A 53,529-nucleotide genomic window follows, 5' to 3' on the forward strand; every position below is an offset into this window, starting at 1 on the left:
CGAACAAACGGTTCAAAAACTTGCGCACGGGCGTCAGGTGGAATGCCGGGGCCATCGTCTTCGACGATCAGCATCGCTTGATTACCCTGAAGCAGCAGACAGGCGTGAACCGTAGACTGGCAGTAGCGCAGGGCGTTGTTGAGTAAATTATCCAGGACGCGCTCCATCAGGCGCATATCCAGCGCACCGTAATCACCGGAGGTTAGATGGCGCAGGCGTACCGTGCGGTCAGGATTAACGCTTTGTACATCGTCCAGATGGGTGGTGAGCCATACCGGTAGGTTTGGTTCCGTGAGGTTTAACTCATTCTGTGGCCGGTCGAGTCGCGCATAGGTGAGTAACTCTTCGATGAGCGCTTCCAACTGGCTAATATCACGATTCAGCGCCTGGGATTCCTGTTCGCTGAGGTTATCGCTCATCTCCAGCCGGTAGCGTAAACGCACCAGCGGTGTGCGCAGCTCATGGGCGATGCCATCAATCAGCTGTTTTTTGCTGGCAATGAGCGCATTGATATTGTCCGCCATTTGGTTAAACGCCACGCCGAGCCGCTCAAAACTGGAACCGCTGTCAAAATGTAGTCGTTCACTCAGGTGTCCTTCACCAAAACGTTGCGCCGCCGCTTCCAGCCTCAACATCTCCTTCCAGTGCGGACGCATCCAGATAAGCACCGGGAAGGCCAGTGAAATGGCGATGAACGCCATCAGCGCGACGTCCAGCAAGCGCATTTGATGCAGAAAATAGAGATAGGGAACCGGGCCGACGGCAAGGACATAATGGCTGCGAGGAATACGCTGAATAAAGGTGTACTGGTCGTCGAGTGCCACAATATCGCCCTCGCGCAGACGCTGCTGGGTAGGGGCATCCAGATGGTATTTATTCAGCGGCTCCACGCGCAGATCAAACGAGAGGTTTAAATCCATCTCTTTCAGCGTCTTCCCCCACTCATGGGGGGGGATCTCGCGAAGCTCACTGCGCATCAAATACAAGGAGCTTTTCATTAAATCATCAAGCGACTGCCTGCCGGCGCGCTCTGCGGTGAATTTATATACCAAACCGACCAGCAGAGTCATCACCAGAAAGCAGACGAACAGCAACAGGTAAAACTGTACAAACAGCTTCTTCATAACAAATCACCGGACGCTCAATAAGTTAGCTAATACGCTTTTGCCACTCGGGGCTGACGGGGGGATTGCTGTAGCCACCGAGAAGCAGATTCAGAAATTCAGTCTGACCATCGTCAATTGCGCTTATCCCGGCAGAGTACACTGTATGAACCCTTTCTGCATTCTCATGGCCCATGAGGCCCGTAATAAATGCAGCATGTCGGGAACGGGCGATGGCGGCGAACACCTGAGCGCTGGCTAAAGCCTCTCAATGAACGGCGCATACGAGGAATGGACCGGAGTTGTTCGATATAACCATGTCGCCGGTTGGCAGCTGACGAATGCCAAAAATACGTTCGATACCAGGAAGAATTGGCATCAAATACTTCTTTTCCATCGCCTCTGGTACGCTGTCGCTGCCTGCATAAGATGCCGTTAACACCTGCATACGATATTCGTTGGGGGCAATTCGCTCATAGCTATATATTATGGTGCGGTTCAGAGCATACATTTTTTCGGCATCGTGGATGTCCCCTGAGATATGTACATACGCTTTTCCACTGTGGGTGAACGACACGCTTTGGGTATAATTCAAAAAAGGAACGTTACCCTTGTTAGTGTAAAAAGATGCCGTGGATGATGAGCAGGTAAAGTCCAGATTATGCCGGGAATACCAGTAACCCACAGCCAGAAAAATAATCAGCAGTAACGCACCAATACCGTATAAGAATAGCGGGCTCTTTTTCATCAGCGGATCCAGGTGTAGTAATAAATATTCTGACAAGTGTCTCGATTGTCATCCCACTCAATGCAGCGGGTGAACATAATCCTGGCAGGCTTATGCAGATGTAGTGCTTCCTGCGCATAAATATAAAAGGCCGTTGTTTTTGTACAGATCTGATTATTCATTTCCAAAGCTTTTTTTGCAACGGCAAAGCTCGAGGCATCAGCTACCTCGCTTTTAACCCCTGAAATATCGTAGACCGGGCATCCTTCTAGTTCACCAATTTTACGCGGTGTTATTTTATCTGGCTGATAGGTGTACAGGAACGTGCCTGCTACTAATACCGCAAACGCCATTATTCCGGCGGCATACTTGGGCCAATGAGTCACTCGCCGATGTGCGGTGTTCTTTTGCGAGACGCTAATGTCTTTGCTCAGATAATATCCTGCGCGCGGGACGGTAACGATAATTTCCTTATCGCCAAGATACCCGGACAAGATTTTTCTGAGCAAACTGATGTACTGATTTAACGTATTTGATGAAGAGGCAACACCTTCTTTCTCCCATATCTCATCAAACAACGTGTTGCGCGTCACTAACGCACCATGGTGTTGAACCAGATAAGAGAAAATTTTGTTTGCAATTGTCGTCAAATGGGTCGCTTCGGCTATTTTTTCGTCATTCCGTCGCAAAGTCCCGTTCAGGGCGTCATAGATGACGATGTCATCAATGAGATACAGCATCGCTCGTCTCCTTATGTAGAGCATTTCTATATGATAGACCTATATTTCCGCTTTGTGCTTAGATGTCATATGTTAATCTTGATATGGATTTATAATCTATTTAACAGCTATAATTCAGTTATATATGCTATAAATATATAAAACAGTGGATTATAATGTTGTCTTAAGACGGAATCATCTGAATACTGTGCTCATCGAAACGGACGGCATTCTCGTTCCGTACAGTAATAGGACAGGGGCACAGAGATGATGAGTACCCTCACAACTTGCGCGGCTCACCGGTGGCTGGCTGATATTGAACATTTCCGCCTCGAACCGCTTATTGATTTAGTGGCAAATCGTATTGTCGGATATGAAGTCTTAAGCAAATTACGTTACGAGCGTAATCCTGAAAAATGGTTTGCCAGTGTATCCGGTCGTCAGCAGGTCGAGTTATTGCTGCAGCAAGTCGATCGCGTGACCGACAGTATTGTCGATAAGTGTTTTTATAATTTATCCATTGATGGATTTATGTGTCTGAGTCAGTTGGACATTGACCGCATTGCTACATTTAACTCTATATGTATAGAGATATCTGATGCATCTGCGTTCAAGTCTCTCGATGATAAAACCCGCTATTTGTTTTTTAAAAAACTCCGGAACTTACGTTCTTATGGTGTAAAAATATGGGTGGATGATTTTACTTTTGCAGATTTGGTGAGCTTGCCTGAATATAATGGTAACGTTGATGGTATTAAAATAGATAAAAGCGAAATTAACTCCCCTGTGCTGAAAAACATCATTCACTCCGTTAAGACAGTTATGGGAGATATTCCAGTGCTGATTGAAGGTGTGGCATCGGAAAACGAACTTATTACCGGTATTCAATCTGGGGCTGATATTGCTCAAGGCTACTTCTGGAAAGAAGAGAACCTAATTGCAAATTGATGCTTTTTTAATTTCATGCTGTTTTAAATGCAGTATTTCAATTTTTAACTGAAAAGGTTATAACAATGCTTCATTGTAAAATGAATCCGCTTTCTTTATTGATCGCTTCAGCACTGGCTTTTACGCCGCTGGCACAGGCCACTGACGTGACGTCTGGTAATATCATTGATGTGAATGATGGAGAAGTGGTTGAGGATGTGACTGTTAAATCAGGTGGGACTTTAAATATTCTTGATGGTGGAACATCTCAGGGGACGTCAGTTGATAGAGGGGGTAAAGAAAATGTACATGCAGGTGGTATTTCTGAAAATGCAACGTTAGAAAATAACGGTGAGCAAAATGTATCAGGTGTGGCTAATAATACCCAAGTTACCACTGCAGGGCAGCAGTATATTGAAAACGGTGGTGTTGCGAATAATGCCACGGTTGGTGGGGGGGGATTGTCGGTATTCAGTGGGCAACACGTAAATGATGGTGGTGTAGCAAACGGTACGGTGCTTGTTGCAAGGGGACTTCAGTCGGTTATGGCAGGAGGGAATGCCTTCAACACTGTTATCAACGGTGGAAAACTGTATGTTGACGGTGGTGTGGCGTCAGATTCCCAGCTCAATGATGGACAGATTTACGTCGAGCAGGGCGGAATGCTCATGAATACTGTTCAGACTGGCGGTGAAATCGAAATTAGCGCAGGGGGAACGGCAAATGATACGGTCTCTTCTAACGGCACCATCCGTGTTCAGGGAAATAACAATAATAATCAGCTATTCGCTAGCGCATCTGAAACTATCGTCAATGGTGGCATTTCTGACGGTTCCGTGCTCAATGACAATGCGACTCAAATCGTTGGGGCGAATAGCGAAGCGTCTAACGCCACCTTAAACGATAAATATACGACGCAGTTTATTAGGCTGGATGGTTTAGCCGTTGGCACGACAGTAAATGGCGGCACGCAGAATGTTTTCGGTACAGCACGGAATACCATCCTCACTAGCGGCGCACAAAATGTTGAAGACGGCGGTATCGTGCAGAACACAACGATTAATGGTGGCTTGCAGATTGTTCAACTTGGCGGAACGGCACAAAATACGCTGCTGAATAGCGGGGAGCAGGATGTGCGCAAAGGTGCAATAGTGACTGATACCGCTATCAACGGTGGAGAAAGTTATGTCGCAGGCGTTGCGATGCGTAATGAAATCACAGACGGTTTTATGCAAGTTCTTGACGGCGGCATAGCGAAAGACACCAACGTTCAAGGTGGTCTTTTTGCACTGAATGTCGGGGCTGAGGCTGTGGGTAAAACTCAAATTGAGAATACCGGTCGTATGTTGATGATGGCGGGATCGAATGCAACTGACGTCACGCTCAATAAAGGCTCCTTGACCGTCTGGGTTCCTGGGGAGAACGACATCTCAATCGCTGCTCGTATTGACCAATTGACCATGAATGAAGGCACGGTTGCGTTTCATTCTACCGATAAGGAACGGTACTCGGCGTTGCAGATCGGTGAGCTCAACGGTACGGGGCTTTTCCAACTGAATACTTCCCTTGCCGATAGCGCGGCAAACTTTGTCACCATTGAAAAGGGCAACGGTAGTTTCGGGTTAGTCGTCGCGGATTCTGGTAAAGAAATTACCGATCACACCAACCTCACGCTCAACCTGATTAATGACCAGGGTGGTAATATCGATTTCACCCTGCAAACGGCAGTCGGTGAAAGCTCGCGTGCGGTAGACGGCGGTACTTATATGTACGTGCTAAAGCAGGAGGCCGGAAAAGACGCCATGGCAGGCAACGTTTGGTATCTCGGCGCGATGACCGATGAAAACGGCGGCGGAGATGGCGGCGATGGTGGTGATGGCGGCGATGGTAATACTGGCGGCAATGGCGGCGGCAATCTGGCGGTTACCCCATCGACGGACGCTGTACTGAGTCTGGCAAACGCAGGTCTGAACATTATGCGTGGAGAAATGGATGGCCTGCGCACATACCGCCATGGCCGCAGTCAGAGTGTCTCGCACGGTGAAGGTAGCGTGTGGGGGCATTATCTTGGCAAAAAGAGTGCCACTGAAACCAGTAATGGCGCAGCCTATAAGCTGTACCAGAATGGAATGGAGTTCGGCAGCGACGTGGTGAGCGTCTTTGAAAATGGCAGCCTCGTTACTGGTGGCGTTGTCTCCCTGACCAGCAACAATGTTAAGCATGCTCGAGGGGGCACCAGCACGGTCGACAGCTATGGTCTTGGGGCATACGGTACATGGTATGACAAAAGCGGCTTCTATCTGGATGGTGTAATGAAAGCCAACCGACTGGAGAGCAAACTGAACGCGCGCATGACCAACGGTGGAACAACGTCGGGTGAATGGCATCAGTATGGCTTAAGCAGTGCCTTGGAAGCGGGATATACCTTCATGTCGATGGCGTCTGTTCGCGTTGAGCCGTTTATGCGTATGACCGGTACTTATATCAACGATGCAAACGTCACGCTGAATAATGATATGAAGGCGAATACGGGTAAGGCGCGTTCCTTAACGGCTGAAGCAGGTAGCCGTTTCGGAATGGATTTTAGCGCGGGTCATACTGCTCTTCGCCCGTACCTGAGCATCAGCGTCGAACAGGAGTTAGCGCACTCGAACGAAGCGGTGATTAACCAGGGTAATTCTTTTAAGAATAACCAGAATGGGACGTCTGGAAAATATGCCGCTGGCATGACCGTTAGCCCGGCTAAAGATGTGACGCTGTATGGTGAATTTAACTACCGTCAAAGCCGCTACATAGAGGAACCGATTCAGGGAGTCGCAGGGATCAGTATTAGTTTCTAACCCCGAAGATCTGCGCAGGGGGAGTGTTCTTCCCCCTCATTCAGAGGGTATATAAAAGTGACATATCGAATAGAAACACGAAATTGCTACTTACGGCTTGCGCTGGAACGGCTGGAAGGAATCAGTGATCACAGCGTTGATACCTGCATTATTGATCTGGCCTCTTTTCCTTCATTGACGGAGCTTATTCGCATTGTCAGTCGCAATGAGACCAGCGCCAGGTTTATTTTTATCGGTAATCGCGGGAGCTTCTCTTGTGCTCTGGCGTCGCTGGTCTCCGTAGACTCGAAAGCCACTCTGCGAGGCTACTACGAAAAATTACGTCATTGTCCTGGGGTATCTTATGGCATGGCAATAGCGTTACTTATTGATCTCAAAACCATGGCAAACCTGACATACAAGGACATGACCACTGTACATAGCCTGTTGCTCAACGATTCAATGAAAAGCGCAGCCGGGCAAATTGGTACCAGACCTAAGCTGTTTTATCATCGAGTCGACACGCTGGTGAAGAAGATGAATATGCTTAACCGGCTTCAGACGCAGCTTTTTTTGCGTCTTGAATTTCGGCCTGATTATGTGCAGGAGAGGATTAACGAGCATGTTCGACTTTCGGTTCGGCGGCAGTTGGGCCAGGTCAACAGTCTCGTCTTAACAGAGTACTGAGGGGTAAAAAAAGTGCAGGGGACGAGAATTGAGCGCTCCCTGCTTTTATCAATGATGTGATTTTATTTTATTCTGTACTTTACCGTGTACCTATCGAAAAAGCAGCATAAACGATCTGTTTTTGAAGCTGGCGTTTGCCTTTTTCTCGAGGGCTGTATTTTTCAACCTAGCATAAAATTCTGTATAGATGTAGGTGTCGCCCTGACCCGTCATCGTTATAATGCGGTAAAAATCTCGCTAATGTTCCACCAGCGATTCACTCAGGCTGAAGAGGGTGGTATTACTTTGGAAAGCATATGTTCAGTACCTGGTTAAGCCGCTGGAAACTCATCCCTGATGGTGCTCCCATCGTGACTCATACATCGTATCTGCTACCCGTGACAACAATTCACGGTGGCAAGAAAGCCATTCTTAAACTCACGGATGATGACAGTGAGCGAATCGGTTGTCAGTTGATGACCTGGTGGAACGGGAAAGGGGCGGCGAGGGTGCTGGCTCATGAAAATGGGGCGATTCTGTTAGAACGTGCCACAGGGACACAATCGCTGACGGATATGTCCCGGGAAGACCAGGATGCGCGAGCCTGCCGCATCATTTGCCAAACTGCCCGTCGACTCCATGTTGCGGCAGATACCTCAACACCGCTGCTCACGCCGCTTGAACACTGGTTTCGCGATCTTGAGCCGACAGCGCAACGTTTTGGTGGGATCATGCTTCGTTGCGCGCAGGCAGCCAATATGCTTTTCTCCACTGCGCAAGATGTCGTGGTGCTGCACGGTGATTTACACCACGGAAATGTGCTTGATTTTGCAGAGTCTGGATGGCTGGCTATCGATCCGAAAGGGTTGTTGGGTGAGCGTGGGTTTGATTACGCCAATATTTTCACCAATCCCGATCTTGCCGATCCTGGTATTGGCATCGCCATTGATCCATCGAGGTTCACCCAGCGCGTCAACATCGTTTCAGAGGCTGCCGGACTTAAACGCGAGCGTCTTCTTCTGTGGATCGCGGCATGGTGTGGGCTTTCATCCGCCTGGTTTCTGCAAGACGGGGATACTGCGGCAATAACCCTGCGGGTGGCGGATCTCGCGTTTGCTGAACTGGACTCAGGGTCTCTGCAACTTTGATCTACGACACGCGTCAGCAATTTTAAACCGTTATCATTAGGCTGATAAATATTTAGATTACCAATCAGTAAATGGCGGGTTAGGTTGTGTCTCTTATGAATAAGTTAATGGGCCGAAAACAATGAACACGTTGTTTTCAGTGTGCAAAAAACGTCCGGACATTATGCTGCTGGTGGCGATTTTGGTCGGGGCAAACATTGTGGCGTGGCTGTGGGCTTTCACGGTGTTTAGTCATCATACCTCGCTTCTGGCGCTGAGCCTGGTCGCATGGTGCTACGGTTTACGCCACGCCGTGGATGCCGATCATATCGCCGCCATCGACAGCGCAACCCGCAAACTGATGCAGCAAAAAAAGCGCGCATTGACCACCGGGGCATGGTTTTCTCTCGGACATTCCACCATTGTGGTACTGGCAAGTATTGGCATTGCCCTCACTACCAGCGTGTTTAAACATCATATGGCATGGTTGCAGAATGTTGGGGGCGTGATCGGTACGGCCGTTTCTGCAGCGTTCTTGCTGATTCTGGCGACCATCAATCTGATTATCTTCTGCCAGGTATGGAAGGCATTCCGTCATTTAAAACGTACGGGCACCTATTACGGAACCGCGGAAGAAATCACGATTTCAGGGCCTCTGAGTTGGCTCTTCCGCTCGGCCTTTAGGCTGGTGGGGAAAGACTGGCATATGTATTTTGTCGGCTTTTTGTTTGGGCTGGGTTTTGATACTGCCACAGAAATTTCGCTGTTAGGCATTTCTGCTTCAGGTGCTTCCAGTGGGATGTCCATCTGGTCCATTCTGGTGTTTCCGGCATTGTTTACCTGTGGCATGGCGTTAATTGATTGCCTCGACAGTATTCTGATGGTCGAGGCCTATGGCTGGGCCTTTAATAAGCCGCAGCGAAAGCTGTATTACAATATGACCATCACCGGAACCTCGGTGATGGTGGCGGTATTTATTGGCGGGCTGGAAGCGTTAGGATTACTGTCCGATGCGTTTTCACTTCAGGGCGGAATGTGGGATACGGTAAGCAATATGAGTGACCACATGGGTAATGTTGGTTTTATGATTATTGCTGTATTTCTCGGTTGCTGGATCCTCTCCGCGCTGAATTATCGCTGGAAAAACTATGACAGGTTGATGCTCAGCTAACCTAAATAAAGCCTTCCTGTCAGCGGGAAGGCTATTATCTGGCACTGCTCTGAACGGTTATTCAGCGTTGCTGAGCGATGTGGACGGTTGCTGCGCGGACGTTTCTTTACGCAAAATTCGGTTAGCCAGCACGCCCGACATCATCGAGCCGTTGACGTTTAATGCAGTCCTCGCCATATCGACAATCGGCTCAATAGCAATAAAAATCCCCACCAGCGCGACCGGAAAATTCAGCGTGGAAAGCACAATCAGTGCGGCAAACGTCCCACCACCACCGACGCCCGCCACCCCAATCGATCCCAGCGCAATCGCCGGTAGCATCGCGAGCAGAAAATGTACCGACAGCGGATCGATGCCCATTGTCGGTGCAATCATTGCTACCATAATCGCAGGGTAAATCCCGGCACAGCCATTCTGACCCATGCTGGAGCCAAATGAAGCCGCGATATTGGCAATGGTATTTTGTACGCCAAATTTTTCCTGCGCGGTAATGGCCAGTGGAATAGAGGCAGCGCTGCTGCGCGAAACAAACGCAAAGGTTAAAACCGGCCACACGGTTTTAAAATAGCGCACAGGATTGTTTCCGCTAAGCAGCAAAATTAGCGCATGCACGATAAACATCATCAGCACGGCAATGTAGCAGGCGGCAATAAAGCCTAACAAACTGGCAAATTGTTCAAACCGATAAGCGGAAAATACGCCAGCCATTAATGCCATCACGCCGTAGGGGGTGAGGGCAATAACGATGCGCACCATTTTCATCACCCAAATCTGGATGGCGTTAATGCCCGCGCTTAATTTTTCACCTTCTTGCGGTGCATCTTGTTTTACTTTTAATAATGCTACCCCGGCAAGCAGAGTGAAAATCACAATACCAATAACAGAAACGCTTCTGGCCCCGGTAAGATCGAGGAAGATATTGGTGGGGATCAGCGAGGTGACTAGCTTAGGCAGTGAAACTGCGGCTGTTTTACTCACATCCTCAGCCGTCAATGTTGACTGCATATGGCCAAACGCGCTCGCATCCAGACCTAAAACGTGGGCGGTGAGCAGGCCAACAAATCCGGCGATCATCACCAGGCAGAGCATGCTCCCTACGATAGTGAGTGACATTTTGCCAATTCCGGCGCTGTTTTCGAGCTTATTAATCGCCGACAGGATAGAGATAAAGATTAGCGGAACCGCAACCAGTTTGAGTAAATTGACATAACCGTTACCGATGACGTTATACCAGTCGATAATTGTTTTGCTGTTGTCGGCTGCAATAAAATGCAGGGATAAGCCAATAACGGCACCGATAAAAATGGCAATGAAGACGCTTTTGGACAGGGAGTGACTTTTTTGGTCGATTCTGAATACAGCCCATGAACAAACCAAAAATAACGCGATATACGCGAGAGTAACGAACATAATGTAGCCTCTTGCCTCATTCAGCACCTGAAATGCCGGAAAGAGAGTGTATTTTTGAAATAAAACGCTGAGCCATAGTGGCTCAGGACCGGGACGGATTATAGGGAGGGGGACCACTGACAGCCACACAAAAAGTGTGGTTCAGACCGAGACGAGGTCTTTATGCTTATCCTGTAGACGATTTGCGTGACAGTGTAACGTTAAATGGCGAATTTGGCTGGGTTAAAACCAGCCTGGCGGGGTTATTTGCGTGGTTCATCATCCCAGGCGTGCGGGGCAAACAAATAGCCTTTATTACGGATGGTCTTGATGCGGTACGGCTCTGTGGCGTTATCCAGCAGTTTTTTGCGCAGTCTGGAAATCGCCACATCAACGCTGCGATCCATCCCGTCATAACTTACACCGCGCAGATTTTTCAGCAACGCATCGCGATCCATAATGTGTCCCGCATGGGTTGCCAGCTCCCACAGTAGTTCGAAATCGGCGGTAGACAGCGAAACGGGGTCACCAGCAAGTAGCACGGAACGATTGGTTGGATCGATAGTTAGCGTACCAAAGCGCAGTATGGTATGCGGCGTAAGGGTGGCCGCCTGAATACCTTTTGACTGCGTCGAATGTTCGTTCTGGCGTAAATGCAGGCGCAGGCGGGCCAGCAGCACCGCCGGCGGCGTCGTTTTCAGAATGTAGTCACAGGCTCCCATTTCGAGCGCCAGTATATGGTTCATATCGCTGTCGAGAGACGTCAGCAGAACAATTGGACCCTGCCAGCGCCCGCGCAAATCACGACAGATGGTCATTCCGTCTTTACCAGGCAGCATAATGTCTAACAACACCAGGTCGGGTTGAACCTGCAGGACCTTCTCTTCGGCTACATCGCCGCGCGGTTCAAGGATGACCTCGATATCATGCCGGGCCAGGTAGGCGGCAATCAGCGAACCGACTTCAGGATCATCTTCAACAAATACGATGGTGTTCATATCATTCATTTTGATTATAAAGTGCCAACATACACCGCCCCTGTTTTTCCTTCCATTAATCTTTTCTAAACGAGAACGCTTCCGTTATGCTAGGGGCTGATGTTATTGATGTGTTAAGGCAAAGTGATGGGGTTACTTATAAAAGCGGCGCTGGGTGCGCTGGTGGTGGTGTTGATTGGCGTGCTGGCTAAAACAAAGAATTACTATATTGCCGGATTAATTCCGCTGTTCCCGACATTTGCGCTGATCGCTCACTATATTGTGGCCAGCGAGCGCGGTATTGAAGCGTTACGCACCACAATTGTCTTCAGTATGTGGTCAATTATTCCCTATTTTGTCTACCTTGTTTCACTGTGGTACTTCACCGGGTTTATGCGCCTGCCCGTCGCGCTCGGCGGGGCGGTAGTCTGCTGGGGCCTGAGCGCGTGGTTGCTGATTATTTGTTGGGTAAAACTGCACTAACGCAGGTGGCGACCGCCATCCAGGGCAAAACTACGCCCGGTGACAAAACAGCTGGTCAACAGATAATCGATTAACTCAATGACCTCTTTCTCGCCGGGCGCGGTTTTCATCAGTGACTTGTTCAGAGCCTGCTGACGATATTCGGCGTCGTCATCTTCGTTAAACAGAATAAGCGATGGGGCGATGGCGTTCACTTTGACTTCTGGTGCCAGTTTACGCGCGAATGAGCGGGTCATGTTGTCCAGTGCAGCCTTGCTGGCGGCATACGCGATATGTTTGTCGCTGCCGCGCTCGACGACGTAATCTGTAAAATGGATGATGTCGCCGGCGGCGTGGCCGTGACCGCGCAGCAGGCCCTCCAGCGCGTGGTTGAGCAGGTAGGGTGTGTTGACATGGATCTGCATCATGCTGGACAACACGTCAGACAGCGGTTTACCGGGTTTTTCTGCAACCCAGGCGCTGGCATTGTGCACGATGGCGCGTAATCCATCCGTTCGGTTTTTTACGTCATCAGCGAAGGCCAGCACGCCGGCATCGGTCGAAAAATCGGCCTGAATGCACACCGCGCCGGCTTCTTGCAGACCATCAATCGATGGATAATGCGTACGATAGCTGATAATTACCGGCTGTTTTTGATTCAAAAAATGCCATGCAATTGCGAGGCCGATGCGACGGCCTGCGCCGGTGATAAGTATTGGCAGGGGCTTTTTACCCATCGTAATCTCCATTAACATCAAACGATGGGTATGACGTTTACCCCATCAACATCCAGGTAGCCGGAACGGCGGCGACCAGCAGCAGGCCGATCAAAACCAATTCCTGGCGGTTCAGCACGTTATCGTGCGTGTGCGTTTTTCTGGCGTAAAGAAAGACCAATAATCCTGGCGCATACAGCACCACAGACAGCAGCAGGTGCATTGGGCCAGAAGCATATAATAACCATAAGCCATAAATGCAGGCACCGACACCAACAGCCTGATGAATCGGGCGGGTGGCGATTTTCAGCAAAAATGCGCCAACGAGAAAATAAGGCACCAGAATCATCTCGGAGGCAATCGTCAGCAGCGTATTATAGTCAGAGCCTGTGAGCCAGATCAGCACCAGACACACCTGTACGCAGATATTGGTGAGCCACAGTGAAGACGACGGTGCACCTTGCGCATTTTGACGTGCGAAAATGCGCGGGAACGCTTTGTGCGTCGATGCCAGAAACGGCACTTCGGCTGCCATAATCGTCCAGCTTAAATAGGCTCCGCAGACGGAAACTATCAGACCGGCCGCAATAATAATTTCACCCCACGGCCCCATCATTTTGACCATCAGTCCGGCCATTGACGGGTTACGGATTTCAGCCAGTTCCGGGCGAGCAACCACGCCAAGGGAAAGCAGGGTAACCAACAGATAAACACCCAGCGCGGCCAATACCGCAAGCAGCGTGGCGCGACCGACATCGCGTTTATTGCGGGCACGTGCTGACACTACGACCGCGCCTTCTACCCCGATAAACACCCACAGTGTGATGAGCATGGTGTTTTTGACCTGTTCCCAGACCGGAACACCCAGCGCAATACCGGTAAAATCCAGAGTAAAGGTATCAAGCTTAAACAGCATAAAGGCCAGCACGACAAACAGACCCAGCGGCAATAATTTCGCCAGTGTCGCTACCAGGTTAATGCTGGCGGCGGTTTGTACACCGCGTAATACCAGAAAATGGACCACCCACAGCAGCACTGAGGCCCCGACGATAGACTGCCAGGTATTTCCATCGCCAAATAAACGCAATTCAGGCGTATCGGTGAAGAAGCTGAGTGCGGAAAAAACGATCACCAGATAAGAAACGTTGGCGATAACGGCGCACAGCCAGTAACCCCATGCCGAGCAGAAACCAATCAGTTCGCCAAAACCTTCACGGGCGTAGGTAAAAATACCGCCGTCCAGATCGGGACGGATGCGCGTCAGGATGAGCATGGCAAAGGCCAGCAGGAGAATTCCCGCGCCGGTAATCGCCCAACCAATCAGTAATGCGGCCGGGCTGGCAACCGCTGCCATATTTTGTGGCAGGCTGAAAACGCCCGCGCCGAGCATTGAGCTTAAAACCAGCGCGGTCAGTGCGCTCAGACCCAATTTCTTTTCCATTTGTATCCAGTGACAAAAACGAGAGTGAGAGAATAATTATTTTGGCAAACCGCATAAAAATGGAGGAAGCCACTAAGGCGCGGAATTTTACGGAGAGAAGGGAGCGCATGCAATGGGCATGGGGAGATTTGTGACTAAAAATGCGAAAGGCGGCAAAAAGCCGCCTTATATTGTTACTCGTGACCGTTATTTATACAGATCGGCACTGATGGTCACGTTGTTACCACGTTCCTGCCACTGACGGGTAATGTGGTAGTACTTGGCGCCTTTTTTCGCGGCCCGTTTAGCAACCTGATAAGAAACTTCAGTCATGTTGCCGTAGTTACCGGTGAACTTGATGCTGTCAAACGGCACCATCATGGCGGCGGTTGCTTTGTTCAGTTCTTCTACTTTCGTACCATCCGGAAGCGTGACAGTGTAACGTCCACCTTTGGTTGACTGCGTTTCGAAGAAACGACCCACTTCTGCACTCGGAGATGCGGTGGTAGCTACGCCCGGGATCTCAACTTTCTTCGCGGCTTCGCCACCGGCTGCTAATGCTGCACGTCCGGCATCAGAATCAGCTGGGATGGCGTCAGGGCTTTGTACAACACGTTTTTTCGCATCGGCTTTATAGACAAATGCGGTAATACGCTGGTTGCCACCCTGGTTAGCATCGACCTGACGGACAATATAGAAAGAGTAAGCCCCTTTCTCTCTCGCCGCTTTGGTGATGGCGTCGTTGACTTCAGGCTGGCTGCGGTAGAAACCCTGCACCGTGACGGTATCGTACGGTTCCAGCAACACGGCCTGATCTTTGGGTAATTCTACAACACCGTTGATGACGCGATTTTTGTTAGCTTCCGCTTTTTCTGCGTCGGCTTTATAGACGTCGGCAACAACACGCCAGTTACCGCCGCTGCCAAAATCTGAGGTATCAACAACGTAAAAGGAGGCTGCACCGTCTTTATCTGCACGGCGGGATACGGCGGCAACCGCATCACCGATAGCATTAAAACGGCCGGTCACCACAATGCGGTCATAGGGTTTCAGGGCAGCCGCTTGCTCCGGCGTCAATTCTGTCGCTGCATTTACAGAAAAAGCAGTCGCAGAAAGAAGTGCGGACGCCAGGAGAGTGTTCTTAAGCTTCATAAAAATAATCCTTCGCCTTGCGCAAACCAGGTACTGGTATTGTTATTGACTAGAAACGTGGCTGATTATTGCATTTAAATTGTGTCAGTGTCTGCGTCATTTTTCACTCATCGTGCCAGCCGTCGTAACAACATCGATAACATTTAGTGATATGTCTAAAAATTCGGCATTTCAGCGCTAAAACTGATAAATCGGTTGAATTTCATAAGTTAATTTAATGTTAATCAATTGTTCCGTGGTGGCGCTTAATCATGTTTTGCCGCTTGGCTTGAGCGATTTATCGGCCTTTGCGGGCTATTTCAAGGGCATTATCCCTGTCTGCGGGTTAATTCATCCCGGTTTTGCGAATTTCATAATAAATACTGTTTTTTGGCGCTAGATCACAGGCGTTAATTTCAGTAGGTTATACAGAGTTTGTTACTGTTTTATTTTGTTGGGGTAACACTTACCTCTTACGTAAGTGCGCGCAGGCCGCTTGCGAACATTGATAAACCATCATCAAAAATACAGATGGAAGGGAACATTATGCGAATTGGCATACCAAGAGAACGGTTAACCAATGAAACCCGCGTAGCAGCCACACCGAAGACGGTTGAGCAGCTGCTGAAGCTGGGTTTTAGCGTCGCGGTTGAAAGCGACGCGGGTCAACTGGCAAGTTTTGACGACAAGGCGTTTGTGCAAGCGGGCGCGGAAATTGTTGACGGGGATGCGGTCTGGCAGTCAGAGATTATCCTGAAGGTCAACGCACCAGAAGAATTTGAGATTCCGTTGTTGAATCCGGGGACCACGCTGGTCAGTTTCCTCTGGCCGGCGCAAAACCCGGAGTTGCTGCAAAAACTCGCCGAGCGCAATGTCACCGTGATGGCAATGGACTCCGTACCGCGTATTTCGCGTGCGCAGTCGCTGGATGCCCTCAGTTCGATGGCCAACATCGCCGGATATCGCGCCATTGTTGAAGCGGCGCATGAGTTCGGTCGCTTCTTTACCGGACAAATTACCGCCGCGGGTAAGGTCCCGCCAGCCAAAGTGATGGTGATCGGTGCCGGGGTGGCGGGTCTTGCGGCCATTGGTGCGGCCAACAGCCTGGGGGCGATTGTTCGCGCCTTCGATACGCGCCCGGAAGTGAAAGAACAAGTGCAAAGTATGGGCGCTGAATTCCTCGAGCTGGATTTCAAAGAGGAAGCGGGCAGCGGCGATGGTTACGCCAAGGTGATGTCCGAAGCGTTTATCAAAGCGGAAATGGAACTGTTCGCCGCGCAGGCGAAAGACGTCGATATTATCGTCACCACCGCGTTGATTCCGGGTAAACCGGCCCCGAAACTGATCACCCGTGAAATGGTTGACTCCATGAAAGCGGGCAGCGTGATTGTCGATCTCGCTGCGCAAAACGGCGGTAACTGCGAATACACCGTGGCGAATCAGGTGACCACGACCGAGAACGGCGTCAAGGTTATTGGTTATACCGACCTTCCGGGCCGTTTGCCGACGCAGTCTTCCCAGCTATACGGTACCAACCTCGTTAACCTGCTGAAGCTGCTGTGCAAAGAGAAAGACGGCAATATCACCGTGGATTTCGACGATGTGGTGGTGCGCGGTGTGACGGTGGTTCGCGAAGGTGAAATCACCTGGCCTGCGCCGCCAATCCAGGTTTCCGCTCAGCCTCAGGCGGCAGCAAAAGCTGCACCTGCACCGGTTGAAGAGAAAAAACCAGTCTCACCGTGGCGTAAATACGCCCTGATGGCGTTGGTGGTTATTCTGTTTGGCTGGCTGGCCGATGTGGCGCCAAAAGAGTTCCTTGGACACTTTACCGTGTTCGCGCTTTCCTGCGTGGTCGGTTACTACGTGGTCTGGAACGTGTCGCATGCGCTGCATACGCCGCTGATGTCTGTGACGAACGCCATCTCCGGGATCATCGTTGTGGGGGCATTATTGCAGATTGGCCAGGGTGGCTGGGTGAGTTTCCTGAGCTTTATCGCGGTACTTATTGCCAGCATTAATATTTTCGGTGGCTTCACCGTGACTCAGCGCATGCTGAAAATGTTCCGGAAAAACTAAGGGGTAGCACATGTCTGGAGGATTAGTTACAGCTGCATACATTGTTGCCGCGATCCTGTTTATTTTCAGCCTGGCGGGGCTTTCTAAGCATGAAACGTCCCAGCAGGGTAATAACTTCGGTATCGCCGGGATGGCGATTGCGCTGATTGCCACGATCTTTGGTCCGGATACCGGCAACGTCGCGTGGATTCTGGTTGCCATGATCATCGGTGGCGCGATTGGTATTCGTCTGGCGAAGAAAGTCGAAATGACCGAGATGCCGGAGTTGGTGGCGATCCTGCACAGCTTCGTTGGCCTGGCGGCGGTGCTGGTTGGTTTTAACAGCTACCTGTATCACGAAGCGGGTCTGGAACCGATTCTGGTGAATATTCACCTGACTGAAGTGTTCCTTGGCATCTTCATCGGTGCGGTGACCTTCACGGGTTCTATTGTGGCGTTTGGTAAACTGCGCGGCAAGATATCCTCTAAGCCGCTGATGCTGCCGAATCGCCACAAGCTGAACCTTGCGGCGCTGGTGGTTTCGTTCCTGCTGCTGGTGCTGTTCGTGCGTACTGAAAGCGTGGGTCTGCAGGTTCTGGCGTTGCTGGTGATGACCATTATCGCGCTGGCGTTTGGCTGGCATCTGGTGGCGTCTATCGGCGGGGCAGATATGCCGGTTGTGGTATCGATGCTGAACTCCTATTCAGGATGGGCGGCAGCGGCGGCGGGCTTTATGTTGAGCAACGATCTGCTGATCGTTACCGGTGCGCTGGTGGGTTCTTCGGGTGCGATCCTGTCTTACATTATGTGTAAGGCGATGAACCGCTCCTTCATCAGCGTCATTGCCGGTGGTTTTGGTACCGACGGTTCTTCTACTGGTGACGATCAGGAAGCGGGTGAGCATCGCGAGATTTCCGCGGAAGAAACGGCAGAAATGCTGAAGGATTCGCACTCGGTGATTATCACTCCAGGCTATGGCATGGCGGTGGCGCAGGCACAGTATCCGGTGGCCGAAATCACCGAGAAACTGCGTGCGCGCGGCATCAAGGTGCGTTTCGGTATCCACCCGGTTGCCGGGCGTCTGCCGGGGCATATGAACGTGCTGCTGGCGGAAGCGAAGGTGCCTTACGATATCGTGCTGGAAATGGATGAAATCAACGATGATTTCGCCGATACCGACACCGTACTGGTCATCGGCGCGAACGATACCGTTAACCCGGCGGCGCTGGACGATCCGAAAAGCCCAATCGCCGGTATGCCGGTTCTGGAAGTGTGGAAGGCGCAGAATGTCATTGTGTTTAAACGTTCAATGAATACCGGTTATGCCGGCGTGCAGAACCCACTGTTCTTTAAAGATAACACCCATATGCTGTTTGGCGATGCCAAAGCCAGCGTGGATGCGATTCTGAAAGCGCTGTAATTATTACTAGCATGTCATACGGCCTCCTCGGAGGCCGTTTTTTTATGGCACATTCCGCTTATTAGTGAGAGAGGCGGCTTCACGCTTTATTGAGATCGCCCAGCAAAACGGCAATGCTTTGGCCGCCTTCAGTTTGCTCAAGTGCAATTTTAACGATGATGGTGAGTGGGACAGAAAGCAGCATGCCAACCGGTCCCAGTAACCAGCCCCAGAATATCAACGACAGAAAAACCACCAGCGTCGATAGCCCCAGTCCGCGTCCCATGATGCGCGGTTCGAGAATGTTACCGAATATCAAGTTAATCGCCAGATAGCCCGCCAGCACCACCAGGGCATCGTAAAATCCGCTAAACACCAGTACCTGAGCAATAGGGGGGATCGCCGCCAGCACGGATCCGATATTGGGGATGTAGTTCAGCGCGAAAGCCAGCAGTCCCCAGACAAATGCGAAGCGGACATCCAGTGCGGCCAGCATGCCCCAGGCGACCAGACCGGTGACAATACTGATGGCCGTTTTGAGGACCAGGTAGTGTGACACGCTGTCGATTGCGCGTTGAATAGCGGCCATTCCCTCAACGGGTCTGCTCATCATTTGTTTGAGTTTGCCGGGTAACTGTGGCACTTCCAGTAGCATAAACACGACGGTCAGCAGCAGTAAAAAGATAGATGACATGGCATTGGACAATTGCGTCAGCAAATTGGTCACCAGCGTCATCGCCGCATTAGGGTCGATATACTTCACGAGTTCGTCGACGGAAACACCAATTCCCGCGCGCTGCAGCCACGGTTCGATATTTTTCAGCGGGATAACCAGTGAAGAACGGTATTGCGGTAGCGTTCTCGCTAATTCATTTAAGGATGTCCCTAAATATGCTAAAAGCAGCACCATTAGCATCACAATAATAACCACCAGCAATGACACGGCTAATACTCGCGGAATGCGAAGTTTGACCATTCGCTGGACCACGGGATTAAGCACCACGGCAATAAATAACGCCAGAATAAAGGGGACAATGATATCGGCCGCAAAGCGGACGCCGGTCAGAATGATCACCAGCATGCCCAACATAATGACTAATTTTAGGCCGCTAAGCGTGATAATGGGTTTCGCCATGTTTATTCCTGAAGAGTTATCCTGAACCTGGATAATAGTGTGATCTGCCTCGAGTCGTTATAACAAAAATCAAACGAACCAGGTAAAGAAGTGAAAAGATTTTGAGTTCGTCTTGAACCTATGATACAAATTGCGTGTGTTTAACTACCGAGGACAATTATCATCCGCGATGACGAGAAGCAACACTGCGGATAATTGTAATATTATGGACAATACGTTCAGGATGTTTTTGCGTTTACCTACACTTCTTCGTACCTCTTCTACTTTCCTGCTTGCAGGTGAGCAACTCTGGCGCAACGCGCTTTAGTCCCTTCTTCTGCCTGAGCTGGCGTTATGCGCTGAGCTATCTGATTTTATTTTTTGGTTTGCTGCATGCAGTAAGCCCAAAGGACTTTATTCTCTAGCAGGAGAAGTATCATGTTTTACTGGATTTTATTAGGTCTGGCCATTGCGGCTGAAATTACAGGTACGCTGTCGATGAAATGGGCAAGCGTAGGTAATGGTAATGCGGGCTTTATTTTAATGCTGGTAATGATCGCCTTATCGTATATTTTTCTCAGTTTCGCCGTTAAAAAAATCGCCCTCGGCGTGGCCTACGCGTTATGGGAAGGTATCGGTATTTTATTTATTACGCTGTTTAGCGTGCTGTTATTTGACGAAACCCTGTCGGCGATGAAGGTGGCCGGATTAGTCTCGCTAGTGTTCGGTATCGTGCTGATTAAATCAGGCACACGAAAGCCAGCAAAAGCGAGGGGCGAGGTGACCCATGCAGCAGTTTGAATGGGTTCACGGCGCCTGGTTGGGGATGGCCATCGTGCTGGAAATTGTCGCTAACGTCTTTTTGAAATTTTCCGATGGTTTTCGTCGTAAAGCCTATGGCGTGCTGTCATTGGTCGCCGTGCTGGCAGCCTTTAGTGCGCTGTCTCAGGCGGTAAAAGGCATCGACCTTTCCGTTGCTTATGCCCTGTGGGGGGGATTCGGGATTGCCGCCACGTTGGCCGCAGGCTGGGTGCTTTTTGGTCAGCGCCTGAATAATAAAGGCTGGATTGGCGTGGCATTGTTACTGGCCGGTATGATCATGATTAAACTCGCCTGATAAAAATGCTGCCTGTATCTGCGGGCAGCATGTTGTTATCCCTTCGCTAACGCGTCCAGTTTATCGCGAAAACCGGTGACCGAAATCGCGCGGTTATCGGCCCGCCAGCGATCTTTCGCCGCCGGCGCGGAGCTCTGCACACCAATCAATTGCCAGCCCGCATCTGTCTTCAGCATCAATGGAGAACCGCTGTCACCCGGGAGCGTGTCGCACTGATGAGACATGACGGTGTTTTGCGCCCAGCCGGTCACTACACAATCCTGATGCGCATACAGATCGTCCAGATGGTCTTCCGGGTAGCCTGACTGAGTGACTTTGCGATCGGCGGCTTTCAGCGCAGCGGTTAATGCGGTTTTATCGCCTTCATACAAGGGAAGCGGTGTAATTCCTGATGGGGGATAACGCAACACCACCAGACCAAAATCCCAGGGTGCCGCAGAAGGGGGCACAATCCAGCCGTCGCCATCCGCTTTTAAGCGCTTGCCAAGTGAAGGATCAACCCGTGCCTCAATGCCGTGGATTTCATAGCGCCAGACGCCTTTTTTTGACACAAAGCGCAGCGCAACGGCTTTATCCGGCTTGCCTTTAGGGGGCGTTAACAGACAGTGCCCGGCGGTCAAGGCCAGATGCGGAGAAATGAGCGTGGCCGTACACAGGTTACCGCTGGCGGTTTCCAGTTGTCCGATGGCGTCCCAGGGAGATTGAGTCGGGTCTGGGATCTGTACGCGATCGTCATGACCAAAGAAGAGCGTATTAATGTCTTCAGCTTCAGTGGCAGGCGTTGCTGGCCGATCCGCATGCGCAACGACAGGAGAAAGAAAAATAGAACCCAGTAATACCGCAATGGTTTTATGCATATCACACTCTGGTGGGGAATTATGATTATTAAAAGCAAACCCTCAATGAATACTATAGACGGGACGGTGGGAAAGTGGGAGTAAAATCAGGTAACTACACTCAGGAAAGATAAAAGTGCGTGGCAATAAGGCCGCAAATTATCAGTGTAATAAGAATGAACTCAAAGCGGTAATGGGACACCCTTTTACCCTCCGAAACGCGGCGCTAAACCGACAAGAGCTAGCGCCGTAGGCGCTGGCGTGGGGGACGCCAGCGTTATTTCTGACGGATTATGCCGCTGGCTGAGCCGCAGGTTTAGCTGCGTCGTGTTTTACGGCTTTTTTGCTGTGCTTTTTAGCTGCCTGTGCTTTTTGCTCTGGTGCTTTTTGTTCTGCAGCAGGTTTAGCGGTGGTTTTTTTGGTGTGTTTCTTGGCAGATTGCGCTTTCTGCGGTGCCGCCTTGTGCTGTTTTTTATGATGTGTGGTTTTAGCCGGGGCTGCTTTGGTGGTGGCTGCAGCGGCCGGAGTCGTGGTGGCCGTTGTTTCAGCAGCAAATGCAGCAGAAGACAGACCCATAGCAGCGGCAACAACCAGAGCTAATACTTTTTTCATTGTCATACCCTCGATTTGGTTTTTCATTCAACCCCACTGCGGGGCCGTTGAAATAACTATATCGCTGTAATATCAAGGCTTCCGTGAGTCATTGGTTTCGGCGTGTAACCATATGTACAATGACTCACGGTAAGCAATTACAGATAACGGGCTTCCAGATGTGCGCGGAAATAGCGGCTACTGAGTGGTTCACCGGTGGCCTGCGTAATCAGCTGTTCGGTGGTAAAGCGGCTACCGTGCTGCCAGATGTTCTGGCGTAACCAGTCAAACAGTGCGCTGAAATCACCCTGAGCAATGGCCGTTTCTAACCCCGGCAACGCGCGATTTGCCGCACTAAACAACTGTGCTGCATACATGGCACCAAGGGTATAGGAAGGGAAGTAGCCAAAGCCGCCGTCGGTCCAGTGGATATCCTGCATACACCCATTACGGTAATTGCCGATGGTTGACAGCCCCAGCCACGCCTGCATTTTCTCATTCCATAAGGCCGGAATATCATCGACTTCAATGTCGCCGTTAATCAGTGCTCGCTCGATTTCGTAGCGCAGGATCACGTGGGCGGGGTAGCTCACTTCATCGGCATCAACGCGGATAAAGCCCGGCTTCACCTGCTGGTTCCAGGCGATAAAATTGCTTTCTTCAAAGGCGGGTTGATCGCCAAAATGCCGCTTCACCGCCGGGATTAACCGCGTCAGGAAGGCGCTGCTTCGACCCAGCTGCATTTCAAAGAACAGGCTTTGGGATTCATGAATGGCGGTCGAGCGTGCCAGGGCGATAGGTTGACCGGACCAGTTACGCGGCAGGTTCTGCTCATAGCGGGCATGGCCGGTTTCATGGATAACGCCAAACAGTGCGCTCAGCAGTTCGTTTTCATCATACCGTGTGGTGATACGCACATCTTCCGGTACGCCGCCGCAGAATGGGTGGGCGCTAATGTCCAGCCGTCCGCCCGCAAAGTCGAATCCCAACTGCGCCATGGTCTCAAGGCCTAACTCGCGCTGCACCGCAGTCGGGAAAGGGCCAACCGGCGCGATTAACGATTGCCGGGACTGTTTGGCGACCACCTTGCTTAACAGGTCCGGGAGCCAGCCTTTGAGGTCGGCGAATAACACGTCCAGGCGGGCGCTGGTCATGTCTGGTTCAAACACATCCAGCAGCGCATCATACGGTGAACAACCTTTGGCCTCGGCACGCAGCCTGGCCTCTTCGCGGCTGTACTTCACCACATCCTTCAGGTTCTCAGCAAAACCTTCCCAGTCATTGGCCGGGCGCTGGCTGCGCCAGGCGTGTTCGCAGCGGCTACCCGCAAGGGATTTGGCTTCAACCAGTGATTCCGGCAACAATGATGCCTGATGATGCAGACGCGACATTTCTCGCAAATTGGCCTGTTCAACATCATTCAATTCTTCGTGTTGCGCGCCGGCAATCCAGGTGGCGACCTTAGGATCGGTTAACAGCTGATGTTCCAGGACGTTCAGTTCCGCCAGCGCTTCGCCACGGGCCTGGCTGCCACCAGGAGGCATCATGGTGAACATGTCCCAACTGGCGATAGCCGAGAGGTGGGAGAAGCGAGAGAGCCGCTGGAACGTGCGGGTGAGCTGTTGGTAATTCGTACTGTTACTCATTATTTTCGTTCTCGTTCTGTTGGACCAGACCTGTGAGTCTAACGTGATTTACCGCATTTACCCATTCCTCGGCAGAGAATGCGAAATGTTGGTAGCTCGTAAGTGATAATGATACTTTTTATCATAAACAAAATTTGATGTTTTAAACTATGGCGTAATCTTTTAGCAGGGAGCCGGTATGCAACAGGAAATCAGTAGTGACTATATCGCCAGAACTCGGGCAGTATCCGGTTGTTTTTCGATGTTTATTCTGATGTTTGGCCTCACGTTTGTCCCCCTTTTTTTTGCTGAAAGCGCGCTGTTACAGGCGCAGGGATTACTGTTCCCACTGCTGTTTGCTGCGGAGTTCGTTGTGCTGGTACCGCTGTATTATTTCTTCTTTAGCAAAAGAGCAGGTCTGGGAAAGGGCACGTTTAACGTGACGTGGTTTGGTATTTTATTTGTCGCACTTTTGCTGGTGCAGTTTGCCGGGCCCTGGTTGCTGGGAATAAGACAAAATGAAGAATGGGTGACAACCCAGGTATCACTACGTAGTTACGCGCTGTGGCTGTCGAGTTTGTCGCTGATATTTATTGCCCCGGTTTATGAGGAAATGATTTTCCGCGGCTGCCTGTTCAATGCCTTTCAGTACTGGTTCAAGGATAAAACCTGGTTGACGTCTGCGGTGGTGTCCGCCATTTTCGCGCTGATGCACACGCAGTATGTGGATTTTAGGACGTTATTGCTGTTGTTTATCGTGTCACTGGTTCTGATTTATGCCCGAATTAAAAGTAACGGCATACTGATGCCAATTATGCTGCATATCTTGATGAACGGGACGGTGGTGGGCATGCAAATCGCGGCTCAGGCATTCGTGCCGTCCACGTAATGCGGTGTGCCCGGCGATGCCGGGCATCACAATCAGGCGTGCAAACGGTGATGTAAACGGGACCCCACCAGTAGCGCAAGGATCAGCATCAACGCAATAAACCCGCCGACGCCGTTCCAGCCGTAGTTATGCCAGAAAACGCCACCCAGCGTACCCGCAATGCTCGATCCCAGGTAATAACAGAACAGATACAACGACGAGGCCTGACCTTTGGCGCGTTTAGCGCGCGGACCAATCCAGCTGCTGGCCACCGAATGTGCGGCAAAGAAACCGGCGGAAAAGAGCAGCATCCCGGCAAAAATCAGCCACAGTGAGGTGAACAGCGTTATCAACAAGCCTACGAGCATCACGCCAGTCGAGAACAACATCACCGGGCCACGACCGTAGCGGGTGGTCATTGACCCTGCTTTGGGGGAACTCCAGGTACCGGTTAGGTAAGCCACGGACAGCAGGCCGACCACCGCCTGACTGAGTTCCCAGGGCGACAGCATCAGGCGGTAGCCGATGTAGTTAAACAGCGTGACAAACGACCCCATCAATAAGAATCCAACCACGAAAAGTAGCGGCAATCCGGGGTCACGCCAGTGCAGGCGGAAATTAATAAACAATGACTTAGGCCGCAGTGACGTCGGTCTGAAGTGGCGCGATTCGGGTAAGATTTTCCAGAACATCAGCGCGGAGGCCAGCGCAAAACAGCCGATAGCCGCCAGCGCAATACGCCAGTTAAAAAAGTCGGTAAATACTCCGCTGATCAACCGGCCACTCATGCCGCCAATCGAGTTACCGCTGATATACAGCCCCATCGAAAAGGCGACAAAGCTTGGGTGGATCTCCTCGCTGAGATAGGTCATACCTACCGCGGCGACCCCGCTTAATGACAGGCCAATCAATGCACGCATGATCAGGATACCGTGCCAGCTGGTCATCATCGTTGAAAGTAAGGTGCAGCAGGAAGCCAGCAGGAGCGCGGTGACCATTACCGGCTTGCGACCAATGGCGTCGGAAAGCGGGCCGGTAAACAGGAGACCGATTGCCAGCATGGCGGTGGAGATAGACAGTGAAATACTGCTGCTGGCAGGCGATACGCCAAACTCATGGGACAGTACCGGCAGGATCGGTTGTACACAATACAGCAGGGCAAATGTCGCCAGCCCGGCGGAAAACAGTGCCAGCGTGACGCGCATAAAAGAGGCGGTGCCGCGTTTTATAAACGCATCTGGCTGGGAGATAATCTGTTCATCAACATCGCTTGTCGGGGCAGTATCGACAGTAGTTGTACGGCTCACATGAAATCCATTGGGTATACAGGACTAGTCTTTAGAGTATGAAAATCACAATATTCTGTCTAATATATTAATAATCTCAAATAATATTTTAAAAATATGAATATTGAACTGCGTCACCTGCGCTACTTTGTGGCGGTTGCGGAAGAACTCCATTTTGGCCGTGCGGCGGCGCGGCTGAACATTTCCCAACCTCCGTTGAGCCAACAGATCCAAATCCTCGAGCAGCAGGTGGGTGCCAGATTGCTGGCGCGAACCAACCGCAGCGTGGCGCTGACCGCCGCAGGCAGGCAGTTTCTGGCCGACAGTCGGCAGATCCTCGGGCTGGTGAATGAAGCCGCAGCAAGAGCTGAACGTCTGCATTTGGGCGAAGCGGGTGAGTTGCGTATCGGATTTACCTCCTCAGCACCGTTTATTAAGGCGGTGTCAGATACGCTGTCCTTTTTTCGCCAGGCTTACCCCGATGTGCATATGCAAACCCGTGAAATGAATACCCGCGAGCAAATTGCCCCATTAAGCGAAGGGACGCTGGATATGGGACTGCTGCGCAATACGCAACTGCCTGACACTCTGCACCGGGAGGTTATCCTGCACGAACCGCTGATGGCGATGATCCCGCGAGCGCATCCATTGGCACAAAAACCGGTTGTTACTCTGGCGGAACTTGCCCGCGAGCCGTTTGTCTTTTTTGACCCGCACGTGGGGACCGGATTGTATGACGATATTCTTGGCCTGATGCGTCGCTACGACCTGAAGCCGACTATTACTCAGGAGGTCGGGGAGGCGATGACCATTATCGGCCTGGTGGCGGCGGGGTTGGGGGTGTCTATTCTGCCAGCCTCCTTTAAACGGGTACAGCTGTATGAAATGTGTTGGGTACCGATAGCAGAAGAGGATGCTGTATCTGAAATGTGGCTGGTGTGGCCTAAACATCGCGAGCAAAGCCATGCTGCGCAACGCTTTCGCCAGCAGCTTTTAGCGGCGGTACAACGTGCTTAAATTAGTTTAAAAACCGGTGAAAATGTGCGGTAAATCACACGGCTAAGTAAAAAGTTGACGGAAACCATTGAAGTACTTCACCATAGCCTACAGATTATTTCGGAGCGCGAAAATAAAGGGAGTAAGTGGTGGTTGCTGATAGTCAGCCTGGGCATATCGATCAAATTAAGCAGACCAATGCGGGCGCGGTTTATCGCCTGATAGATCAGCTCGGACCGGTATCGCGTATTGATCTCTCTCGCCTGGCGCAATTAGCGCCTGCCAGTATTACCAAGATTGTCCGCGAAATGCTCGAAGCACATTTGGTGCAAGAACTGGAAATCAAAGAAGCCGGGAGTCGTGGGCGTCCGGCCGTTGGCCTGGTTGTCGAGACGGAAGCCTGGCACTACTTATCTATTCGTATCAGTCGTGGCGAAATTTTTCTCGCACTGCGCGATCTCAGCAGCAAACTGGTGGTTGAAGATTGCCTTGAAATGGCGCTGGTCTCCGAGATCCCGCTGCTCGATCGTGTGATTGCGCAGGTCGATCAATTCTTCATTCGTCATCAGCAAAAGCTTGAACGCTTAACGTCCATTGCCATCACCATGCCGGGCATTATCGATACCGAGAATGGCATCGTTCATCGCATGCCGTTTTACGATGACGTTAAAGAGATGCCACTGGGTGACGCGCTGGAGAGTCATACCGGGGTACCGGTATACATTCAGCACGATATCAGCGCCTGGACCATGGCTGAAGCGCTTTTTGGTGCATCGCGCGGTGCCCGCGACGTGATTCAGGTAGTGATTGACCACAACGTGGGCGCGGGGGTGATCACCGACGGCCATTTACTGCATGCGGGCAGCAGCAGTCTAGTCGAGATTGGCCATACGCAGGTGGACCCGTATGGCAAGCGTTGTTACTGCGGGAATCATGGGTGTCTGGAAACGATAGCCAGTGTAGACAGCGTTCTTGAACTCGCACAGGTGCGTCTGAAGCAGTCGATGAGCTCCTCACTGCATGGCCAACCGTTGACGGTGGATTCAATATGCCTTGCCGCCATGCAGGGTGATTTATTGGCGAAAGATATTATTAACGGCGTCGGTACGCATGTGGGACGCATCCTGGCCATCATGGTGAATTTATTCAACCCGCAAAAGATTTTGATCGGTTCTCCGCTCAGCAAGGCCGCAGATATTCTGTTTCCGACCATTGCTGACAGTATTCGCCAACAGGCGTTGCCAGCCTACAGTAAGCACATTGTTGTTGAGAGCACACAGTTTACCAATCAGGGAACGATGGCGGGGGCCGCACTCGTGAAGGACGCGATGTATAACGGTTCTTTGTTGATTCGTCTATTACAGGGTTAACATTTTTTAACTGTTGTACAAAAAATTGCGCTATCTCAAGCTGATTCAGGTTCTCTTACCTTAGACTTTCTCCACTGTATTATTTTCATGGCTTATATTTTCAAAGCATAACGGTGGAGTTAGTGATGCTGAAGCGTTTCTTTATTACAGGTACAGACACTTCTGTTGGGAAGACAGTGGTTTCCCGCGCATTACTACAAGCGTTAGCGTCAGGGGGTAAATGTGTTGCGGGTTATAAACCCGTGGCTAAAGGCAGCAAAGAGACGCCGGAAGGCTTGCGGAACAAAGATGCGCTGGTGCTGCAAAGCGTTTCTTCCCTGGAATTGCCTTACGAGGCGGTCAATCCTATTGCGCTGAGCGAAGACGAAAGTAGTGTGGCGCATAGCGGCCCGATCAACTACACCCTGTTGTCCAATGGACTCGCCAGCCTGAGCGAAAAGGTTGATCACGTGGTGGTCGAAGGGACCGGCGGGTGGCGCAGTCTGATGAACGATTTGCGTCCGTTGTCGGAGTGGGTGGTTCAGGAACAGCTACCCGTGCTGATGGTAGTGGGGATTCAGGAAGGCTGCATTAATCATGCCATCCTTACGGCGCAGGCGATTGCCAGTGACGGACTGCCGCTGATTGGTTGGGTAGCGAACCGCATTAACCCCGGATTGGCGCATTACGCTGAAATCATCGACGTGCTCGGCAAGAAATTACCTGCCCCGTTGATCGGCGAGTTGCCGTACCTGCCGCGCGCAGAGCAGCGAGAGCTGTCTCAGTATATCCGACTGTCAATGCTCGGCAGCGTGCTGTCGGTAGATAGAGTCATGGCGTAACGTTCGCGACAGCACGGAAGCCACGACGCAAGCAATCAATAAGCCGGGGAGTAGACGATACTCCCCGGTCATTTCACAGACCATCAGCGTAGACATAATCGGTGCGTGCGTTGTCGCCGCCAACAACGTCGCCATCCCGGTTAATCCCAGCAGCACCGCAATCTCATCTGTACCGGGAAGCCAGAATCCCCACAGGCGACCCAACAGCATACCAACCGACAGGCCGACAAACAGGGTCGGTGTGAACACTCCGCCCGGCGCGCCAGAACCACTGCTGGCCAGTACAGCCAGTAATTTGCAGATAAAAATCCCGGAGATAACCGAAAGCAGCGGCGGGGAGAGTAAAAACGACTGCACTACGCTGTAGCCATTTCCCCAAACGGTTGGTGTGAATATCGACAGCACGCCAACGATCAATCCCCCCAGCGCCAGCTGCCACGGTGGTGAAAGTTTCAGGCGTAAAAAGCCGGTGTGGCTGGTGGTCATCAACCACATAAAGAGAGGGCCGCAGATCCCTGCCGCCACGCCGGTACTGACAATCATCAGATAGTCCAGCGCGTGCAGCTCTAGCGACAAATGCACGGTATAAAGCAGCGCGTTGCTGTCACTGAGTAAATGAGTGGTGAGCAAGGCGACAACGGCGGAGACGACAACCGGTCCCAGCGATGCCAGAATTAACGTGCCAAACAGGACTTCAGCAATAAACAGGCTGCCGGCCAGTGGCGCATGGTACGCACCGGCCATGCCGGCGGCAGCACCGCAGGCAATCCATAACTTCCATTCCGTGCGTGGGGTAAAGCGTTGTGCAAAACAGGATGCTGCCAGCGCCGCCAGTAAGATCATGGCGCCTTCACGTCCGATGGCACTCCCGCTGGCGACCACCAGCAATGACGCCAACGACTTCACCAGGCTGGCGCTAACGTCAAACTGGCCGTCAGTTTGCAGCGCTTCCATATAATCCGTAGGCGCCTGCGGGCGCTGCCGGTTAAATTTCTGCCAGCCCCACAGCAGTAAGCCTGCGGTAAGGCCGCCCAGAGCCGGGGTCAGCATGCGTCGCAGTGGTGACAGACTGGACGCCGCATTAACCAGACTGCCGGTATCATTACTCAGGAAAAGCCACTCCAGGAGCAGCATGGCGTGGCGGAACCCGGCCACCGCCAGTGCTGCCAGGATACCAATCAGCGCAGCGAACACCAGACGGCGAAGCATCGCGCGCAGGTCGGGATAGGCGTGCAAATGATGCATTAACGAAATAATGGCTTCACAGCGACGGGGATCAACAACTGCGACTGCCAATGCGCCAGCGTGAGTCGGGCCAGTTCCCCCAGGGCCTGATAAAACGGATGATCGGCTTTCTCGATAAAGACTTCGAGGAAACGGCCCGACCAGGGTAACAGATGCCAGGCCAGCAGTTGTTCGCACGCGTTGTGATGGCCATTTTCAGCAAGCCAGGCGGTTAATAGCAGCAGAGAGCCGAAGTGATCTTCGGGTTCGTTTTGCTGCATGTCGAACTGGATACCGTTGTCGCGCATCCACTGACGCAATGCCAGCGTGGATTCACCAAACAAGACGTTTTCACGATCCAGCCAGACGGAACTCCATGGCGGAGAAGGCAGTGCGTACGGACCAACGAACAAACGCTGCCAGGCCTGTGAGAGTGATTCATCGGCTTCAATCTGAAACTGGCTAACCAGTTCGCACAGCGTATCGTCAGACAGTGGCCATTGCGTCTGCCAGCCATTGGCTCTTAGCGCACTAATGAGCGGGGCCGCTTCTGCGCTGTCTGGCGCATAGTAAAATAGTGCACCCAGCACGCGCGCGGCGGTGGAGAAGTTGTCACGTTGAGAAAAAGAGGTCATGCAAACAATCCTGAAAAGTGCGGGATTCCCCGCACTCGTGAGTTAACCTGCAACAGCCATACCGACTGTCATATGCAGACCGTAAAACAATCCGCGGCCAATGATTTCACCGGCAAGCAGGAGAATTAAGCCGAGCGCCAGACCTGTAATATGAGGTTCTTTGCGGCGGATCAGGGGGCAAATCCAGCAACCCAGACCGGCGGCGAGCAACAGGATGCGCCAAACCTGCAAACGGTCATACTCGGGTACCAGCGCCGTTGCGTGTTGCACCGAACTGTGAATTTCACCGAGCGACGCGCCCTGTAGAGCAATAACCCCAATGCAAACCAACAGGGCCAGAACGCTAATGCTGGCGTATGTCGCGGCGTTAAATGAGACGCGAACGGTACGCAGTAGCAGGGCAGCAAACAGCGGGCCACTCAGCAACACCGTCATGAAAAAGGCCACGGTGGTGTAACCATTATACCAGGTCGGCACGGTCTCTATCTGGTAAACCTGGGTCATCGCCCAGACAAATACAACGCCGAGGAGCATGCTCACCAGCAGCCAGATTTTACCCAGCGCTGCGGGCATTTTACCGAGAAAAGCCACCAGCCACCAGACGCCACCGATGGCGAAAAATAACGATCCGCTGGCTATTTCGTTACTCAGCGCCGAGGCACCGACCCGGTTTAGTGAATTAAGTGCCCGCAGTGGAGAGCCCAGGTGCATTACCGAGGCGAGAAACCCGATGCCCATCACCACCCACAGAAAGAACATGCTGCGAACGAGACGCTGTCTTGTCGCATCATCTTTGGCGGAGAGCCAACATAGCCCGCTCACAATCAGCGCGCCAACGACGCATTGTCCTAGTACCGTAAACAGTACCAGCGGCCATTCATGCCATCCATTGCCCATGTTACACCTCCCTCGGGTTTGCCAGATAACCGGTGGTATCCCCGGTTGGACGGCTGTTGGCGTTGGGTTTAATCACAATGTTCGGTTTGGTAAAGTGTGCACCCGGTAGTGGAGCCACCGCCGCCAACGTCCCGTGCTTTTTGCGCAGTTCATCAATGGGGCCAAAGTCCAGCGCGCGTAACGGGCAGGACTCAACGCAGATGGGTTTTTTACCGTCGGCAACGCGGTCATGGCAGCCGTCACATTTGGTCATATGTCCTTTGGTCGCGTTGTACTGCGGAGCGCCGTAAGGGCAGGCCATATGACAATAGCGGCAGCCAATACACACGTCCTCATCAACAACGACAAAGCCATCTTCACGTTTATGCATGGCTCCGCTCGGACACACCTTAGTGCAGGCCGGATCTTCGCAGTGGTTACATGAGATCGACAAATAATAGGCGAAGACGTTTTGCTGCCAGACGCCGTTATCTTCCTGCCAGTCACCCCCTGCGTATTCGTAAATACGCCGGAAGCTAACATCCGGGGTTAAATCTTTATAGTCTTTACAGGCCAGTTCGCAGGTTTTGCAACCGGTGCAACGGGCGGAGTCGATAAAAAATCCGTACTGCGCATTCATGAGCTATTCCTTAAACCTTCTCAATCTCAACCAGGTTAGTGTGCTGCGGGTTACCTTTGGCTAACGGTGACGGGCGCTGGGTGGTCAGCGTGTTAACACAGGCACCATGGTCAATTTTGTCGCCAGACATATCGGCATCGTGCCAGGCACCCTGGCCCATTGCGCTAACGCCGGGGAGAATACGCGGGGTCACTTTTGCGGGAATACGCACTTCGCCACGATCGTTATAAACACGCACCATATCGCCATTGGAAATACCACGCTTTTGCGCATCCAGTGGGTTAATCCAGACTTCCTGGCGACAGGACGCTTTGAGAACGTCGATGTTGCCGTAGCTTGAGTGGGTTCGAGATTTATAGTGGAAACCAAATAGCTGTAGTGGGAAATGACTGCGTTTGGGATCGTCCCAGCCTTCAAAAGTCGATGCGTAAACAGGCAGCGGACTAATCACGTCATCTTTCTCTAGTTCCCAGGTACGGGCAATTTTTGCCAGTCGACTCGAGTAGATCTCAATCTTGCCTGACGGTGTCTTCAGTGGATTGGCATCAGGGTCTTCGCGGAACTTCTTGTAGGCGACATAGTGCCCGTTAGGATCTTTACGCTTATAGATCCCCATTTTTTTTAGCTCATCATACGAAGGCAGTGCAGGGTCTTTAGCCAGCATTTTGGCATACAGGTACTGCAGCCATTGTTCTTGCGTGCGTCCTTCGGTAAACCGTTGGTGGATGTCGTCTCCAAGACGTTTCGCGATTTCGCTCATTATCCAGTAGATGGGTTTACGCTCGAATTTTGCGGAAGTCGCGGGTTGAATAAAAATCAGGTATCCCATATTCCCGGCGTAATCGTTCGGAATAATGTCTTCTTGTTCAACGGTCATCAGGTCGGGCAGCAGAATATCGGCATATTTGGCGGAGGAGGTCATGAAATTCTCAATGACCACAACCATTTCGCATTTCGAATCATCCTGCAGGATCTCATGCGTTTTATTGATATCCGAATGCTGATTGATAATGGTATTGCCCGCATAGTTCCAGATAAATTTAATCGGTACATCCAGCTTCTCTTTTCCGCGCACGCCGTCGCGGGTGGCAGTCATCTCGGTTCCACGTGCGATAGCGTCGGTCCAGCTAAAACAGGATATTTGCGTCTTGATGGGATTGTCGGGCAGCGGCATGCGCTCAATCGTAATGGTATAGGTGGATTCGCGTGCGCCACTGTTACCGCCGTTGATGCCCACATTACCGGTCAGGATGGGTAACATGGCAATGGCGCGGGAAGTCAGCTCACCGTTTGCCTGGCGCTGTGGCCCCCATCCTTGACAGATGTACGCTGGTTTGGCGCTCCCAATCTCTCTGGCCAATTTAATAATGCGCGCGGCTGGGATCCCGGTGATGTGCGATGCCCATTCTGGTGTTTTTGCAATGCCATCGTCGCCGTCACCCATTATATAGGCTTTATAATGTCCGTTTGCGGGAGCGTCGACCGGAAGGGTTTTCTCATCATAACCAATACAGTACTTGTCGAGGAACGGTTGATCGACAAGCTCCTCAGTAATCAGTACCCAGGCAATTCCTGCCACCAATGCGGCGTCAGTGCCCGGACGAATCGGGATCCACTCATCTTCACGACCCGCTGCGGTATCGGTATAACGAGGGTCGATAACAATCATTCTGGCATTTGAGCGTTCCCGGGCTTGCTCCAGGAAGTAAGTAATACCGCCACCGCTCATACGCGTTTCGGCAGGATTATTGCCGAACATAACGACCAGTTTCGTGTTTTCGATGTCTGAAGTGCTATTGCCGTCGTTTGAGCCGTAGGTGTAGGGCATTGCGGCTGCAATTTGGGCCGTACTGTACGTCCCATAGTGGCTGAGGAAGCCGCCATAGCAGTTCATCAGGCGCGCCACTAGCGAGGCATAAGGGGAAGAACGGGTAATGTTGCCACCGACAATGCCGGAGGTGTAGTTAATGTATACCGCTTCATTGCCGTATTTCTGTATGGTATTTTTTAGACCGGCGCTGATGGTGTCCAGGGCTTCCTGCCAGCTAATACGTTCAAATTTACCTTCACCACGTTTACCAACACGCTTCATAGGATAATTAAGCCTGTCAGGGTGATTAATACGTCGGCGGATAGAGCGACCGCGCAGGCAGGCGCGGACCTGGTGATTACCATAGATGTCATCGCCGGTATTGTCGGTGTCTACCCAACAAACTTCGTCATCTTTGACATGTAACTGCAAAGCACAGCGACTGCCGCAGTTAACTGAGCATGCGCCCCAGACGATTTTTTCTTCAACCGGCGAGATTGATTGCTGTACCGCAGCGGCAGCGGTACGCATCCCGAAAGGCAGTGACACGCCTCCTGCGGCAAGCGCGAGTGTACCGATAGCCGAGGACTTCACTAACGTCCTGCGGCTAATACCTCCATATTGGTCAACTTCAGACATAACCCACTCCATTATAGTTATCGCTATATATTACGCGTCACAACGAAATTAATAGCATGCTAATGATGGACTGAGTTTACCTATTCTGGGGTAGGGCTTATTAATGCATATCAAATTAAGCGTAACCCTCCGCGAACGGAGGGCAGGTTTATTGCGGTTCGGCGGGGTGACCGTCCTGAGACGGCGTACTATTGGCGGGGGCGTTGCCGCTGCTGGTACGCGCGTAAAGGATTTTATGCGTGTCGTTGGCACAATGTCCCACGACCAGAGAATCCGGTCGATCGGCCTGGTCGTTTGGCACGATACTTAAGGTGAAGCTATCTTGTGCAACGCCATTATTAATAATACGCTGCTCAATATCGCTCCTGACTCTTTCGCACGATTCAGGTGCCGCCAGAACCTGTGGGGAGGCGAGGATAAGCAAACTTGCGACAATTCCTGTAGAGAATTTCATCACCAACTCCTTTCATGACAGACATTTATTAAGATTAGCATTTCTGGTGTAAATAACTGTATTTGCTAATATGATTGAGAATAATCTCTTTATGCCGGTGAAAAATGTGAAGAAACAGACCTTGTTAGGTTTCCTGTGCGTCGTGTTGATCGGCTGTGATAACGGCAAGGAGTTGGTTTCCTTCACGCCGGAAATGGCCAGTTTTTCCAATGAATTCGAGTTTGATCCGCTGCGTGGTCCGGTAAAAGATTTCAGCCAGACACTGCTGAATGAGAACGGTGAAGTGGCCAAGCGTGTGCGTGGCACTCTCTCGCAAGAAGGCTGCTTTGATACGCTGGAATTACACGATACTGAGAGCAACAGCGGAATGGCGTTAGTGCTGGATGCTAACTATTACCTGGACGCCGAGACGCTGGAAAAAAAGATCCGTTTACAGGGGAAATGCCAGTTGGCGGAATTACCTGCTGCCGGGGTGGTGTGGGACACCGACGATAACGGCTTCGTTGTTTCAGGAACAGGGAAAGAAATGCAGGTGCAGTACCGGTACGACGCGGAGGGCTATCCGCTGGGAAAAACCACCATCAGTAAAGACAACACGTTACGTGTTAATGCGAAACCGTCAGCCGATCCGCTGAAAAAACTGGATTATACGGCAGAGAGTCTAGTGAACGATCGTTCGTTGGGAAACGTCACGCAAACGTGTGAATACGATGATCATGCGAATCCGCTCAACTGCCAGCTTGTCATCGTTGATGATAGCGTGAAGCCGGCAGTTGAACACCATTACACGATTAAAAACACCATTGATTACTACTAACCGCGTTACTGTGCAGTAGCCTGCAACAGGTTGGAACCGGGTGTTTTATGTTCCGCCAGATACTGATGCTGGAAGATACACATGCGGATGGTGTTACGGTACTGTCCGTTAATAAAGAACTCGTGAATCAACTCGCCTTCCACCATAAAACCAAGTTTGCGGTAGATGTGAATGGCTTTTTCATTCTCTTTATCAACGATCAGATACAGCTTATATAAATTGAGTACGGTGAAACCGTAATCCATTGCCAGTTTTGCCGCGCGAGTGGCGAGACCTTTGCCCTGGAAATCTGGCGAAATAATGATCTGGAATTCGGCACGGCGGTGTACATGGTTAATTTCCACCAGTTCCACCAGACCGGCTTTTTCACCGTTGCACTCCACCACAAAGCGGCGTTCGCTTTGGTCATGAATATGCTTGTCATACAGGTCCGACAGCTCAACGAACGCTTCGTACGGTTCTTCGAACCAGTAACGCATCACGCTGGCATTGTTATCAAGCTGATGGACAAATCGTAAATCTTCACGCTCCAGCGGGCGCAGCTTAACACTGAGGGCGCTTGTCATAACGTATCCTTTCCATTTCCTTTATTGGGCATAAAAATTATGGCGCGACGGTACGGCCGGTGCGGCGGTCAAGGCAGCGCAGGGTGTTCGGTTCCCAGTAGGCATTAATGTTGGCGCTTTGCTCGCATTTATCGCGGCTGTCAAAGGCCACGTCGGCTTTATCCCACTCTTTCTCAGTGCGCGTATTTACTTTCTGGCGTAACTGACGCGTGTCGTTCCACTGTTCCTTTTCCATCGCCGCCTGTTGACGACTTTGGGCGCTGTCGCCGGACTCAATGACCAGTTTGCTGGTTTCAGCAAAGGCGGAGGAGGTGTATACAACCGCCGCCAGCGTCAACATGGCCGTCAGGCACAGGCGTTTGCTCAGTGTGTTGTTCATGGTGAATTCCTTTAATGAGAAAGGCAAAAAACGATAAAACAGGGTTAAATTCTACACCATTCCTGTTCCGGGTCATACCCGCCCGGCTGATATGGATAAACTGCCCGCATTCTGTCGTATCATGTTTAAACCAAACGTCACTGAATACTGTCCATGCTTAAAACGACATTACTTTTTTTCATCACCGCGCTGTGCGAAATTATCGGCTGCTTTTTACCCTGGCTCTGGTTAAAGCGAGGCGCAACGGCCTGGTTGCTTCTGCCAGCCGGGGTGTCACTGGCCTTGTTTGTCTGGTTGTTGACGCTGCACCCAGCCGCGAGCGGGCGCGTATACGCGGCGTATGGCGGCGTGTATGTGGTGACCGCACTGATGTGGCTGCGCATTGTCGATGGTGTAAAACTGAGCTTGTACGACTGGTCTGGCGCGCTGATCGCGCTGTGCGGAATGTTGATCATCGTGGCTGGATGGGGGCGCGCATAGCGCCTTTTTTTGTGATCAGCTAGCGATTTTACGATCATTATACTTGTATGGTAGTAGCTCAGTTGAGTAAATTTCCTGCATCAGACACAGCGATGTAAGGAATAGAGAATGAAGATTGTAGGGGCTGAAGTTTTTGTCACCTGTCCAGGGCGTAATTTCGTCACGCTGAAAATTACCACTGAGGACGGGATCTCGGGGTTAGGTGATGCCACGCTGAACGGACGTGAGTTATCCGTTGCGTCCTATCTGAAGGACCATGTGTGTCCGCAACTTATTGGCCGCGACGCGCACCGCATTGAAGACATCTGGCAGTTCTTCTACAAAGGCGCGTACTGGCGTCGTGGTCCGGTCACGATGTCGGCGATATCTGCCGTTGATATGGCGCTGTGGGATATCAAAGCGAAAGCCGCGAATATGCCGCTTTATCAGCTGCTGGGTGGCGCGTCCCGCGAAGGCGTGATGGTTTACTGCCATACCACTGGCCGTACCATTGATGATGTGCTGGAAGATTACGCACGCCATCAGGAGATGGGCTTTAAAGCGATTCGCGTCCAGTGCGGCGTGCCGGGTATGAAAACCACCTACGGTATGTCAAAAGGCAAAGGCCTGGCCTATGAGCCAGCGACCAAAGGGCAGTGGCCGGAAGAGCAGTTGTGGTCGACGGAAAAGTACCTTGATTTTACCCCTCAGTTATTTGACGCCGTGCGTAATAAATTCGGCTTCAACGAACACCTGCTGCACGACATGCACCATCGCCTGACGCCGATTGAAGCCGCGCGGTTTGGCAAAAGCATTGAGCAGTATCGTTTGTTCTGGATGGAAGATCCGACGCCAGCTGAAAACCAGGAATGTTTCCGACTGATTCGCCAGCACACGGTGACGCCGATTGCGGTAGGGGAAGTCTTCAACAGTATCTGGGATTGCAAACAGCTGATCGAAGAACAGCTGATCGACTACATCCGCACCACCATTACCCATGCGGGCGGCATCACCGGCATGCGTCGCATTGCGGATTTTGCGTCGCTGTACCAGGTGCGCACCGGCTCTCACGGACCTTCTGATTTGTCACCTGTCTGCATGGCTGCTGCGCTGCACTTTGACCTGTGGGTGCCAAATTTCGGCGTACAAGAATATATGGGTTATTCCGAGCAGATGCTGGAGGTCTTCCCGCATAACTGGACGTTCGATAACGGCTATATGCACCCTGGTGACAAACCGGGTCTGGGTATTGAATTCGACGAAAAACTCGCGGCGAAATATCCGTACGATCCGGCCTATTTGCCCGTCGCGCGCCTGGAAGATGGCACTTTGTGGAACTGGTAAGGAGTGGTTTGCTATGAAAAGTATTGTGATTGAAAAAGCGAATACGCTGGTGATTGAAGAAAGAGCAATTCCTACTCCAGCGTCGGGCGAAGTCAGGGTCAAGATTAAGCTGGCAGGAATTTGTGGCTCCGATAGTCATATCTATCGTGGGCATAATCCCTTCGCAAAATATCCACGCGTCATCGGCCACGAGTTTTTTGGCATTATTGATGCGGTAGGCGAGGGTGTTGATCGTTCGCGTTTAGGCGAGCGAGTATCTGTTGATCCCGTGATCAGCTGTGGACACTGTTACCCCTGCTCAATAGGTAAACCGAACGTCTGCACGTCGTTGGTGGTGCTGGGCGTCCATCGTGATGGCGGTTTCAGTGAATTTGCTGTTGTACCGGCAAAAAATGCCTGGCCGATCCCGGACTCAGTGAAAGATGAGCATGCCGTTATGGTTGAGCCTTTTACTATTGCGGCAAACGTGACCGGACAAGTTAAACCCACAGAAAACGACATTGCGCTGATTTACGGTGCGGGGCCGATGGGGCTGACGACCGTTCAGGCACTTAAACGTGTTTATAACGTAAAAACGGTGGTGATTGCCGACAGGATTGAAGAACGTCTGGCAATGGCTAAACAGTGTGGTGCTGACTGGACCATAAATAATGGTCAGCAATCGCTACAGGATTTTCTGGCTGAAAAAGGGTTAAAACCCACAATCATCGTGGATGCAGCTTGTCATCCATCTATTTTACAGGAGGCTATTACGCTGGCGTCGCCAGCGGCACGGATTGTGTTGATGGGATTCTCCAGCGAACCTTGCCAGGTTGTACAGCAGGGCATTACCGGGAAAGAACTTTCCATTTATTCATCACGGTTAAACGCGAATAAATTCCCGGTGGTTATTGATTGGCTGGTTAAAGGGCTTATCGACCCGAATAAATTGATTACCCACACTTTTGACTATCACCACGTTACAGACGCAATCGAATTGTTTGAGAAAGACCAGCAGCACTGCTGCAAAGTTTTACTCACATTCGCTGAATAATATTAATTACTGCGAGTAAGTGGTACGCATCTTACCTCTTAGAGATAGCCAATATGAATCAAGAAAAACACGAAAGATCAACGAAAGATCTGGTGAGAGCCGCCGTTTCAGGATGGTTAGGCACGGCTCTCGAATTTATGGATTTTCAGTTATATTCTTTGGGTGCCGCACTGGTATTCCATGAGATATTTTTCCCGGAACAATCAGCCGCCATGGCGCTCATTTTAGCGATGGGCACGTACGGAGCTGGTTATATTGCTCGTATCGTTGGGGCATTTATATTTGGAAAAATGGGTGACAGCATCGGGCGTAAAAAGGTGCTGTTCATTACCATTACCATGATGGGGATTTGTACCACGCTAATTGGCGTGCTGCCGACCTATGCGCAGATTGGTATCTTTGCGCCAGTGTTGCTGGTGACGCTGCGTATTGTGCAGGGATTGGGTGCCGGTGCTGAAATTTCTGGCGCGGGAACCATGCTTGCAGAGTATGCGCCAAAAGGAAAACGCGGCATTATTTCCTCCCTGGTTGCGATGGGAACAAACTGCGGGACGCTCAGCGCCACGGCCATCTGGGCGGTGATGTTCTTCGCGCTTGATCGCGAAGAGTTGTTAGCCTGGGGCTGGCGTATTCCGTTCCTGGCTAGTGTGGTGGTGATGATTTTCGCCATCTGGTTACGTATGAATCTCAAAGAAAGCCCGGTATTTGAGAAAGTAAATGATGGGGAAAATGCACCTGCATTGAATGACCCTTCAGAGAGTTCGCTGGGTGCGATGTTCAGCAGTAAATCTTTCTGGTTGGCAACCGGATTACGCTTTGGTCAGGCGGGTAATTCAGGTTTAATTCAGACCTTTCTTGCCGGTTATCTGGTACAGACGTTGTTATTTAATAAATCAATACCCACCGATGCGTTGATGATAAGTTCTGTTATTGGATTTATTACTATACCGCTTCTGGGGTGGTTGTCTGATAAATATGGTCGTCGTTTGCCTTATATCATCCTGAATATATCAGCCATCATTCTGGCTTATCCAATGCTGTCTATTGTGGTTGATAATTCGTATAGTCCTGGCGTCATCATGACCGCGCTGATTGTTATCCATAACTTTGCCGTATTGGGGTTATTTGCCCTCGAAAATATCACTATGGCTGAAATGTTCGGTGCTCGTAATCGATTTACGCGTATGGCCATTTCAAAAGAGGCTGGCGGATTAGTGGCCGTTGGTTTTGGTCCCGTGTTAGCCGGTATTTTCTGTAACATGACCCAGTCCTGGTGGCCTATTTTAGTGATGGTCATTATCTACTCATTGATCGGTTTAGTTTCAGCACTCCTGATGCCTGAAGTTAAAGATCGTGACCTGAGTGTTCTGGAAGATGCGGCTGAGGTGAGTAAAACCGAGAAGATCCGTGCCGGTGCGACTCAGGTCAGTTGATGCGCTAATCAGCATGGTCGGGAATTCGGCCATGCTGTCACATAACTTCAAATGATGTCATACCAATAGTAAAAAGTTTAATGCAAATCAAAACATACAACCATACAGGCGTTACTCTGAGACAGTCCTGATTTCATTGATAAGTAGGTCATACCATGCAAAACAAACTCTTGGCAGCTAAGGCTGCACTTCCTGACTACGATCGTAGCAAACTGGTCCCACGTATTGTTCATCTGGGGTTTGGTGCGTTTCACCGTGCGCATCAGGGCGTTTACGCGGATATCCTGGCGGCCGAGCACAACAGTGACTGGGGATATTGCGAAGTTAACCTGATCGGCGGCGAGCAGCAGATTACCGACCTGAAACAGCAGGATAATCTGTATACCGTCGCGGAAATGTCGGCCGATGCCTGGACGGCGAGAGTGGTTGGCGTTGTCAAAAACGCGCTGCATGCGCAGGTTGATGGTCTTGAGGCTGTTTTTGCCGCCCTGTGCGAACCGCAGGTGGCTATCGTTTCTCTCACTATTACCGAGAAAGGATACTGCCACTCCCCGGCAACTGGACAACTGATGCTGGAAAACCCGCTGATCGCCGCCGATCTGCAAAATCCGCATCAGCCCAAATCTGCGCCGGGCGTCATTGTTGAAGCGCTTTCTCGCCGCAAAGCTGCCGGTCTGGCCGCATTTACCGTGATGTCCTGCGATAACATGCCTGAAAACGGTCATGTCATGCGTAACGTGGTTACTGCGTACGCGCGTGCGGTGGACGCCGGGCTGGCAGACTGGATCGAACAGCATGTGACGTTCCCGTCGACCATGGTTGACCGTATTGTTCCTGCGGTAACGCCCGATACGCTGGATAAAATTGAACAGCTTACCGGCGTGCGCGATCCGGCGGGCGTGGCGTGTGAACCATTCCGTCAGTGGGTGATTGAAGACAACTTTGTTGCCGGTCGTCCACAATGGGAAAAAGCAGGAGCTGAGCTGGTGGCCGATGTTATCCCATTCGAAGAGATGAAGCTGCGTATGCTTAACGGCAGCCACTCTTTCCTCGCCTATCTCGGCTATCTGGCGGGATACCAACACATTAATGACTGTATGGGGGACGACAATTATCGTGTTGCCGCCCGTGCGCTGATGTTGCAGGAGCAGGCCCCGACGCTGAAAGTGAAAGGCGTTGATTTACAGCAGTATGCCGATCGTTTGATTGAACGTTACAGCAACCCGGCACTGCGTCACCGTACCTGGCAGATAGCGATGGACGGCAGCCAAAAACTTCCGCAGCGTATGCTCGATTCCGTACGCTGGCATCTTGTGCACGGCAGCCGTTTCGACCTGCTGGCGCTGGGTGTGGCGGGTTGGATGCGCTACGTAGGTGGCGTGGATGAAAAGGGTGACGCGATTGAGATTAGCGATCCGTTACTGCCGGTTATCCAGAATGCGGTGCAGAGCAGTAAAGAGGGCGAAGAACGTGTTCAGGCGCTGCTGGCAATCGATGCTATCTTTGGTCGTGAGCTGCCGCAGGTTGAGTTGTTCAGAACCCGAGTTACCGAAGCTTATCTGGCGTTACTGGCGGAAGGGGCGAAGGTGACGGTGGCGAAGTATGCCGCGAAATTGAAGTAACGACGTAAAACGTTGATGTCGCCATCCGGCTTATACTCCAGCCAGATGGCGCGTTATTTTCTGGCACTCACACCAATCAGTTCATACCCAGACGAATCAATTCCAGAGGGGCGTATTTACCTTCACAACCCTCGATTTCCACTGTTTTCCCGCGGCGAATTTGCTCTGCGGTCAGGCCATCGGAATCAATAGCCTTGATGCGGCCAGTAATGCCAGTGTCACTGATCATGACGCGGCTGCCGGTGGTGATTGCGTTACGGTTACGATCGTATGTTTTCATGGTGGTTTCTCCTCTCCAACTTACCGTCAAAGCCCGTGGGCTTTTAGACCCACGTAACGGGCGCAATATAAATACGCTTCTCGTTAAAGAATTTTTTTGTTTTCGATCAAAATCACAGCTTTTTTTTGGCGGTTCAGAGGGGGAGATAAAGGGATGCATAAACTCACCCCGGAACGAGGTGAGGGAGTGATTAATCTTCGCTAAACCAGTCGCTATTTTCCTGACGAATCAGCTGAACAGATTCACCGATTTCCTGCAGGTGCAACATCATCGCGCGCTCAACGGCATCGCTGTCATGCTTTTCCAGCGCGGCAAAAATGTCGTGATGCTGACGCAGGAGCATTTCCGGCGGGGAGACGTGATCGAGGCTCATATAGCGAACGCGATCGATGGTTGCCTTGATGTTTTCCACTGTGTCCCAGGCGAGCTGACAATCCGCTATTAACGCCAGCTTCTGATGAAACTCATCGTCCAGCAGGAAAAAATCGTTAAGCTGTTTACGATCAATAGCGATGCGCTGCTGATGCAGATTCTGCTCGAGTTGATAACACTGGTTGTCAGTGATCATCGACGCGGCGCGACGGGCAACCGCGCATTCAATTGCCTGGCGAACAAAACACCCATTTTGCACCTGCGACAGCGAAATCTTGTTCACGTAACTGCCACGCTGAGGACGGATCTGAATCAGGCCGTTCTCAGCCAGTTTGATGAATGCTTCGCGTACTGGCTGGCGTGATACATTAAAGCGGACGGAAACCTCTTTCTCCGAAAGCGGCGTACCGGGCGCAATCAGACACTGCACGATGTCGCGACGAAGAATACGATAAATCTGCTGATTTACCGGCTGTGTAGGGTTGAGTTGCGTTTCTACGGTCATTCATTCTTACTTTTTAGAGAGTTAACCCGAATACTTTATCACTTATTCGGTGGTATCTATACCCGGCACAAGGCCGGGTATAAAAATTAACCCCGGTGGACGCTCAAGCCTGCAAAAGACTGTGCAACAGGCATCATTTCAAGGGTGTTAATGTTGACATGCGCAGGTAATGACGCCACCCACCACACGGCTTCAGTGACATCTTCCGGCGTCAGCGCGGTGGTGTTTTCGTAGGCTTTGACGGCTTTATCATCGTCGCCTTTGAAACGCACGTTAGAGAACTCCGTACCGCCAACCAGGCCCGGTTCAATATCGGTCACGCGCACGGCTGTGCCATGCAGGTCGGTACGTAAGTTCAGGCTAAACTGGCGAACAAACGCTTTTGTTGCGCCATACACGTTACCTCCGGCATAGGGCCAGCTACCGGCGGTTGAACCGATATTGATAATATGACCACGATTACGTTCGACCATACCCGGCAGGACGGCACGGGTCATATAAATCAACCCTTTGTTGTTGGTGTCGATCATGGTTTCCCAGTCGTCAACGTTAGCCTTATGGGCCGGTTCAAGACCCAGCGCCAGACCGGCGTTGTTGACCAGAATATCTATGTAGCGCCATTCGGCTGGTAGGGCGGCCAGCATCTCTTCAATCGCGGCACGGTTACGTACGTCAAGTTGTGCGGTATACAGGTTATCGCCCAGCTCGTCTTTCAGCTCTTGCAGACGCTCATGGCGGCGTCCGGTGGCAATAACTTTATGCCCATTCTCAATAAAACGACGCGTAATGCACTCACCAAAACCTGCGGTTGCTCCGGTTACTAAAACGATCATCTCACTGTTCCTCAACGCTTTTTATGTGCTATTACCATACCACGTCAATAAATCGTTTTCAGGAGTGAAAGATGTCGTTAACGAATCCTTTTTTACGTCAAAGCACTTTGCCTTATCAGGCTCCGCCATTTGATCGCATAGACGTTCATCATTACCGTCCCGCGTTTGACGAAGGTGTTCGGCAAAAGCGTGCCGAAATCGACGCCATTGTGCAAAATTCACAGCCCGCAAATTTTGCTAATACGCTGCTGGCACTTGAGCAGAGCGGGGCACTGTTAACGCGCGTCACCAGCGTGTTCTTTGCCATGACGGCAGCGCATACCAACGATGAATTACAGCGTCTTGATGAAGCGTTTTCCGCTGAGCTGGCGGCGCTGGCGAATGATATTTATCTTAACGCGGCACTTTTTGCGCGCGTAGAGGCCGTCTGGCGACAGCGTGCCGTGTTAGGACTGGATGCAGAGTCCTTACGGTTGTTGGAGGTCGTCTATCAGCGTTTTGTACTGGCTGGTGCCCAATTGAATGAAGAAGACAAAGCGCGTCTCAAATTGCTGAACACCGAATCAGCCACGCTGACAAGCCAGTTCAATCAGCGCCTGCTGGCGGCGAATAAATCAGGTGCCCTGGTGGTGGATAATGTCCATCAACTGGATGGATTAAGCCCGGAAGAGAAAGCCATGGCGGCTGCAATTGCCAGGGAGAAAGGGCTTCAGGACCATTGGGTTATCCCGCTGTTGAACACGACACAACAGCCTGCGCTTGCCGCGTTACATGACAGGCAGACCCGTGAGACGCTGTTTACCCGTGCATGGACGCGGGCTGAAAATAATGATGCCAACGATACGCGTGCCATCGTTCAGCGGCTGGCGGAAATCCGAATGCAGCAGGCGAAGTTACTTGGTTTTACTCATTATGCAGCGTGGAAAATTGCCGACCAAATGGCAAAAACGTCGGAAGCAGCGCTCACTTTTATGCGCGCTATCGTTCCGGCTGCGCGTCGGAGAGTCCATGATGAACTGGCTGAAATCCAAAATGCCATAGATAAAGAGCAGGGCGATTTTAGCGTGCAGGCCTGGGACTGGGCCTATTATGCCGAACAGGTTCGCCGTGAAAAATATGCTCTTGATGAGGCACAGCTGAAACCCTATTTTGCGTTAGATACGGTGCTGAACGATGGTGTGTTCTGGACGGCAAACCAGCTCTATGGCATTACGTTTATCGAGCGTTTCGACATCCCTGTATATCACCCGGATGTACGGGTATGGGAAATTTTTGACCACGACGGCACGGGGCTGGCGTTGTTCTACGGTGATTTCTTTGCCCGGGAATCAAAAAACGGTGGCGCATGGATGGGGAATTTTGTTGAGCAATCGATGCTTAACGAAACCAGACCGGTGATTTACAACGTCTGTAACTACCAAAAACCTGCCCAGGGTCAGCGCGCCTTGCTGCTGTGGGATGACGTCATTACGCTGTTCCATGAGTTTGGACACACGCTGCACGGCCTGTTTGCCAGTCAACGTTATGCCACACTCTCAGGAACCAATACCCCGCGTGATTTCGTTGAATTTCCTTCGCAAATTAATGAACACTGGGCGAGTCATCCACTGGTCTTTGCCCGCTACGCGCGCCATGTTGAAACCGGGGAAAGAATGCCAGAATCGCTGCAGGATAAGATGCAGCGGGCCAGCTTGTTTAACAAGGGCTACGATATGACCGAGTTGCTCAGTGCCGCATTACTGGATATGCACTGGCACACGTTGGAAAACGGCGAGAGGATATTGTCAGTAGCGGAGTTTGAGCAGTGTGCGCTGACTGCGGAAGGGCTGAATATTTCTGCTGTGCCGCCGCGTTATCGCAGCACTTATTTTGCTCATATTTTTGGTGGTGGCTATGCCGCGGGATATTACGCCTATTTATGGACGCAAATGTTGGCCGACGATGGCTATCAGTGGTTTGTCGAAAACGGTGGATTAACCCGTGAAAACGGCCAGTATTTTCGTGAGGCAATCCTCTCTCGCGGTAATAGTGCAGATTTGCATGGTCTGTATCCCGCATGGCGTGGGCGTGAACCAGGAATTAATGCAATGCTGCGCAACCGGGGATTAGAACAGTAGCCGGGATAATACGGTCAGCTTACAATCTGACCGTATTATCGGTGGCCGAGACTGCGGCATATTAATTACTATTAATAAATTTACATAAATTTTCTTTATAGCCGCTAAACTATTGTCTATCAACAATACTCACACAGGGAAAGGATTCGTGATGATGAGAGAAACGGCAGAAATAGATTCAATCTTGATGGAGTTGAATCACTCGATTGATGCGCACTATAAATGGCTAGTCAAAATGTTTCACTGCGTGGTGTTATCTGATGTCACTCAGGCGGATATTTCAGGTAAGAATTCGCACTGTGCCTGTCAATTCGGACAGTGGCTTACCCCGCGTCTGGTCAAGGATGACGCAGATTATAGTTATTTGAGTAAGATAAATGCGGCCCATGAAAAAATGCATTTATTAGGTAAGGACTTGCTATCGGTAATAGTAGAAGAACGCAGTCAGTCATGGCATTTCGACAGTTTTCAGGATGCGCTTCTGGCTTTTACGTCGGCGGTGATGGATTATAAAATACATTTACTGACTATCCGCAGTAATATCGATGTATTAACCGGTTTACCTGGCCGAAGAATGCTGGATGAGTCTTTTGACCAGCAGTTACTTGACGCGCAACCGCTTAATTTATATTTATTATTGCTGGATATCGACCGTTTTAAATACGTCAATGATACCTACGGCCATCTGGTTGGTGACGTCGTACTGCGCAGTCTGGCATCAAATTTATTGTCATGGACTCGTTATGATGAGATCGCGTATCGCTACGGTGGCGAAGAGTTCATCATTCTGATCAGAACAAAAACGGATGAGCAGGCATCTCTCGCGGGCTTGCGCCTGTGTCATCTCATTGAACAAAAAAAGATCCCTTACCCGCAGGGGGAGATTGATATTACGGTAACGGCTGGCATCACTCGAGTTCGCCCGGGCGAAACGCTGGACACGGCTCTCGGGCGTGCTGACCGAGCCATGTATGAAGGGAAGCAGACTGGCAGGAATCGCTGCATGTTTATGGATGAACATGAGCAGATCACACGGGTGGGTGCCAAAGAGTGGGTAACGACGCACGCCTGAGCGTGAGTTTTGTTGAGATGATTTGGTTTCGTTTAACGTTCATTGGGGTTGTCGATGCTATGTTGGGTGACTATTCGCTATCTGTGCAGGGAATTGCCTGATAGCGTATAAAGCAAAACACAAATCTATCCATGCAAGCATTTACCGCTGGTTTATCCGGCGGTTTTTTTTACCTGTCGTTCAGGTAGTCGGCATTCAGGACAAAAAAATGGCCCCTTGAGCAGTGATGCTACAAGGGGCCGGTTCGGTGCAGGACTATCGTCGTTCATCAATCATCCCATCTGTGGCTAAAGTAGGCGGCCAGAAAACCAGAAAATAAAATAATTCCCAGAACGGCCATAAAAACATTCATATTACCCAGCATTGTCTATGCTCCTTTATTTGTGAGTTTCCTCTCTTACCTTAATTTCACCTCGTTAAGGACTATACTAGCAATTTAATCTTAAACAAAGATTGAACCAGGTGAATTATTTCGTCTGAATAGTAAAGTTATCGCGTTATTGGCAGAGAAAAATAAATAAGGATGTCAAAATATGCGGAGCAGGGAAAATATATCGGGGTTTTCTGAAAAAGCGACAGGGCAGCACATGCTCTGTCGCCAGAGAAATTAACAGACTACAGGCTGGCCCCAGGGTTTAGCTCGCATGCCTTTTAGCATCAGCGCCCAGGCCAGAATGATGGCAATCATCAGCACCACAAACAGCGACCATGACGGCAGGGTCGTCAGAATAACGCCGCTGACTAACGGGTTAAATGCCGCGCCAAGCCAGCCCAGTGACTGGGCGGAGAAATAGCTCGCTTTCATCCCCGCGGGGGCAATGTTGTCGATAAGCATATATTCGCCCGGTGCGTAAATGATTTCGCCGATGGTAAAAAACGCTGCAGAAATGCCCCACATTAGCAGACTGTTGCCGGAAAAAATAAAACCCACTAATCCCAGCACAAAGAATAATGTTCCGCCGGCCATTAACGGGCGGATGTTGGCGCTGGAAAGACGGCGCCCGACGACATATTGCAATGTAACCACCATTGCCGCGTTGACGGGCAGGACCACGGCCACCACTTTTTCTGCGAAATCACCGTCAGCAACCACCATCACGTACTGAGAAATACAGGACGCAAATGCGCCGCCCACAAACGAGGCCAAAAACGCTGACAGGGTAAACCAGCATAACGCTTTATCGCGCAGCAGTACCGAGGGGGACCAGACGGATACGTTCAGTCCCTCGGATGGCACTTCTGAACGTTTCACCCACGTCTGGATAAATACCAACGGGAAGGCTGAGCAAAGCGCTGCCAGCCAGAACGGCAGGTTGATACTTTGCATCACCAGCAGCGTGCCGAGCGGCGGACCCACGGTCCAGCCAATGTTGAGTACTGTATAGTTAAGTGAGAAAATTTTGGTCTTGTTGGTGGCAGAGAGGTTATCGGCAAACCAGGCTTTCAGCACGGTGGCAAAGACGGAGTAGGCGCAGTTGATCAGGGCAAAAAGCAACACCACTACGATAACATTATGCACCAGAGGGATCGCGATAAAGCCAGATGCAAAACCGGTAATCGCCAGCAGCATATAGCGTTTTTTATCGAACTTATCGGCCAGAATACCGAAGCCCAGGCTGAAGATAACGCCAATAGTCAGGGCGACCGTCATGGCGTAACCAATCAGATCGACGCTCAGGCCGTACTGTCGGTTGAGATAGATGGTCATAAACGGGAGCGTGGCACCCCGCCCAATCGTCAGTAATAGTGAGGAGGCGAGTAAAGCGAGGGTGGATCTTCTCAGAGTGGTATTCATTTTCTTGCCCGACAATGCATGTTGTTATGTTTTTATTAAATTTCAGACAGAAATAGCACGGCAAAAGTGTGATGTACACTCAAAAAGTTGTCTGAAAATGCCCAGTTATACCTACCTGTATTAATGATCTGTTACCCGGCAACGATTTCCGCTACTTTAACTTGTTTACAAAAATTTAATAATTTCAGGGGCGGGTGAATGTCACGTAAAGACGGGTTGTTAGCACTACTGGTCGTGGTGGTATGGGGGCTAAATTTTGTCGTCATCAAAGTGGGCCTGCACAATATGCCGCCGCTGATGCTGGCAGGGCTACGTTTCCTACTGGTGGCATTTCCGGCTATTTTCTTTGTTGCCCGCCCGAAAATCCCTCTCTCATTGCTGCTCGGTTATGGCCTGACCATCAGCTTTGGCCAGTTCGCGTTTCTGTTCAGCGCCATAAAATTTGGCATGCCCGCTGGACTGGCGTCACTGGTATTGCAGGCGCAGGCATTTTTCACCATTGTGCTGGGCGCATTCGCTTTTGGTGAGCGTTTACAGGGCAAGCAACGGGTCGGCATTGCGCTGGCAGTGTTTGGCGTGCTGGTGTTGATCGAAGCCAGCCTGAATGGACAGCACGTGACGATGCTCGGCTTTATGCTGACGCTGGCGGCAGCGCTGAGTTGGGCCTGCGGCAATATCTTCAACAAGAAAATTATGCAACATGAATCCCGCCCGCCAGTGATGTCGCTGGTGGTGTGGAGTGCCTTGATCCCTATTTTACCGTTCTTTCTGGCATCGCTCGTCCTTGATGGCCCAGGTCTCATCGTACACAGCCTTATTGCTATTGATATGACGACTATTCTCTCACTGGTCTATCTGGCATTTGTGGCGACGATTGTGGGGTACGGCATATGGGGTACGCTGCTGGGACGCTATGAGACCTGGCGCGTGGCCCCGTTGTCTTTACTCGTGCCGGTGGTTGGGCTGGCGAGTGCGGCAGTGTTACTGGATGAAACGCTAAGTGGGCTGCAACTTATCGGCGCGCTGTTGATTATGGCGGGGCTGTACATCAACGTGTTTGGTTTTCGTTTGCGCAGGACCGCTCAGGCGAGGGGATAACAGTAGCCCCGCCGTGGCGGGGCATCATGACTTATAAACTGCGCATGTTGTAATAAGGCACACCCAGTTCGTCGGACTTGTCGCTGCCGGCACCCATATGATTAAAATCAAACGGGGACTGCTCCTGCGTAGGAGGCATAATTATTGCGTCGCGATTATTGGGTGTTATGGGCTGCGCGGTTTGTTCCGCCATGCTCTGGCCCGAAACAACAAGCAGCAGGGCCAGCATTGCAGATGACAGAAGTTTCATGATTTCCTCGGTTACGTCTTTATCAGGCGATTAGCAGTTACATTGATTCAGCGGATGCAAATACCGGGATTCGCCGTGCATATTTGTCATACGGTACTTATGGGGTGGCACATCAAAATAGTTTTTGAAGGTCCGGGTCAGCGTTTGCTGAGACTCAAAGCCATAACGCTCCGCCAGGTAGAGGATCGGTTCGTTACTTTCTTTTAATTTTTGCGCTATTTCAGTCATTTTGCGGCTGCGGATATATTGACCTAATGAATGGCCGGTTTCTTTTTTAAACATCCGTTGCAGGTGCCATTTGGAGTAACCTGAACGCTCTGACACCTTTTCCAGTGACAGCGGTGATTCAAGGTTATTCTCGATCCAGTCCAAAATGCTATGAATAGTGATTGTGTCAGTATTGCGTCTGGACATCGTCATACCTCTTTCTGTTTACGGCAGGATTTTCTTAAGCAAATGCTCAAGTGTTGCCACTTCGTCCGCCGTTAAGTTTTTTGTTAGTTCCTGGTGCAGGTCTTGCCCGACTAATTGATGGCACTGCTCACAAATTGTCGCGCCATGCTCGGTGAGTTTCACCAGCACGCCGCGTTTGTCATGTGGATTAGGAAGTCTTTCAATCCAGCCTTTACAGACCAGTCTGTCGAGCATACGCGTCAGCGCACCAAGATCGACAGACAGCACTTTTTTCAATTCAACAGGGGTGATGCACACCGCGCAGCGGATGGAGCAAAGCACCTTAAACTGCGATGCCGTGATATCCAGCGGTGACAGGTAGTCGTTTAGCAAACGATCTTTTTTCTGATTAACCATATAGATCAAACGGCCCAGTGGGATGATTTCGTTGAACAGATCACTGGTGTTTTTCACAATGGTTGCCCTGGCAAGTAGTTAGTCACGGCTGATATTATTGCTTAGGCAAATATAAGTCAAATGAATGGGTCGGCAAATGCCACGTTTTGCTAAAACGTCAGCACCTGGCTAACCGTACGTTCGTTTCAATATTTTGATTTCACAGGCTTATGCGTAGAGGAGAAAAATGAATCCTTACATCGCGAAAATGGCTTAAACGGGTGTTTTCACCGTATACTTGCCGTTGACGATTAACGCACAGGAAAGATGAATTATGATGGATTTGTTTAAGGCCATAGGTCTGGGACTGGTTGTCCTGTTACCGTTGGCGAACCCGTTAACCACCGTGGCGTTGTTCCTCGGCCTTGCCGGCAATATGAACAGCGCAGAGCGTAACCGTCAGTCATTAATGGCGTCTGTCTACGTGTTTGCCATCATGATGGTGGCGTACTATGCCGGGCAGGTGGTGATGAATACCTTCGGGATTTCGATTCCCGGATTGCGTATTGCGGGTGGGTTAATCGTTGCGTTTATCGGCTTTCGGATGCTGTTCCCGCAGCAGAAGGCGCACGACTCTCCGGAAGCGAGAAGTAAGTCAGAAGAACTTGTAGACGAACCGACGGCCAATATTGCCTTCGTGCCGCTGGCAATGCCCAGTACTGCCGGTCCGGGTACCATTGCGATGATCATCAGTTCGGCCTCGACCGTACGTCAAGGCTCTGAGTTTCCGGACTGGGTTATTATGGTCGCTCCACCGATTATTTTTGCGGTGATCGGGGTCATTCTGTGGGGCTGCCTGCGCAGTTCAGGCGGAATTATGCGTCTGGTCGGCAAAGGGGGCATTGAAGCGATTTCCCGTCTGATGGGCTTTTTGCTGGTGTGTATGGGCGTGCAGTTTATTATTAATGGCGTACTGGAAATTATCAAAACCTACGCATAAAACCTACGCTTAAAAAAAGGGTCCGGTATAGTCTACCGGACCCTTTTTTATGGCT

53 protein-coding genes are annotated in these 53,529 nt (G+C 51.0%); 24 read left to right on the top strand and 29 right to left on the bottom strand.

Annotated elements, in window-relative coordinates; translation table 11 throughout:
* The 3 genes from rstB to FDX01_RS15495 all read right to left on the bottom strand — a co-directional run.
* Positions 1 to 1,124, bottom strand: a 1,124-nt coding sequence (gene rstB, locus FDX01_RS15485) for a two-component system sensor histidine kinase RstB (protein WP_249360995.1), incomplete at its 3' end; no start/stop codon positions are given.
* 247 nt (positions 1,125 to 1,371) lie between these two features.
* Positions 1,372 to 1,851, bottom strand: a complete 480-nt coding sequence (locus FDX01_RS15490) for a hypothetical protein (protein WP_137400090.1) — start codon at positions 1,849 to 1,851, stop codon at positions 1,372 to 1,374.
* The gene (locus FDX01_RS15495) at positions 1,851 to 2,570 is read right to left on the bottom strand and encodes a winged helix-turn-helix domain-containing protein (RefSeq protein WP_170974782.1); all 720 of its coding nucleotides are present in this window, start codon (positions 2,568 to 2,570) and stop codon (positions 1,851 to 1,853) included. The genes FDX01_RS15490 and FDX01_RS15495 overlap by 1 nt, the downstream gene beginning before the upstream one ends.
* Before the next feature lie 246 nt (positions 2,571 to 2,816).
* On the opposite strand from FDX01_RS15495, the gene FDX01_RS15500 reads away from it, so the two are divergent.
* The 5 genes from FDX01_RS15500 (at position 2,817) to FDX01_RS15520 (ending at position 9,259) form a co-directional block, all read left to right on the top strand.
* Entirely contained in the window at positions 2,817 to 3,497 is a 681-nt protein-coding gene (locus tag FDX01_RS15500; RefSeq protein WP_137400092.1) for an EAL domain-containing protein, read from the top strand.
* Positions 3,498 to 3,562: 65 nt separating this feature from the next.
* A complete protein-coding gene (locus FDX01_RS15505; RefSeq protein ID WP_137400093.1) occupies positions 3,563 to 6,316 on the top strand; it encodes an autotransporter outer membrane beta-barrel domain-containing protein in 2,754 nt (917 codons plus the stop codon).
* Positions 6,317 to 6,373: 57 nt separating this feature from the next.
* Complete coding sequence (locus FDX01_RS15510; RefSeq protein WP_137400094.1) at positions 6,374 to 6,982, top strand: hypothetical protein; 609 nt, start codon at positions 6,374 to 6,376, stop codon at positions 6,980 to 6,982.
* 296 nt (positions 6,983 to 7,278) lie between these two features.
* On the top strand, positions 7,279 to 8,109 hold the full coding sequence (locus tag FDX01_RS15515; RefSeq protein ID WP_137400095.1) for an aminoglycoside phosphotransferase family protein: 831 nt from the start codon (positions 7,279 to 7,281) through the stop codon (positions 8,107 to 8,109).
* Positions 8,110 to 8,230: 121 nt separating this feature from the next.
* Positions 8,231 to 9,259 carry a HoxN/HupN/NixA family nickel/cobalt transporter gene (locus FDX01_RS15520; protein WP_137400096.1) on the top strand — a complete coding sequence of 343 codons (1,029 nt, stop codon included), beginning with the start codon at positions 8,231 to 8,233 and terminating at the stop codon, positions 9,257 to 9,259.
* A gap of 57 nt (positions 9,260 to 9,316) precedes the next feature.
* Here the strand turns inward: FDX01_RS15520 and FDX01_RS15525 are convergent, their stop codons facing one another.
* Together FDX01_RS15525 and rstA are read right to left on the bottom strand one after the other, a co-directional pair.
* Positions 9,317 to 10,669 (bottom strand): L-cystine transporter, encoded by a 1,353-nt coding sequence (locus tag FDX01_RS15525; RefSeq protein ID WP_115258545.1) that lies wholly within the window; start codon positions 10,667 to 10,669, stop codon positions 9,317 to 9,319.
* A gap of 242 nt (positions 10,670 to 10,911) precedes the next feature.
* Entirely contained in the window at positions 10,912 to 11,655 is a 744-nt protein-coding gene (gene rstA, locus FDX01_RS15530) for a two-component system response regulator RstA (protein WP_096757115.1), read from the bottom strand.
* Positions 11,656 to 11,772: 117 nt separating this feature from the next.
* Here rstA and FDX01_RS15535 point away from each other — a divergent pair, with 117 nt between their 5' ends.
* Positions 11,773 to 12,108: a GlpM family protein gene (locus FDX01_RS15535; RefSeq protein ID WP_096757114.1), complete on the top strand. Its 336-nt coding sequence runs from the start codon at positions 11,773 to 11,775 to the stop codon at positions 12,106 to 12,108.
* Here FDX01_RS15535 and folM read toward each other — a convergent pair.
* The 3 genes from folM to ydgH all read right to left on the bottom strand — a co-directional run bounded on the left by folM (position 12,105) and on the right by ydgH (position 15,375).
* Complete coding sequence (gene folM, locus FDX01_RS15540; RefSeq protein WP_096757113.1) at positions 12,105 to 12,824, bottom strand: dihydromonapterin reductase; 720 nt, start codon at positions 12,822 to 12,824, stop codon at positions 12,105 to 12,107. The two genes, FDX01_RS15535 and folM, sit on opposite strands and share 4 nt — an antisense overlap.
* Positions 12,825 to 12,861: 37 nt before the next feature.
* Positions 12,862 to 14,244, bottom strand: a complete 1,383-nt coding sequence (locus tag FDX01_RS15545) for an amino acid permease (protein ID WP_096757112.1) — start codon at positions 14,242 to 14,244, stop codon at positions 12,862 to 12,864.
* A gap of 186 nt (positions 14,245 to 14,430) precedes the next feature.
* Positions 14,431 to 15,375 carry a DUF1471 family protein YdgH gene (gene ydgH / locus FDX01_RS15550; RefSeq protein WP_096757111.1) on the bottom strand — a complete coding sequence of 315 codons (945 nt, stop codon included), beginning with the start codon at positions 15,373 to 15,375 and terminating at the stop codon, positions 14,431 to 14,433.
* A 525-nt stretch (positions 15,376 to 15,900) separates the two neighbouring features.
* On the opposite strand from ydgH, the gene pntA reads away from it, so the two are divergent.
* Positions 15,901 to 17,430 carry a Re/Si-specific NAD(P)(+) transhydrogenase subunit alpha gene (pntA, locus tag FDX01_RS15555; RefSeq protein WP_137400097.1) on the top strand — a complete coding sequence of 510 codons (1,530 nt, stop codon included), beginning with the start codon at positions 15,901 to 15,903 and terminating at the stop codon, positions 17,428 to 17,430.
* 10 nt (positions 17,431 to 17,440) lie between these two features.
* Positions 17,441 to 18,829 carry a Re/Si-specific NAD(P)(+) transhydrogenase subunit beta gene (gene pntB / locus FDX01_RS15560; protein ID WP_096757109.1) on the top strand — a complete coding sequence of 463 codons (1,389 nt, stop codon included), beginning with the start codon at positions 17,441 to 17,443 and terminating at the stop codon, positions 18,827 to 18,829.
* A 79-nt stretch (positions 18,830 to 18,908) separates the two neighbouring features.
* Here pntB and FDX01_RS15565 read toward each other — a convergent pair whose 3' ends face one another.
* Positions 18,909 to 19,943: an AI-2E family transporter gene (locus FDX01_RS15565; protein WP_115258543.1), complete on the bottom strand. Its 1,035-nt coding sequence runs from the start codon at positions 19,941 to 19,943 to the stop codon at positions 18,909 to 18,911.
* A 414-nt stretch (positions 19,944 to 20,357) separates the two neighbouring features.
* On the opposite strand from FDX01_RS15565, the gene mdtJ reads away from it, so the two are divergent.
* Positions 20,358 to 20,723: a multidrug/spermidine efflux SMR transporter subunit MdtJ gene (gene mdtJ, locus FDX01_RS15575; protein WP_170972989.1), complete on the top strand. Its 366-nt coding sequence runs from the start codon at positions 20,358 to 20,360 to the stop codon at positions 20,721 to 20,723.
* On the top strand, positions 20,710 to 21,039 hold the full coding sequence (gene mdtI, locus FDX01_RS15580; protein ID WP_040233868.1) for a multidrug/spermidine efflux SMR transporter subunit MdtI: 330 nt from the start codon (positions 20,710 to 20,712) through the stop codon (positions 21,037 to 21,039). The genes mdtJ and mdtI overlap by 14 nt, the downstream gene beginning before the upstream one ends.
* A gap of 35 nt (positions 21,040 to 21,074) precedes the next feature.
* Here the strand turns inward: mdtI and FDX01_RS15585 are convergent, their stop codons facing one another.
* The 3 genes from FDX01_RS15585 to FDX01_RS15595 all read right to left on the bottom strand — a co-directional run bounded on the left by FDX01_RS15585 (position 21,075) and on the right by FDX01_RS15595 (position 24,112).
* Positions 21,075 to 21,896, bottom strand: a complete 822-nt coding sequence (locus tag FDX01_RS15585; protein WP_137400098.1) for a serine protease — start codon at positions 21,894 to 21,896, stop codon at positions 21,075 to 21,077.
* A 270-nt stretch (positions 21,897 to 22,166) separates the two neighbouring features.
* Positions 22,167 to 22,487 carry an acid resistance repetitive basic protein Asr gene (gene asr, locus FDX01_RS15590; RefSeq protein WP_115259947.1) on the bottom strand — a complete coding sequence of 107 codons (321 nt, stop codon included), beginning with the start codon at positions 22,485 to 22,487 and terminating at the stop codon, positions 22,167 to 22,169.
* 137 nt (positions 22,488 to 22,624) lie between these two features.
* On the bottom strand, positions 22,625 to 24,112 hold the full coding sequence (locus FDX01_RS15595) for a carboxypeptidase M32 (RefSeq protein WP_115258540.1): 1,488 nt from the start codon (positions 24,110 to 24,112) through the stop codon (positions 22,625 to 22,627).
* 178 nt (positions 24,113 to 24,290) lie between these two features.
* On the opposite strand from FDX01_RS15595, the gene FDX01_RS15600 reads away from it, so the two are divergent.
* Complete coding sequence (locus FDX01_RS15600; protein ID WP_135912074.1) at positions 24,291 to 24,980, top strand: type II CAAX endopeptidase family protein; 690 nt, start codon at positions 24,291 to 24,293, stop codon at positions 24,978 to 24,980.
* A 32-nt stretch (positions 24,981 to 25,012) separates the two neighbouring features.
* On the opposite strand, the gene FDX01_RS15605 is transcribed toward FDX01_RS15600, so the two are convergent.
* Complete coding sequence (locus FDX01_RS15605) at positions 25,013 to 26,266, bottom strand: MFS transporter (protein ID WP_137400099.1); 1,254 nt, start codon at positions 26,264 to 26,266, stop codon at positions 25,013 to 25,015.
* 96 nt (positions 26,267 to 26,362) lie between these two features.
* Between FDX01_RS15605 and FDX01_RS15610 the strand changes: the two genes are divergently transcribed.
* From FDX01_RS15610 to bioD, 3 genes are all read left to right on the top strand, one after another.
* A complete protein-coding gene (locus FDX01_RS15610; protein ID WP_115258538.1) occupies positions 26,363 to 27,262 on the top strand; it encodes a LysR family transcriptional regulator in 900 nt (299 codons plus the stop codon).
* 128 nt (positions 27,263 to 27,390) lie between these two features.
* Positions 27,391 to 28,611: a sugar metabolism global transcriptional regulator Mlc gene (gene mlc, locus FDX01_RS15615; RefSeq protein ID WP_115259946.1), complete on the top strand. Its 1,221-nt coding sequence runs from the start codon at positions 27,391 to 27,393 to the stop codon at positions 28,609 to 28,611.
* A 125-nt stretch (positions 28,612 to 28,736) separates the two neighbouring features.
* Positions 28,737 to 29,432, top strand: coding sequence for a dethiobiotin synthase (gene bioD, locus FDX01_RS15620; protein WP_096757100.1), 696 nt, complete (start codon positions 28,737 to 28,739; stop codon positions 29,430 to 29,432).
* On the opposite strand, the gene clcB is transcribed toward bioD, so the two are convergent.
* The 6 genes from clcB to FDX01_RS15650 form a co-directional block, all read right to left on the bottom strand.
* Entirely contained in the window at positions 29,388 to 30,677 is a 1,290-nt protein-coding gene (gene clcB, locus FDX01_RS15625; protein ID WP_137400100.1) for a voltage-gated ClC-type chloride channel ClcB, read from the bottom strand. The genes bioD and clcB overlap by 45 nt on opposite strands.
* Positions 30,677 to 31,291 (bottom strand): Tat proofreading chaperone DmsD, encoded by a 615-nt coding sequence (gene dmsD / locus FDX01_RS15630; RefSeq protein ID WP_137400101.1) that lies wholly within the window; start codon positions 31,289 to 31,291, stop codon positions 30,677 to 30,679. Before dmsD ends, clcB begins: the two co-directional genes overlap by 1 nt.
* A 42-nt stretch (positions 31,292 to 31,333) precedes the next feature.
* Positions 31,334 to 32,188 (bottom strand): dimethyl sulfoxide reductase anchor subunit family protein, encoded by an 855-nt coding sequence (locus FDX01_RS15635; RefSeq protein ID WP_137400102.1) that lies wholly within the window; start codon positions 32,186 to 32,188, stop codon positions 31,334 to 31,336.
* A 1-nt stretch (position 32,189) separates the two neighbouring features.
* Positions 32,190 to 32,807, bottom strand: coding sequence for a DMSO/selenate family reductase complex B subunit (locus tag FDX01_RS15640; RefSeq protein WP_117343090.1), 618 nt, complete (start codon positions 32,805 to 32,807; stop codon positions 32,190 to 32,192).
* Positions 32,808 to 32,817: 10 nt separating this feature from the next.
* Positions 32,818 to 35,256: a selenate/tellurate reductase subunit YnfE gene (gene ynfE / locus FDX01_RS15645; RefSeq protein ID WP_137400103.1), complete on the bottom strand. Its 2,439-nt coding sequence runs from the start codon at positions 35,254 to 35,256 to the stop codon at positions 32,818 to 32,820.
* Between the two features lie 148 nt (positions 35,257 to 35,404).
* Complete coding sequence (locus FDX01_RS15650) at positions 35,405 to 35,710, bottom strand: DUF1161 domain-containing protein (RefSeq protein ID WP_117343092.1); 306 nt, start codon at positions 35,708 to 35,710, stop codon at positions 35,405 to 35,407.
* Positions 35,711 to 35,816: 106 nt separating this feature from the next.
* Between FDX01_RS15650 and FDX01_RS15655 the strand changes: the two genes are divergently transcribed.
* Positions 35,817 to 36,527 carry a YnfC family lipoprotein gene (locus FDX01_RS15655; RefSeq protein ID WP_137400104.1) on the top strand — a complete coding sequence of 237 codons (711 nt, stop codon included), beginning with the start codon at positions 35,817 to 35,819 and terminating at the stop codon, positions 36,525 to 36,527.
* A 5-nt stretch (positions 36,528 to 36,532) separates the two neighbouring features.
* Here the strand turns inward: FDX01_RS15655 and speG are convergent, their stop codons facing one another.
* On the bottom strand, positions 36,533 to 37,093 hold the full coding sequence (speG, locus tag FDX01_RS15660) for a spermidine N1-acetyltransferase (protein ID WP_115258532.1): 561 nt from the start codon (positions 37,091 to 37,093) through the stop codon (positions 36,533 to 36,535).
* 37 nt (positions 37,094 to 37,130) lie between these two features.
* Positions 37,131 to 37,472 carry a DUF1283 family protein gene (locus tag FDX01_RS15665; RefSeq protein ID WP_096757095.1) on the bottom strand — a complete coding sequence of 114 codons (342 nt, stop codon included), beginning with the start codon at positions 37,470 to 37,472 and terminating at the stop codon, positions 37,131 to 37,133.
* Positions 37,473 to 37,625: 153 nt separating this feature from the next.
* Between FDX01_RS15665 and FDX01_RS15670 the strand changes: the two genes are divergently transcribed.
* From FDX01_RS15670 to FDX01_RS15690, 5 genes are all read left to right on the top strand, one after another.
* The gene (locus FDX01_RS15670) at positions 37,626 to 37,952 is read left to right on the top strand and encodes a YnfA family protein (RefSeq protein ID WP_096757094.1); all 327 of its coding nucleotides are present in this window, start codon (positions 37,626 to 37,628) and stop codon (positions 37,950 to 37,952) included.
* 108 nt (positions 37,953 to 38,060) lie between these two features.
* The gene (gene rspA / locus FDX01_RS15675; RefSeq protein ID WP_137400105.1) at positions 38,061 to 39,275 is read left to right on the top strand and encodes a starvation-sensing protein RspA; all 1,215 of its coding nucleotides are present in this window, start codon (positions 38,061 to 38,063) and stop codon (positions 39,273 to 39,275) included.
* Between the two features lie 13 nt (positions 39,276 to 39,288).
* A complete protein-coding gene (locus FDX01_RS15680) occupies positions 39,289 to 40,308 on the top strand; it encodes a Zn-dependent oxidoreductase (RefSeq protein ID WP_137400106.1) in 1,020 nt (339 codons plus the stop codon).
* Positions 40,309 to 40,361: 53 nt separating this feature from the next.
* Entirely contained in the window at positions 40,362 to 41,741 is a 1,380-nt protein-coding gene (locus FDX01_RS15685; protein WP_117343094.1) for an MFS transporter, read from the top strand.
* A gap of 155 nt (positions 41,742 to 41,896) precedes the next feature.
* Positions 41,897 to 43,363 (top strand): mannitol dehydrogenase family protein, encoded by a 1,467-nt coding sequence (locus FDX01_RS15690; protein ID WP_137400107.1) that lies wholly within the window; start codon positions 41,897 to 41,899, stop codon positions 43,361 to 43,363.
* Between the two features lie 76 nt (positions 43,364 to 43,439).
* On the opposite strand, the gene ydfZ is transcribed toward FDX01_RS15690, so the two are convergent.
* From ydfZ to ydfG, 3 genes are all read right to left on the bottom strand, one after another.
* Positions 43,440 to 43,643, bottom strand: coding sequence for a putative selenium delivery protein YdfZ (gene ydfZ, locus FDX01_RS15695; RefSeq protein ID WP_096757090.1), 204 nt, complete (start codon positions 43,641 to 43,643; stop codon positions 43,440 to 43,442).
* Between the two features lie 190 nt (positions 43,644 to 43,833).
* On the bottom strand, positions 43,834 to 44,520 hold the full coding sequence (locus FDX01_RS15700; RefSeq protein WP_115258527.1) for a GntR family transcriptional regulator: 687 nt from the start codon (positions 44,518 to 44,520) through the stop codon (positions 43,834 to 43,836).
* An 86-nt stretch (positions 44,521 to 44,606) separates the two neighbouring features.
* Positions 44,607 to 45,353 carry a bifunctional NADP-dependent 3-hydroxy acid dehydrogenase/3-hydroxypropionate dehydrogenase YdfG gene (gene ydfG / locus FDX01_RS15705; RefSeq protein WP_137400108.1) on the bottom strand — a complete coding sequence of 249 codons (747 nt, stop codon included), beginning with the start codon at positions 45,351 to 45,353 and terminating at the stop codon, positions 44,607 to 44,609.
* A 71-nt stretch (positions 45,354 to 45,424) separates the two neighbouring features.
* Here ydfG and dcp point away from each other — a divergent pair, with 71 nt between their 5' ends.
* Entirely contained in the window at positions 45,425 to 47,470 is a 2,046-nt protein-coding gene (gene dcp, locus FDX01_RS15710; RefSeq protein WP_137400109.1) for a peptidyl-dipeptidase Dcp, read from the top strand.
* A gap of 151 nt (positions 47,471 to 47,621) precedes the next feature.
* A complete protein-coding gene (locus tag FDX01_RS15715) occupies positions 47,622 to 48,542 on the top strand; it encodes a diguanylate cyclase (RefSeq protein ID WP_137400110.1) in 921 nt (306 codons plus the stop codon).
* A 268-nt stretch (positions 48,543 to 48,810) separates the two neighbouring features.
* Here FDX01_RS15715 and mgtS read toward each other — a convergent pair whose 3' ends face one another.
* Positions 48,811 to 48,906, bottom strand: a complete 96-nt coding sequence (gene mgtS / locus FDX01_RS15720; protein ID WP_096757085.1) for a protein MgtS — start codon at positions 48,904 to 48,906, stop codon at positions 48,811 to 48,813.
* Positions 48,907 to 49,149: 243 nt separating this feature from the next.
* Positions 49,150 to 50,337, bottom strand: coding sequence for an efflux MFS transporter YdeE (gene ydeE, locus FDX01_RS15725; protein WP_115258524.1), 1,188 nt, complete (start codon positions 50,335 to 50,337; stop codon positions 49,150 to 49,152).
* 198 nt (positions 50,338 to 50,535) lie between these two features.
* Here ydeE and eamA point away from each other — a divergent pair, with 198 nt between their 5' ends.
* On the top strand, positions 50,536 to 51,435 hold the full coding sequence (eamA, locus tag FDX01_RS15730) for an O-acetylserine/cysteine exporter (protein WP_117343106.1): 900 nt from the start codon (positions 50,536 to 50,538) through the stop codon (positions 51,433 to 51,435).
* A gap of 31 nt (positions 51,436 to 51,466) precedes the next feature.
* Here the strand turns inward: eamA and marB are convergent, their stop codons facing one another.
* From marB to marR, 3 genes are read right to left on the bottom strand one after another with little or no spacing between them, the layout of a single operon-like run.
* On the bottom strand, positions 51,467 to 51,685 hold the full coding sequence (gene marB, locus FDX01_RS15735; protein WP_096757082.1) for a multiple antibiotic resistance protein MarB: 219 nt from the start codon (positions 51,683 to 51,685) through the stop codon (positions 51,467 to 51,469).
* A gap of 30 nt (positions 51,686 to 51,715) precedes the next feature.
* The gene (gene marA / locus FDX01_RS15740; protein ID WP_138140554.1) at positions 51,716 to 52,099 is read right to left on the bottom strand and encodes an MDR efflux pump AcrAB transcriptional activator MarA; all 384 of its coding nucleotides are present in this window, start codon (positions 52,097 to 52,099) and stop codon (positions 51,716 to 51,718) included.
* A gap of 18 nt (positions 52,100 to 52,117) precedes the next feature.
* Positions 52,118 to 52,552, bottom strand: a complete 435-nt coding sequence (marR, locus tag FDX01_RS15745; protein WP_137400111.1) for a multiple antibiotic resistance transcriptional regulator MarR — start codon at positions 52,550 to 52,552, stop codon at positions 52,118 to 52,120.
* Positions 52,553 to 52,808: 256 nt separating this feature from the next.
* Here marR and FDX01_RS15750 point away from each other — a divergent pair, with 256 nt between their 5' ends.
* Positions 52,809 to 53,474: a MarC family NAAT transporter gene (locus tag FDX01_RS15750; protein WP_096757080.1), complete on the top strand. Its 666-nt coding sequence runs from the start codon at positions 52,809 to 52,811 to the stop codon at positions 53,472 to 53,474.
* The last annotated feature ends 55 nt before the right edge of the window (positions 53,475 to 53,529 follow it).

The organism is Citrobacter sp. wls613, assembly GCF_005281195.1.
In the GTDB taxonomy this organism is placed as follows: Bacteria; Pseudomonadota; Gammaproteobacteria; order Enterobacterales; family Enterobacteriaceae; genus Citrobacter; species Citrobacter gillenii.

What these genes read in the sequence shown, in the direction of transcription:
- FDX01_RS15685 (WP_117343094.1), top strand. Translation starts at nt 40,362, where the DNA reads ATGAATCAAGAAAAACACGAAAGATCAACGAAAGATCTGGTGAGAGCC.
- FDX01_RS15500 (WP_137400092.1), top strand. Translation starts at nt 2,817, where the DNA reads ATGATGAGTACCCTCACAACTTGCGCGGCTCACCGGTGGCTGGCTGAT.
- FDX01_RS15635 (WP_137400102.1), bottom strand. Translation starts at nt 32,188, where the DNA reads ATGGGCAATGGATGGCATGAATGGCCGCTGGTACTGTTTACGGTACTA.
- FDX01_RS15600 (WP_135912074.1), top strand. Translation starts at nt 24,291, where the DNA reads ATGCAACAGGAAATCAGTAGTGACTATATCGCCAGAACTCGGGCAGTA.
- FDX01_RS15670 (WP_096757094.1), top strand. Translation starts at nt 37,626, where the DNA reads ATGCTTAAAACGACATTACTTTTTTTCATCACCGCGCTGTGCGAAATT.
- eamA (WP_117343106.1), top strand. Translation starts at nt 50,536, where the DNA reads ATGTCACGTAAAGACGGGTTGTTAGCACTACTGGTCGTGGTGGTATGG.
- rspA (WP_137400105.1), top strand. Translation starts at nt 38,061, where the DNA reads ATGAAGATTGTAGGGGCTGAAGTTTTTGTCACCTGTCCAGGGCGTAAT.
- mdtI (WP_040233868.1), top strand. Translation starts at nt 20,710, where the DNA reads ATGCAGCAGTTTGAATGGGTTCACGGCGCCTGGTTGGGGATGGCCATC.
- FDX01_RS15680 (WP_137400106.1), top strand. Translation starts at nt 39,289, where the DNA reads ATGAAAAGTATTGTGATTGAAAAAGCGAATACGCTGGTGATTGAAGAA.
- bioD (WP_096757100.1), top strand. Translation starts at nt 28,737, where the DNA reads ATGCTGAAGCGTTTCTTTATTACAGGTACAGACACTTCTGTTGGGAAG.
- FDX01_RS15690 (WP_137400107.1), top strand. Translation starts at nt 41,897, where the DNA reads ATGCAAAACAAACTCTTGGCAGCTAAGGCTGCACTTCCTGACTACGAT.
- marB (WP_096757082.1), bottom strand. Translation starts at nt 51,685, where the DNA reads ATGAAACTTCTGTCATCTGCAATGCTGGCCCTGCTGCTTGTTGTTTCG.
- speG (WP_115258532.1), bottom strand. Translation starts at nt 37,093, where the DNA reads ATGACAAGCGCCCTCAGTGTTAAGCTGCGCCCGCTGGAGCGTGAAGAT.
- mgtS (WP_096757085.1), bottom strand. Translation starts at nt 48,906, where the DNA reads ATGCTGGGTAATATGAATGTTTTTATGGCCGTTCTGGGAATTATTTTA.
- FDX01_RS15490 (WP_137400090.1), bottom strand. Translation starts at nt 1,851, where the DNA reads ATGAAAAAGAGCCCGCTATTCTTATACGGTATTGGTGCGTTACTGCTG.
- FDX01_RS15665 (WP_096757095.1), bottom strand. Translation starts at nt 37,472, where the DNA reads ATGAACAACACACTGAGCAAACGCCTGTGCCTGACGGCCATGTTGACG.
- FDX01_RS15495 (WP_170974782.1), bottom strand. Translation starts at nt 2,570, where the DNA reads ATGCTGTATCTCATTGATGACATCGTCATCTATGACGCCCTGAACGGG.
- folM (WP_096757113.1), bottom strand. Translation starts at nt 12,824, where the DNA reads ATGGGTAAAAAGCCCCTGCCAATACTTATCACCGGCGCAGGCCGTCGC.
- FDX01_RS15535 (WP_096757114.1), top strand. Translation starts at nt 11,773, where the DNA reads ATGGGGTTACTTATAAAAGCGGCGCTGGGTGCGCTGGTGGTGGTGTTG.
- FDX01_RS15520 (WP_137400096.1), top strand. Translation starts at nt 8,231, where the DNA reads ATGAACACGTTGTTTTCAGTGTGCAAAAAACGTCCGGACATTATGCTG.
- ydfZ (WP_096757090.1), bottom strand. Translation starts at nt 43,643, where the DNA reads ATGAAAACATACGATCGTAACCGTAACGCAATCACCACCGGCAGCCGC.
- asr (WP_115259947.1), bottom strand. Translation starts at nt 22,487, where the DNA reads ATGAAAAAAGTATTAGCTCTGGTTGTTGCCGCTGCTATGGGTCTGTCT.
- ydeE (WP_115258524.1), bottom strand. Translation starts at nt 50,337, where the DNA reads ATGAATACCACTCTGAGAAGATCCACCCTCGCTTTACTCGCCTCCTCA.
- ydgH (WP_096757111.1), bottom strand. Translation starts at nt 15,375, where the DNA reads ATGAAGCTTAAGAACACTCTCCTGGCGTCCGCACTTCTTTCTGCGACT.
- FDX01_RS15525 (WP_115258545.1), bottom strand. Translation starts at nt 10,669, where the DNA reads ATGTTCGTTACTCTCGCGTATATCGCGTTATTTTTGGTTTGTTCATGG.
- FDX01_RS15515 (WP_137400095.1), top strand. Translation starts at nt 7,279, where the DNA reads ATGTTCAGTACCTGGTTAAGCCGCTGGAAACTCATCCCTGATGGTGCT.
- FDX01_RS15585 (WP_137400098.1), bottom strand. Translation starts at nt 21,896, where the DNA reads ATGCATAAAACCATTGCGGTATTACTGGGTTCTATTTTTCTTTCTCCT.
- FDX01_RS15650 (WP_117343092.1), bottom strand. Translation starts at nt 35,710, where the DNA reads ATGAAATTCTCTACAGGAATTGTCGCAAGTTTGCTTATCCTCGCCTCC.
- FDX01_RS15750 (WP_096757080.1), top strand. Translation starts at nt 52,809, where the DNA reads ATGATGGATTTGTTTAAGGCCATAGGTCTGGGACTGGTTGTCCTGTTA.
- FDX01_RS15565 (WP_115258543.1), bottom strand. Translation starts at nt 19,943, where the DNA reads ATGGCGAAACCCATTATCACGCTTAGCGGCCTAAAATTAGTCATTATG.
- FDX01_RS15700 (WP_115258527.1), bottom strand. Translation starts at nt 44,520, where the DNA reads ATGACCGTAGAAACGCAACTCAACCCTACACAGCCGGTAAATCAGCAG.
- ydfG (WP_137400108.1), bottom strand. Translation starts at nt 45,353, where the DNA reads ATGATCGTTTTAGTAACCGGAGCAACCGCAGGTTTTGGTGAGTGCATT.
- dcp (WP_137400109.1), top strand. Translation starts at nt 45,425, where the DNA reads ATGTCGTTAACGAATCCTTTTTTACGTCAAAGCACTTTGCCTTATCAG.
- FDX01_RS15505 (WP_137400093.1), top strand. Translation starts at nt 3,563, where the DNA reads ATGCTTCATTGTAAAATGAATCCGCTTTCTTTATTGATCGCTTCAGCA.
- FDX01_RS15595 (WP_115258540.1), bottom strand. Translation starts at nt 24,112, where the DNA reads ATGAGTAACAGTACGAATTACCAACAGCTCACCCGCACGTTCCAGCGG.
- FDX01_RS15545 (WP_096757112.1), bottom strand. Translation starts at nt 14,244, where the DNA reads ATGGAAAAGAAATTGGGTCTGAGCGCACTGACCGCGCTGGTTTTAAGC.
- dmsD (WP_137400101.1), bottom strand. Translation starts at nt 31,291, where the DNA reads ATGACCTCTTTTTCTCAACGTGACAACTTCTCCACCGCCGCGCGCGTG.
- ynfE (WP_137400103.1), bottom strand. Translation starts at nt 35,256, where the DNA reads ATGTCTGAAGTTGACCAATATGGAGGTATTAGCCGCAGGACGTTAGTG.
- pntA (WP_137400097.1), top strand. Translation starts at nt 15,901, where the DNA reads ATGCGAATTGGCATACCAAGAGAACGGTTAACCAATGAAACCCGCGTA.
- clcB (WP_137400100.1), bottom strand. Translation starts at nt 30,677, where the DNA reads ATGCATCATTTGCACGCCTATCCCGACCTGCGCGCGATGCTTCGCCGT.
- pntB (WP_096757109.1), top strand. Translation starts at nt 17,441, where the DNA reads ATGTCTGGAGGATTAGTTACAGCTGCATACATTGTTGCCGCGATCCTG.
- rstA (WP_096757115.1), bottom strand. Translation starts at nt 11,655, where the DNA reads ATGAATGATATGAACACCATCGTATTTGTTGAAGATGATCCTGAAGTC.
- marA (WP_138140554.1), bottom strand. Translation starts at nt 52,099, where the DNA reads ATGTCCAGACGCAATACTGACACAATCACTATTCATAGCATTTTGGAC.
- FDX01_RS15715 (WP_137400110.1), top strand. Translation starts at nt 47,622, where the DNA reads ATGATGAGAGAAACGGCAGAAATAGATTCAATCTTGATGGAGTTGAAT.
- FDX01_RS15610 (WP_115258538.1), top strand. Translation starts at nt 26,363, where the DNA reads ATGAATATTGAACTGCGTCACCTGCGCTACTTTGTGGCGGTTGCGGAA.
- FDX01_RS15640 (WP_117343090.1), bottom strand. Translation starts at nt 32,807, where the DNA reads ATGAATGCGCAGTACGGATTTTTTATCGACTCCGCCCGTTGCACCGGT.